48 protein-coding genes and 2 pseudogenes (1 of these 50 cut by a window edge) are annotated in these 45,753 nt (G+C 65.8%); 16 read left to right on the top strand and 34 right to left on the bottom strand.

The window, feature by feature from the left end:
• Window positions 1-105, top strand: a pseudogene (locus B9Y64_RS22620) (IS110 family transposase); the annotation flags it as partial.
• Window positions 106-544: 439 nt separating this feature from the next.
• Here B9Y64_RS22620 and B9Y64_RS19710 read toward each other — a convergent pair.
• The 4 genes from B9Y64_RS19710 to B9Y64_RS19695 form a co-directional block, all read right to left on the bottom strand.
• The gene (locus B9Y64_RS19710; protein WP_100442095.1) at window positions 545-2,254 is read right to left on the bottom strand and encodes a sensor domain-containing diguanylate cyclase; all 1,710 of its coding nucleotides are present in this window, start codon (window positions 2,252-2,254) and stop codon (window positions 545-547) included.
• 200 nt (window positions 2,255-2,454) lie between these two features.
• Complete coding sequence (locus B9Y64_RS19705; protein ID WP_157804546.1) at window positions 2,455-3,639, bottom strand: M23 family metallopeptidase; 1,185 nt, start codon at window positions 3,637-3,639, stop codon at window positions 2,455-2,457.
• A gap of 1 nt (window position 3,640) precedes the next feature.
• Complete coding sequence (locus tag B9Y64_RS19700) at window positions 3,641-4,222, bottom strand: AprI/Inh family metalloprotease inhibitor (protein ID WP_100442093.1); 582 nt, start codon at window positions 4,220-4,222, stop codon at window positions 3,641-3,643.
• Window positions 4,223-4,294: 72 nt separating this feature from the next.
• Complete coding sequence (locus tag B9Y64_RS19695) at window positions 4,295-4,939, bottom strand: TetR/AcrR family transcriptional regulator (protein ID WP_100442092.1); 645 nt, start codon at window positions 4,937-4,939, stop codon at window positions 4,295-4,297.
• A gap of 123 nt (window positions 4,940-5,062) precedes the next feature.
• Between B9Y64_RS19695 and B9Y64_RS19690 the strand changes: the two genes are divergently transcribed.
• Together B9Y64_RS19690 and B9Y64_RS19685 are read left to right on the top strand one after the other, a co-directional pair.
• Window positions 5,063-7,351, top strand: a complete 2,289-nt coding sequence (locus B9Y64_RS19690; RefSeq protein ID WP_202909088.1) for a TonB-dependent receptor — start codon at window positions 5,063-5,065, stop codon at window positions 7,349-7,351.
• A 17-nt stretch (window positions 7,352-7,368) separates the two neighbouring features.
• On the top strand, window positions 7,369-8,265 hold the full coding sequence (locus B9Y64_RS19685) for a tyrosine-protein phosphatase (protein ID WP_100442090.1): 897 nt from the start codon (window positions 7,369-7,371) through the stop codon (window positions 8,263-8,265).
• A 100-nt stretch (window positions 8,266-8,365) separates the two neighbouring features.
• Here the strand turns inward: B9Y64_RS19685 and B9Y64_RS19680 are convergent, their stop codons facing one another.
• The 4 genes from B9Y64_RS19680 to B9Y64_RS19665 form a co-directional block, all read right to left on the bottom strand.
• Window positions 8,366-8,623 carry a hypothetical protein gene (locus B9Y64_RS19680; RefSeq protein WP_100442089.1) on the bottom strand — a complete coding sequence of 86 codons (258 nt, stop codon included), beginning with the start codon at window positions 8,621-8,623 and terminating at the stop codon, window positions 8,366-8,368.
• Entirely contained in the window at window positions 8,620-9,972 is a 1,353-nt protein-coding gene (locus B9Y64_RS19675) for a hypothetical protein (RefSeq protein WP_100442088.1), read from the bottom strand. Before B9Y64_RS19675 ends, B9Y64_RS19680 begins: the two co-directional genes overlap by 4 nt.
• Window positions 9,973-9,992: 20 nt before the next feature.
• Window positions 9,993-11,132 (bottom strand): SPFH domain-containing protein, encoded by a 1,140-nt coding sequence (locus B9Y64_RS19670; protein WP_014647262.1) that lies wholly within the window; start codon window positions 11,130-11,132, stop codon window positions 9,993-9,995.
• 101 nt (window positions 11,133-11,233) lie between these two features.
• A complete protein-coding gene (locus B9Y64_RS19665; protein WP_100442087.1) occupies window positions 11,234-12,118 on the bottom strand; it encodes an NAD(P)-dependent oxidoreductase in 885 nt (294 codons plus the stop codon).
• A 416-nt stretch (window positions 12,119-12,534) separates the two neighbouring features.
• Between B9Y64_RS19665 and B9Y64_RS19660 the strand changes: the two genes are divergently transcribed.
• Entirely contained in the window at window positions 12,535-14,028 is a 1,494-nt protein-coding gene (locus B9Y64_RS19660) for a helix-turn-helix domain-containing protein (protein WP_100442086.1), read from the top strand.
• A 59-nt stretch (window positions 14,029-14,087) separates the two neighbouring features.
• Here the strand turns inward: B9Y64_RS19660 and B9Y64_RS19655 are convergent, their stop codons facing one another.
• The 15 genes from B9Y64_RS19655 to B9Y64_RS19585 form a co-directional block, all read right to left on the bottom strand.
• A complete protein-coding gene (locus tag B9Y64_RS19655; RefSeq protein ID WP_100442085.1) occupies window positions 14,088-14,324 on the bottom strand; it encodes a hypothetical protein in 237 nt (78 codons plus the stop codon).
• A gap of 206 nt (window positions 14,325-14,530) precedes the next feature.
• Window positions 14,531-15,610, bottom strand: a complete 1,080-nt coding sequence (locus tag B9Y64_RS19650) for a hypothetical protein (protein ID WP_100442084.1) — start codon at window positions 15,608-15,610, stop codon at window positions 14,531-14,533.
• Window positions 15,611-15,630: 20 nt separating this feature from the next.
• Entirely contained in the window at window positions 15,631-15,978 is a 348-nt protein-coding gene (locus B9Y64_RS19645) for a hypothetical protein (protein WP_100442083.1), read from the bottom strand.
• Between the two features lie 47 nt (window positions 15,979-16,025).
• Window positions 16,026-16,619, bottom strand: coding sequence for a RebB family R body protein (locus B9Y64_RS19640; protein WP_100442082.1), 594 nt, complete (start codon window positions 16,617-16,619; stop codon window positions 16,026-16,028).
• Window positions 16,616-16,852: a RebB family R body protein gene (locus B9Y64_RS19635; RefSeq protein ID WP_100442081.1), complete on the bottom strand. Its 237-nt coding sequence runs from the start codon at window positions 16,850-16,852 to the stop codon at window positions 16,616-16,618. Before B9Y64_RS19635 ends, B9Y64_RS19640 begins: the two co-directional genes overlap by 4 nt.
• A 70-nt stretch (window positions 16,853-16,922) precedes the next feature.
• Window positions 16,923-17,195: a RebB family R body protein gene (locus B9Y64_RS19630; protein WP_005416651.1), complete on the bottom strand. Its 273-nt coding sequence runs from the start codon at window positions 17,193-17,195 to the stop codon at window positions 16,923-16,925.
• A 60-nt stretch (window positions 17,196-17,255) separates the two neighbouring features.
• A complete protein-coding gene (locus B9Y64_RS19625; protein ID WP_006446865.1) occupies window positions 17,256-17,522 on the bottom strand; it encodes a RebB family R body protein in 267 nt (88 codons plus the stop codon).
• Window positions 17,523-17,548: 26 nt separating this feature from the next.
• Complete coding sequence (locus B9Y64_RS19620) at window positions 17,549-17,818, bottom strand: RebB family R body protein (RefSeq protein ID WP_005416649.1); 270 nt, start codon at window positions 17,816-17,818, stop codon at window positions 17,549-17,551.
• Window positions 17,819-17,861: 43 nt separating this feature from the next.
• Window positions 17,862-18,152 (bottom strand): RebB family R body protein, encoded by a 291-nt coding sequence (locus B9Y64_RS19615; protein WP_049445059.1) that lies wholly within the window; start codon window positions 18,150-18,152, stop codon window positions 17,862-17,864.
• 300 nt (window positions 18,153-18,452) lie between these two features.
• Window positions 18,453-19,748: a transporter gene (locus B9Y64_RS19610; protein WP_100442080.1), complete on the bottom strand. Its 1,296-nt coding sequence runs from the start codon at window positions 19,746-19,748 to the stop codon at window positions 18,453-18,455.
• Window positions 19,749-19,797: 49 nt separating this feature from the next.
• Window positions 19,798-20,547 (bottom strand): hypothetical protein, encoded by a 750-nt coding sequence (locus B9Y64_RS19605; RefSeq protein ID WP_100442079.1) that lies wholly within the window; start codon window positions 20,545-20,547, stop codon window positions 19,798-19,800.
• A gap of 13 nt (window positions 20,548-20,560) precedes the next feature.
• Window positions 20,561-21,265, bottom strand: coding sequence for a C39 family peptidase (locus tag B9Y64_RS19600; protein ID WP_100442102.1), 705 nt, complete (start codon window positions 21,263-21,265; stop codon window positions 20,561-20,563).
• A gap of 99 nt (window positions 21,266-21,364) precedes the next feature.
• Window positions 21,365-22,681 (bottom strand): adhesin, encoded by a 1,317-nt coding sequence (locus tag B9Y64_RS19595; RefSeq protein WP_100442078.1) that lies wholly within the window; start codon window positions 22,679-22,681, stop codon window positions 21,365-21,367.
• A gap of 43 nt (window positions 22,682-22,724) precedes the next feature.
• Window positions 22,725-23,342 (bottom strand): hypothetical protein, encoded by a 618-nt coding sequence (locus B9Y64_RS19590; protein ID WP_100442077.1) that lies wholly within the window; start codon window positions 23,340-23,342, stop codon window positions 22,725-22,727.
• Complete coding sequence (locus B9Y64_RS19585) at window positions 23,339-23,869, bottom strand: hypothetical protein (RefSeq protein WP_100442076.1); 531 nt, start codon at window positions 23,867-23,869, stop codon at window positions 23,339-23,341. Before B9Y64_RS19585 ends, B9Y64_RS19590 begins: the two co-directional genes overlap by 4 nt.
• A 395-nt stretch (window positions 23,870-24,264) precedes the next feature.
• Here B9Y64_RS19585 and B9Y64_RS19580 point away from each other — a divergent pair, with 395 nt between their 5' ends.
• From B9Y64_RS19580 to B9Y64_RS19565, 4 genes are all read left to right on the top strand, one after another.
• Window positions 24,265-25,620, top strand: a complete 1,356-nt coding sequence (locus tag B9Y64_RS19580; RefSeq protein WP_100442075.1) for a sigma-54 interaction domain-containing protein — start codon at window positions 24,265-24,267, stop codon at window positions 25,618-25,620.
• Window positions 25,621-25,690: 70 nt separating this feature from the next.
• Window positions 25,691-26,158, top strand: a complete 468-nt coding sequence (locus B9Y64_RS19575; RefSeq protein ID WP_100442074.1) for a helix-turn-helix domain-containing protein — start codon at window positions 25,691-25,693, stop codon at window positions 26,156-26,158.
• A gap of 10 nt (window positions 26,159-26,168) precedes the next feature.
• A complete protein-coding gene (locus B9Y64_RS19570) occupies window positions 26,169-26,594 on the top strand; it encodes a VOC family protein (protein WP_100442073.1) in 426 nt (141 codons plus the stop codon).
• On the top strand, window positions 26,591-26,821 hold the full coding sequence (locus tag B9Y64_RS19565) for a hypothetical protein (RefSeq protein WP_100442072.1): 231 nt from the start codon (window positions 26,591-26,593) through the stop codon (window positions 26,819-26,821). The genes B9Y64_RS19570 and B9Y64_RS19565 overlap by 4 nt, the downstream gene beginning before the upstream one ends.
• Window positions 26,822-26,828: 7 nt before the next feature.
• On the opposite strand, the gene B9Y64_RS19560 is transcribed toward B9Y64_RS19565, so the two are convergent.
• Window positions 26,829-27,524, bottom strand: coding sequence for an HAD family hydrolase (locus tag B9Y64_RS19560; protein WP_100442071.1), 696 nt, complete (start codon window positions 27,522-27,524; stop codon window positions 26,829-26,831).
• A 132-nt stretch (window positions 27,525-27,656) separates the two neighbouring features.
• On the opposite strand from B9Y64_RS19560, the gene B9Y64_RS19555 reads away from it, so the two are divergent.
• Complete coding sequence (locus B9Y64_RS19555; protein WP_100442070.1) at window positions 27,657-28,562, top strand: hypothetical protein; 906 nt, start codon at window positions 27,657-27,659, stop codon at window positions 28,560-28,562.
• 18 nt (window positions 28,563-28,580) lie between these two features.
• Here B9Y64_RS19555 and B9Y64_RS19550 read toward each other — a convergent pair whose 3' ends face one another.
• Together B9Y64_RS19550 and B9Y64_RS19545 are read right to left on the bottom strand one after the other, a co-directional pair.
• Window positions 28,581-29,321 (bottom strand): DNA/RNA non-specific endonuclease, encoded by a 741-nt coding sequence (locus tag B9Y64_RS19550; protein ID WP_014647237.1) that lies wholly within the window; start codon window positions 29,319-29,321, stop codon window positions 28,581-28,583.
• 333 nt (window positions 29,322-29,654) lie between these two features.
• Window positions 29,655-30,668, bottom strand: a complete 1,014-nt coding sequence (locus B9Y64_RS19545) for a DUF4034 domain-containing protein (protein ID WP_100442069.1) — start codon at window positions 30,666-30,668, stop codon at window positions 29,655-29,657.
• 159 nt (window positions 30,669-30,827) lie between these two features.
• Between B9Y64_RS19545 and B9Y64_RS19540 the strand changes: the two genes are divergently transcribed.
• Window positions 30,828-32,402, top strand: coding sequence for a S15 peptidase family protein (locus tag B9Y64_RS19540; RefSeq protein ID WP_100442068.1), 1,575 nt, complete (start codon window positions 30,828-30,830; stop codon window positions 32,400-32,402).
• Window positions 32,403-32,460: 58 nt separating this feature from the next.
• Here B9Y64_RS19540 and B9Y64_RS19535 read toward each other — a convergent pair whose 3' ends face one another.
• The 3 genes from B9Y64_RS19535 to B9Y64_RS19525 all read right to left on the bottom strand — a co-directional run bounded on the left by B9Y64_RS19535 (window position 32,461) and on the right by B9Y64_RS19525 (window position 35,637).
• Window positions 32,461-32,643: a hypothetical protein gene (locus B9Y64_RS19535; RefSeq protein WP_100442067.1), complete on the bottom strand. Its 183-nt coding sequence runs from the start codon at window positions 32,641-32,643 to the stop codon at window positions 32,461-32,463.
• A 143-nt stretch (window positions 32,644-32,786) separates the two neighbouring features.
• Window positions 32,787-34,634, bottom strand: a complete 1,848-nt coding sequence (locus B9Y64_RS19530; protein WP_100442066.1) for a hypothetical protein — start codon at window positions 34,632-34,634, stop codon at window positions 32,787-32,789.
• A 49-nt stretch (window positions 34,635-34,683) separates the two neighbouring features.
• On the bottom strand, window positions 34,684-35,637 hold the full coding sequence (locus tag B9Y64_RS19525; RefSeq protein ID WP_100442065.1) for an NUDIX domain-containing protein: 954 nt from the start codon (window positions 35,635-35,637) through the stop codon (window positions 34,684-34,686).
• 322 nt (window positions 35,638-35,959) lie between these two features.
• Here B9Y64_RS19525 and B9Y64_RS22495 point away from each other — a divergent pair, with 322 nt between their 5' ends.
• The 3 genes from B9Y64_RS22495 (at window position 35,960) to B9Y64_RS19510 (ending at window position 38,583) form a co-directional block, all read left to right on the top strand.
• Window positions 35,960-36,316 carry an excalibur calcium-binding domain-containing protein gene (locus tag B9Y64_RS22495; protein WP_100442064.1) on the top strand — a complete coding sequence of 119 codons (357 nt, stop codon included), beginning with the start codon at window positions 35,960-35,962 and terminating at the stop codon, window positions 36,314-36,316.
• Window positions 36,317-36,449: 133 nt separating this feature from the next.
• Window positions 36,450-37,265, top strand: a complete 816-nt coding sequence (locus B9Y64_RS19515) for a S1 family peptidase (protein WP_100442063.1) — start codon at window positions 36,450-36,452, stop codon at window positions 37,263-37,265.
• Between the two features lie 142 nt (window positions 37,266-37,407).
• A complete protein-coding gene (locus B9Y64_RS19510) occupies window positions 37,408-38,583 on the top strand; it encodes a serine hydrolase domain-containing protein (protein ID WP_238379943.1) in 1,176 nt (391 codons plus the stop codon).
• 254 nt (window positions 38,584-38,837) lie between these two features.
• Here B9Y64_RS19510 and B9Y64_RS22085 read toward each other — a convergent pair whose 3' ends face one another.
• Together B9Y64_RS22085 and B9Y64_RS22080 are read right to left on the bottom strand one after the other, a co-directional pair.
• Window positions 38,838-39,542 (bottom strand): hypothetical protein, encoded by a 705-nt coding sequence (locus tag B9Y64_RS22085; protein ID WP_157804545.1) that lies wholly within the window; start codon window positions 39,540-39,542, stop codon window positions 38,838-38,840.
• Window positions 39,543-39,554: 12 nt separating this feature from the next.
• The gene (locus B9Y64_RS22080) at window positions 39,555-40,277 is read right to left on the bottom strand and encodes a hypothetical protein (protein WP_157804544.1); all 723 of its coding nucleotides are present in this window, start codon (window positions 40,275-40,277) and stop codon (window positions 39,555-39,557) included.
• A gap of 148 nt (window positions 40,278-40,425) precedes the next feature.
• On the opposite strand from B9Y64_RS22080, the gene B9Y64_RS19505 reads away from it, so the two are divergent.
• The gene (locus B9Y64_RS19505; protein ID WP_202909087.1) at window positions 40,426-41,418 is read left to right on the top strand and encodes an AraC family transcriptional regulator ligand-binding domain-containing protein; all 993 of its coding nucleotides are present in this window, start codon (window positions 40,426-40,428) and stop codon (window positions 41,416-41,418) included.
• An 87-nt stretch (window positions 41,419-41,505) separates the two neighbouring features.
• Here B9Y64_RS19505 and B9Y64_RS19500 read toward each other — a convergent pair whose 3' ends face one another.
• Complete coding sequence (locus B9Y64_RS19500; protein WP_157804543.1) at window positions 41,506-42,318, bottom strand: endonuclease; 813 nt, start codon at window positions 42,316-42,318, stop codon at window positions 41,506-41,508.
• Between the two features lie 122 nt (window positions 42,319-42,440).
• Here B9Y64_RS19500 and B9Y64_RS19495 point away from each other — a divergent pair.
• Both B9Y64_RS19495 and B9Y64_RS19490 read left to right on the top strand, forming a co-directional pair.
• Window positions 42,441-42,857: pseudogene (locus tag B9Y64_RS19495) on the top strand (hypothetical protein); the annotation flags it as partial.
• A 265-nt stretch (window positions 42,858-43,122) separates the two neighbouring features.
• Entirely contained in the window at window positions 43,123-43,776 is a 654-nt protein-coding gene (locus B9Y64_RS19490; protein WP_157804542.1) for a hypothetical protein, read from the top strand.
• A gap of 48 nt (window positions 43,777-43,824) precedes the next feature.
• On the opposite strand, the gene B9Y64_RS19485 is transcribed toward B9Y64_RS19490, so the two are convergent.
• Window positions 43,825-44,859, bottom strand: a complete 1,035-nt coding sequence (locus B9Y64_RS19485) for a methionine synthase (RefSeq protein ID WP_100442059.1) — start codon at window positions 44,857-44,859, stop codon at window positions 43,825-43,827.
• A 39-nt stretch (window positions 44,860-44,898) separates the two neighbouring features.
• Window positions 44,899-45,753: the 3' portion of a DUF1852 domain-containing protein gene (locus tag B9Y64_RS19480; protein WP_100442058.1), read on the bottom strand. 123 nt of this gene lie beyond the right edge of the window; the window shows 855 of its 978 coding nt (coding positions 124-978); the start codon falls outside the window, past its right edge; its stop codon occupies window positions 44,899-44,901.

Here is a 45,753-nt window from a genome sequence, read left to right as displayed (position 1 = left end):
CTGGCCAGAAAGCTGGCCAGGATTGCCTGGGGCGTCTTCAAGAGCGGCCGGGAGTTCGATCCGACCATGCTGAAAGTGGGTCAAGCCTGCTTCCAGCAGGCTTGATCTCGAACATAGGATCTCGGCTCTACACGGGCAGTGGCGGCGGAGCAGGGCCACGCTCGCTGTCGTACCTGTAGAGCCGAGCCCATGCTCGGCTGCTCTCCGGTCGGTCCACCATGAACCCCGCGCGGCGCGCAGCAAGCCGAGCATGGGCTCGGCTCTACACGGGCAGTGGCGGCGGAGTAGGGCCATGCTCGCTGCCGCACCTGTAGAGCCGAGCCCATGCTCGGCTGCTCTCCGGTCGGTCCACCATGAACCCTGCGCTGCGCGCAGCAAGCCGAGCATGGGCTCGGCTCTACACGGGCAGTGGCGGCGGAGTAGGGCCATGCTCGCTGCCGCACCTGTAGAGCCGAGCCATGCTCGGCTGCTCTCCGTTCAGTCCACCATGAACCCGCGCTGCGCGCAGCAAGCCGAGCATGGGCTCGGCTCTACACGGGCAGCCTCAGGATGCCGGCCGCGGATGCGTGCGCACGCGTGCGCGTTCGCGGTACAGCCGGCTGTCGGCACGCTGGAGGGTGTCGGCCACCGACTCGCCCGGCGCATGGTGGGTCGCACCCAGCGAGAACGGCGTGGGTGACCGCCCGGCCTGCTGGACATACCACTGCTCCAGCGTGGCCAACCGGCCCGGCGCCGGCGCGGTCAGCACCACCATGAACTCGTCGCCGCCCATCCGCACCACATGTTCCGCGGTACCCAGCGGAGCGCGCAGGAATGCGGCGAACTCTGCCAGCACGGTGTCGCCACGCGCATGACCCTGGGTGTCGTTGATCTGCTTGAAATGATCGAGATCGAACATCAGGCAGGCCCATGCCTGGTCGCCCAGTTCGTCCAGGCGGGGCAGGAAGCGGCGGTTGTAGCTCTGGGTGAGGGGGTCCTTGAACGACATCTCGCGAAGTTGCTGTTCCTGCATGCGCAGCGCCGTTACGTCCTGCGCATGGCCCAGCACATAGGGAGGATTGGCCTCGCCGTCGAGCACGTTGTGATACGCCCAGAAGTGGCGGGTGCCATCGGCGGCGATGAGTTCGATCACGCCGGCATCGGTGTGGTTGACCGTGATGCGTGCGAGATATGCCTTGAAGGCGGCATGCTTCTCCGGTGGCATCAGGTCACACAGGCTGCGCCCGATCATCTGGCCCTCATCGAAACCCAGCGACTGCACGGCCGCCGGGTTCACCGATGTCAGCACGCCTTCCAGCGTATGCGTGCAGATCAGGCCCAGGCTGTAATGGAACAGCCGCCGGTAGCGTGTCTCGCTCGCCTCCAGCGCATCCAGTGCGGCGCGCTCTTCGGTGATGTCCTGGATCGCACCCACCAGGCGCGGATGGCCATCCACCTGCTGGCGGCCGCCGACGACGCGGGTCCAGATGCTGCGCCCGTCGGCCGTGGTCATCGGCAGCTGCACCTCCCAGGAGGCGCCCTCGTCGATGCAGCGCTGCACGGCCGTGCGGATGATGCTCCGGCTGTCCTCGCGATAGAACGACAGGGCCGTTTCCAGCGTGGGCTGGTAATTGGCACGCACGCCGTGGATCAGCTTGGTCTCGCGTGTCCAGCGCACCTCGTTGCTGACCAGGTCCAGCTCCCAGCCGCCGACGCGTGCGGCGCGATTGGTGCGCTCCAGGAAATCCTCGCTGCGCTTCAGCTCACGATGCAGTGCCTTGGCCTGGCCGACCTGTGCCAGCAGCGTGCTGCGCTGTTCCAGCACCTGGGTAGTGACCCGGGCCAGGTGCACCATCAGCTCGCGCTGCGATGGCGACAGCACGCCCGGCATGGCATCGAGCAGGCACAGCGTTCCGATGCGCGCGCCATGCGCCGAGCCCAGCGAGATGCCGGCGTAGTGGCGGATGCGCGGGCCGCCGGTCACCAGCGGATTGGTGGAAAAACGAGGGTCCTGGCGTGCATCGGGAATCTCGAAAAGTTCGTCCTGGCGGATCGCATGGGTGCAGAACGAGATCTCGCGGGCCGTCTCGCTGACGCCCTCCAGACCGATGTTGGCCTTGAACCACTGGCGCTCGTCGGCCACGACCGAGATCAGCGCCATGGTCATGCCGGTCGCTGCGCGGGCCGCGGCGACGATCGCATCGAACACCGGCTCGGGCGGTGTATCGAGCAGGCTGAGTCTGTCGATTTCAAGCAGTCGGTCGGCTTCGTCCATGGCGCGTGGCGTGGCTGGGGGCGAGGGCAGTAACGGCTGGCGTCGGCGTCACGCTACACCAGCAGGTGTTATCTATCGCCACGGAAGGGTGATGCGGGTGTGAGTCCTGGCCGGCCCTGTGATCGGACTCACACATTGCCGATCGCGGGCGTTGCCGGATCGGGGTCGCGCACCGCCCACGCAGCTGTGTGCGGCGGTTTTCAGAAACCGATCACAACATCGTTGAGTGGCAGTTCTTGCTGGCGAAGCTGTGCGGGCGGGGCCGTCCAAGACTCTCCCTGGCCGAACAGCTGCGCCTCGGTTTCGGGGCCGAAATACTGGAACTGATCGAAGACGTAGGGGATGCCCTCCGAGCCTTCGAAGCGGACGCCGTTGGACAGCTGGAAATGCAGATGCGGCGCTGCGGAGTTGCCCGACTGGCCGAGCGCTCCCAGCACCTGGCCGCGCTGCACGCGCTGGCCGGGCTTCACCTTGATGCTGCCCTTGCGCAGATGGGCGTAGCTGGCGAATACCCCCGGCGAAATCTCCAGCACCACATAATTGCCGAACAGGCCGTGGCTGGTCAGCGAGGCTGGCTCGGGCTGTGGGGTCAGGGGGCGATGCTCCGGCTCGCCGTCGCGGACATCGCGGACCACACCGTCGGCCACGGCCAGTACCGGTGCGGCATAGCCCACCCAATCCTGGTGGCGCGTGTCCTGCAGGTGCGCGGGAGCGGCATGCACCGCACGGCCCTGTGCATCCACGCCGACCAGATCGAGCGCGAACCGCTGCGGGATGGTCAGCGCACCGTTCACCGCCACCAGGCTTCCCCAATGGTGCGACTGCGCGGCGCCCGGGCCCTCATGGGCCAGCCAGCGGCCGCCGCGCAGCGGTGGCCCGAGCACCGGCAGCGGCTGGGTGCCGACGTTGACCGGGGTGCCATCAAGCGTGGTGATTCCGGCTTTTTCCGTGGCGAAATCGATGTGGTGGCGGAGCACAAGGGGGATCGGTGCATCAGCGGGCAGCGTCAGCCAGAGGAACAGGACCAGGCGCTTGCCGGCAGCGATGGACGGCGGCGCGCCCTCGGCAGCGGCGGGGCGAGCCCACGCGGACAGCGCCGCGCCATCCAGGTTCAACAGCGGTGCGTCTGAGGTGTCGGCGAGCACCTGCAGCCGCTGCGGAACCAGCGTGCCGGTGTCGCCATAGAAATTGCTGATGTGCAGTTCGTAGGCAAGATGGCGTGCGCCGTCACTGCCGGTGAACGGTGCAGGTGCGAACGGTATGCGCGCTTCGACAGGTGCCAACGGCGGCGTTGCAACGGTGGCGGCGCTGACCAGCGCGCCGGGCAGCAGTGCAGCCAGCAGCAGCCAGGGGCCGATGCCAAGCGGGTTGCGTGGAGAGGGCACTTCAACGCTCCTTGGGATTGAGATACAGGCGTGCCCCATCCGATTCACGGTAGCCGGTCCAACGCCCGCCTCCGGATGCGCGGAAGCGCCCGAATACGGTGTTGCTGGTATCGGTCAGCAGCAGCTGGTTGCCCGACAGCACCCAGCGGTTGGCGGAGAAGAAGCCATCCGGGCAACCGGCAGGCACATAGGCACTATAGCCGCCGAACCACGCCGTGTTCTTCAGCTCGATGGTGCAGTTGCTGCCATTCTCCTGGCCCAGTGTCCAGCTGCCGACCAGATCGCTGTCGCGCACATCGCGGCCGCCGTGCCGACGGTCATGGCCCCAGTCGTCGTTGTCGTGAAAACCGAAGCCCACGTCGATGCCTTTGCTTTCGCTGCGAGACTCGGACTGCGAGGTTCCGCTGGTGGTGGTCTGCGTGGTCATCGAGCCACTGTTCCGGGTCTGGGTGCTGCTCGATTGTGTGGCCTGGTCGGTGCGGGTGGCCTGTTGGCCGAAGCCGAGCGAGGCGTCCTGGGCCAGGGCAGGCAGGGCCAGGCAGCACAGCGCGGCCAGGCAGGTACGGGCAAGCGCGGCAGCCATCGCAGGATCCTCGGCAGGTGGGACCGCGCGAGTATCGAACCGGCAGGGCGGGAGACGGCGTGATGGCGCGCCTCAATCGGCCATCACCCGCCCAATGGCATCGGCCAGCAGGGTACGTACCCGGGCCGGCGGAAGATCCGGGTCGCGCACCGCGCGCATGGCCAGGCCCTCCACCAGCAGCCGCAGCAGCAGGGTGCGCGCGGCGATGCGCTCCTCGTCGACCGGCCTGCCCAGGCCCATGTCGCGCTGGCGCAGCCAGGCATGGATCGCGTTGCTGGTCTGTTGGTCGTGCGTGCGCAGCACCTGCGCCAGCACCGGGTCGCGGTGTGCTTCGGCGTTGATTTCCGCGTACAGCGCCACGCTGGCGATGGCATTGCCGTGGATCGGCAGCACTTCGCCGCGCGCCCATTGCTGGTAGCACTCCAACAGCCCGTCGACCAGATCGGATGCCGCCGGCATCGCGCTGATCGAAGCCTGGTCGTGGCGCAGCTGGCGCTCGATCAGGGCCAGGATCAAGGCGCGCTTGTTGGCGAAATAGCGGTACATCAGCCCCTGGCTGATCTCGGCCTCGGCGGCGATTTCGCCGATGGAACCGGCATGGAAGCCGCGGGTGATGAAGCACTTCTGGGCGGCATCGAGGATGCGCCGGCGCTGGGCCTCGGCATGGGCGGCAGCGGGATCTTCGGTGGTCGGGGCGAGGGCGGATTTCGGCGTCATTGCGTGCGGTCAGGGCGTCCAGAGGCGGGATAGTACGTCACAAAAGCTGTGAATGAACGGTCATTCATTTGTAATTCCCGCCTCCCAGACTGCGTCGGCCTTCTCCTTCCGCGAATGAGTCCGATGCGCCACGCCACGCTGCACCGCCCGTTGCTCGCCCTCGCCATCGCCGCCGCTCTGCCGGCGCTGGCCCATGCCGAAGACAGTTCTGGTGCCGACGCCAGCGCGTCCGCCGATGCAGCACGCACCGTGGTCGCCCTCGACCAGGTGATGGTGACCGCACAGAAGCGCGCCACCAACCTGCAGGAGACGCCGATCTCGGTGTCGGTGGTCGATGCCGAAGCGCTGAAGGACCGCAGCGCGATTTCGCTCGGCAGCCTGTCCGATGGCTCCATCCCCTCGCTGCGGGTCACGCCGTTCGCCACCCGTAGTTCTGCACTGAATATCGGCATCCGTGGCATCGGTGCCTCCGGCGACGCCAACCAGCCGGCGCGCGATGCCGGCGTCGGCATCTACGTCGACGGCGTGTTCATGGGCCGCGCGCAGGGCCTGGGCAGCATGCTCTACGACGTGGAGCGCATCGAAGTGCTGAAGGGCCCGCAGGGCACGCTGTTCGGCCGCAATACCGAGGGCGGCGCGGTGAGCATCGTGACCAGGGCGCCGACCGGCGAGTTTGGTGGCAGCGTCAGCGCAGGGGTGTCCAACTTCAGTGGCTACAACAGCGCGCTGCACCTGGACCTGCCCAAGGTGGGCGATGTCAGCTTCAAGATCGATGCCGTGCAGGCCCGGCGCGGTGGCACCACCGACAACCCGATGCGCGGTGAGCGTGACTTCAACAGCTACGACAAGCGCGGCGCACGCCTGAGCGCGCTGTGGCAGCCGAGCGATGACTTCTCCCTGTTGTACGCCTTCGACCGCTCCTACGACGCCACCACGCCGTACCACACCCAGGTGCTGGTGCCCGGCGCCTACCTCAGCCCGCTGCAGAAGGCCGGTGCCAGCCTGGACCGCCGCGACAGCGCGATCCTGGGCGGACCGCAGGAAGACAACATCGGCCGCACCAGTGGCCATCTGCTGAACCTGTCGTGGGTGTTGAACGAGAACCTGGAACTGAAGTCGATCAGTTCCTACCGCGAACTGACCCAGGGCCAGTTCGACATGGGCCTGGTCGATGCGATATCGGCCTATGGTGGTGCCGGCACGCCGTTCGGGCGCTACAGCCTGGCGCAGGTCTACCAACACCAGTACAGCCAGGAATTCCAGCTGATCGGAAACACCTCGCAGGTGCAGTTCCTCGGCGGTGCCTTCTACTATCACGAGACTGCCGGCGACAATGCGCAGACCCCGAACATGCTGGTCTGGGGGCCGGGTGGCAACAGCTACACGGTGAACCCGGCGACCAATCCACTGGATCTCTCGCGGGTGCGCATCGATCGCGCCAGCAAGGCGTGGACCGACAGCCTGGGCGTGTTCGGACAGGCCACATGGACGCCGGAGGCACTGCAGCGCCTGCACCTGACCGCCGGCGGGCGCTACACCCGTGATGACAAGAAGGGCAGCCTGTACATCGTCAATGGCGCGGCAACGAGCCTTGCATTCAAGGACCGCTGGAGCCGCTTCGACCCGATGGTCAACATCGCCTACGACCTTGGCGAGCACGCGATGGTGTATGCCAAGTACAGCACCGGCTTCAAGGCCGGGGGTGCCAATTCGCGTTCCACCAACTACAGCGCGTTTGGTCCGGAAGAGGTGACGGCCTATGAGCTGGGCTTCAAATCGCAGTTCTGGGACAACCGTGCCCGCCTGAACCTGGCGGTATTCGATTCGACCATCGCGCACAAGCAGATGGACTTCTCGCTGCCGTTCGACCCGAACAGCGGTGAAACCCGCACCACCATGGTCACTACCAATGCACTGGGCGATGGAAAGTCGCGCGGCGCGGAGCTGGAGTTCAACGTGATGCCGGTGGACAACCTCACCCTCGGCCTCAACTACGCCTACACGAAGATCGATGCGCAGACCGCGACCGACCCCTTCGGCGCGGGCGTGCAGGTGACTGTGCAGCCGCTGCTGGCGCCGAAGAACGCGGGCAGCCTGTCGGTGGACTACCTGGTGCCGTTTGCCAACTTCTCGGCACTGAAATTCCATGTGGATGGCAACTGGTCCGATGGTTACTACACCAGCGAGTACGACCAGATGCTCACCGACAGCTCGTTCGTGGTGAATGCACGCGTGGCACTGGTGGATGTGCCGGTGAACAGCACCGGCACCACCCTGTCGTTCTCGCTGTGGGCGCGCAACCTGCTGGATGAGCAGCACCTGTTCTACAAGATCAACAGCCCGGCGCTGGGCCAGAGCGGCATCTTCAACGACCCGCGCACCTTCGGCCTGGATGTGGCCGTCAACTTCTGATTCGACTGGAGAACCCCATGAAGACCCACCACGCCAACCTTGCCCTGGCCCTGATGCTGGGCCTGTCGTCGTCCGCAACCGCGGTTGCCGCCGACGCACCGCAGGCCGTTGCCACCAAGGCGGCCGCCGCCGCCAATGTGAAGCCCGTCGCTGCCGATGCGCAGCGGGTGATCCCGCTGCAGGGCGCCTGGAATGTGCGCAGCTTCGCCGGCCTGCAGGGCCGCCACGGCCCGATTCCGGCCGATGCGTTCGTACGTACCGCCGACCTCGGCCGCCTGACCGATGCCGACCGTGACGCCCTGGCCGCCGCGGGCGTGAAGCTGGACATCGACCTGCGCACCGCCGATGAGGAAGCGCAGTCGCCGGACCTGCTGGCCAGGGACGACCGCTTCGACTACCAGCGCATTTCGCTGATGGGCACCGAGAAGATGGACCTGCAGAAGCTGATGACCAGCTTCCCGGATTCGCTGGGCGAAGCCTATGTGCAGTGGTTGGGCCACAGCCAGCCGCAGTTCAAGCAGGTGTTCCAGCGCATTGCCGCGCAGCAGGACGGCACGGTGCTGTTCCATTGCACGGCCGGCAAGGACCGCACCGGCATCATCGCCGGCCTGCTGCTGGACCTGGCCGGCGTGCCGAAGGCCGAGATCGTGCACAACTACGCGATCTCCGCGCACTACCTGGAAGGCCAGCCGAAGGACAGCGCGATGAACGCGCAGATCATGGCGCTGGTCAGGCAGAACCCGGAGATCGGCCGCAAGATGGCGGGCATGGCCGGTACCGCGCCGGACAACATGGAGCAGTTCCTGGCGGCCTTGCACAGCCAGTACGGTGGCGCGGAGGGGTACCTGAAGTCGATCGGGGTCAGCGAACAGGAGATCCAGCAGTTGAAGGTGCGGCTGGGGCAGGCCGGCTGACAGGTAGTGCCGGCCGCTGGCCGGCTCCCCTTTGACGTCCAGAGACCGAGGGAATGCCGGCCAGCGGCCGGCATTACCCTCAGCCAGGCTTGGCCTGGCTCTACTGGTCGGGCTTCACCCTGACCACCCGTTTCCGGTACTCGTACACGTTGTCACCGCGGATGCGCTTGTCCTCGGTGCCGGTAACCCTGCCCACCTGCTGGTCCGAGCCGGTGACCGGCTTGGCCTCGATGTCGGTCTCGTGCTCGAAGGAGTGCGATTTGTCGGTGTTGCGGTAATAGCGGTACAGCGCCCAGTACAGCGCGGTTGCGCCGGCCGGACCTGCCGCCAACAGCCAGAGGCCACTGTCGTCGCTCATGTCGATGCCACCAGGAAGGCTATTGCGAGGGCTTCAATGACGGTGCCGGTAGCCAGTGCCGCCAGCAGCATCTTCCATTGCTGCACGGGCACGCTGCCCATGGTTTCGCCGGTACGGCCGTTCACCGCGATGTAGTGCAGCATGCCGCCGTTCTTTCCGGGCTGGTGGTATGAGTACAGCCACACCGGCAGGTACATCGACACCCAGCGCGTGCCATGCACCTCAAGCTGCTCCTGTTCCCAGCGTACGCCTCGGTTGTAACGCTTCACCGAACCTTCCACCTGCGCGCGGGCGATCGACAGCAGCTGGTCCTCCAGCCGTGGCCGCAGCTTCTCCACATCGAGGTTGCGCTTTTCAGAGGTGAAGCCGGCCAGGTACGAGGCGTTCCATTTCACCGCGTTCTTGGTATCGAACGGCAGGATGGTGTTGATGATGTTGTTGGTGTTGGCGCGGGTATCGAGATTCCCGCGTTCGGCCGAGGATTCCAGTGGCAGGTCATCGACGGTGAAGTCGACCTGGCGCTCGATCTGGTAGACATCGGCGTCGTACAGGGTGCGCTTGTTCTTCTCGCTGCCCACCGTGTACTGCCGGGTCTGGATCTCGCCCTTGCCGGCCACGGCGGCGCTGACATTGCTGTCGACAATCATGTAGGGCAGGAACACGCCCACCACGTTCTCCGGGGTGAACTGGTCCTTGAACGCCTTCAGCGCGAACATGCGGCGCTTGTCGACGAACTGGCGGATGCGCGCGACCGCGTCGTCCTTCCTGATATGGAAGGGCAGCACCGCATCGGGCACCGCGCCGTTGGCGATCTGCTCGTTGACGCCGAACACATGGCGGCACCAATGGCAGCGTGCCGTCATCGTACTCTCGGTGTTGACCGTGACTTCAGCGCCGCAACCGGTGCATTTGAACGTCATCAGCGCCGAGGTGTCGGCATCGATGTCACGCGCGCCCGAGGCGATGACCGTACCGTGCAGCTGGTCGATGGCCTCGCCCAGCCCGAATTCCTCCTCCACCCGTGCACCGTGCCATTCGTGACGGCAGTACAGGCAGACGAGGATATCGGTGCCGGCCTTGGGCCGGATGTCGGTGGCACCGCACTTCGGGCAGCGGTTGAGGCCGTCCTTCAGCTCGCTGGCCGAGGTATCGATGGCCACAGGATCGGGCGCCTCCACTTCATCGCGGATGGCCTGTGGCAGTTTCGAAGTGTCCAGCGGGAAGCTGCCGGGCAGGGGAGGGACATCCTGCGGCGAACCGGGCCCATCCAACGACGCCGCCGGCAGGGGCGGCGGCGTCGCGGGCGCGGATCCGGGCAGCGGCGGTGGGCCGTTTCGTGGATCGGACATGTTCGTTGTGCGTCCTGCTGTTACAGGCCCAGTGCCTTGGCTTTCAGGGCGTCATAGTCGCCCTGCGTGATCAGGCCCAGGTCCAGCATTTCCTTGGCCTTCTTCAGCTTGGCCACCGGATCGTCGGCAGCCGGGGCGACCGGCTGCTGCATGCCACCGACACCGAACATGCCCGAGGCCATGCCGACACCGACCAGGCCGGCCGCACCGCCGTTCTCGCCGGCCGACTGGATGCCCTGGGCCACGCTCGCCTGCAGGTTGGAATTGCCGCGCGAACCCGACAGGGCATCGGCACGCTGCACGGTCTTCAGCAGCTCGCGGGTATTCGCGTCGTACTCGATGGAGACGATCGCGGTCTTGACGATGGCCAGGCCGCGATCGGATTTCCACTGGTAACCCTGTTCGACCGCAGCCGACAAGCTCTGCGCGAAGCCCAGCGAGTCCTGCTGCAGCTTGGTGATGCGGTTGCCCTTGCCCGGGTCGTTGGTATACAGGCTGAAGGCCGGGGCCAGCGAACCGACCACTTCATTGAACAGCTGGCTGGCGGCGGCGTTGTCCAGGTCGGTGAAGTCGAACACCTGGCCCGGCTGCAGGTAGCTGGCCGGCACGAAGTTCTTCACGAACAGGATCGGGTCGACGATCTTCAGCGTGTACGAGCCGCGCGTGACCGCACCCACCTGGGTGTTGAGGAAACCATCGTCCCAGTAGATTTCCGACTGGGTACCGAAGCGGTTGTCCGGCAGCTCCTTCAGCGATACGAAATAGGCCGCCTGCTGCGAGCCCGGCTGGCCACCGAACTTGAAGCGTTCCCAGCTCTGCTTGATGAAGGTGCTGACCAGGCCGTCACCGGCGAAGATCGACTGCGAGTTCAGATCGTCCGAACGCCACTCGTAGCCACCCGGTTCGGCGACGAACGCGGTGATCGCGCCGTCCTGGAACAGCAGCAGGCCGTAGCCTTCCGGCACGATGATCTTCGAGCCATTGGTGATGATGTTGGACGAGCCGCTGGTGTTGGAACCGCGGCCGGCGTTGGTGCCGCGCGGCACCGCTGCGAACAGGGCCGCCGTCGAGGGCAGGCCTGTCGGCACGGTGTAGAAGTCCTTCCACTGGTCGGCCAGCACACCACCGACCGCACCCTTCACCGCCTGTACCAGACCCATGTCCAACTCCCTGTGATTCGTGGGCAGGCACCATGCCTGCCGAGCTGGACTGAATATAGCAGCGGGCAGGGACCGCTGTAGTGCCGGAAGATGAATCCGGATCAGGCCCCGCCCGTGGCCGCTGGGCCGCCCCGGATCGCCTGCAGCACGGCCGCCATGTCCAGCCCGCCCAGCCCCATCTGCTGCGCCTGTGCGAACAGGGCATCGCTGGCGTCGATCAGGGGCGCCTGCATGCCCGCTTCGCGCGCGGCTGCGGCCACCAGGCCGCTGTTCTTCAGGACATCGGTGATCGAGGCCTGCACCGCGAAGTCCTGCTGGATCATCTTGTCCAGCTTGATCCGCGATACCTCGCTGGCCATCGGCCCGGCGTTGAGCACTTCGGCGAAGCGCTCCAGGGTGATGCCGTGGACCTCGGCGAAGTGCACGGCCTCGCCCAGTGCGGTGACCAGCGTGATCAGGTACAGGTTCACCGCCAGTTTCATGCGCAGCGCCGCTGGCACCTGGCCGCACGCGACGCACCGCCGGCCAAGGGGCGCAAGCAGCTGCGAGGCTTCTGCAACGTCAGCAGCGTCGCCGGCCAGCATGATGATCAGCTGCGCCGATTCCGCCTGCACCCGCGAGCCGGACACCGGTGCCTCCACATAACGCCCGCCTGCCGCGCGGATCTGTTCGCCCAGTGCCTGTGAGTAGGCCGCCGAGCTGGTGCCCATGTTGATCACCAGACGGTCTTGAACGCGCGCAGGGAAGGCCGGCGTGTTCCGGTCCAGCACGCTGTCGATGGCCTCATCGTTGGCCAGCATGAGCAGGATCGTTCTGCAGGCATCGAACACGTCCTGCCGCTGCGCGATGGGCTGCACGCCGGCGAGGGAGGCCGCTTCGTGGTTGCGACCGGAGCGGGACCAGCCCAGCACGGAGTGCCCGGCCCGCGCGAGGTGCCCCGCCATCGGCGTGCCCATCACGCCCAGGCCGATGAATCCCAATGGCATGGCAGGTTCCCGATCGTGGCAAGGCGTCCATCATGCCGCAGATCGGCAACGGGCATGTTCCGGGCAGCGCACGCGGGTCAGGATTTCCGTGCTGCATCGCAGGGGGAAGATAATCTCCGATATTCACGTGATTATCATCACGATTTTCCTGAAACTCGCTCTCGATAATCCCGGTGTCGAATGCGCCTGCCTGCGCTCGAGGAACCGGGATCCGTCCGACGTCCGCATCGTCGACCTACCGGCGGCAACCCCCTGGGGGCATGGGGGCGGACAGTGTGCACGTTCACCTGCGTGTGCTGTGGCTGGCGCGAGGCGCGGCGGGGGCGTCGCAGCATCACGCAGTGAAGCCGCACGGTACCCATTGCGCGATCACCCGCTGCAACGGCAGCGGGTTGCCATTCGAAAGGGGAGTTTCAATGCACAGGCAAGTCAGTGAGATGTTGCAGCGCGCCTATCGACCCCACCGGTCCTTGCCCGACCTGTTGGGCGCGTTCGTGAAGGAGTTCTCGCAACACCACGCGTTGCGTGGCGGCAGTGTCCATCTGCGCGGTTCCAGTGCTGGCCATCCGGACCCGGCGCCGCTGGCGGTAATGGACGACAGCACGGGCGCCAGCCAGCGCCTGCCGATCCGCTACGGTGGCGAGCTGCTGGGTGAACTGCACCTGGAAGGCGAAGAGGGCCGCCTGGATGGCAGTGCGCTGGCGTTGGGGGAACAGTTTGCGCAACGTTGCGCGCACCTGATCAAACGCTACGAAGCCAAGGCCTGGGCCGAACAGGTGCTGAGCCGGCCGCTGTTGCTGGTCGGCGCCGGTGAGGCGTTGAAGCAGATGGACGAATTCGTCGAACGCGCGGCGGCAAGCCCGCTGCCGGTACTGCTGCGCGGCGAGTTCGGTACCGAGAAAATGGAACTGGCCGCCGCCCTGCACAGTGGCGGCCCATACCGGCAGGGCCCGTTTGTCGAGGTGAACTGCGTCCATCCGCAGGGCGAAGCCTGCGACTGGTTCGCGCGCGCGCAGGGCGGAACGCTGTACTTCCATGAAGTCGACGAACTGCCGGCGCCGCTGCAGGGCCAGCTGTCACACCGCATGCGTGGGCTGCCTGCGGCCCATGCCGAAGCGCAGGCGGCCGGCCCGGCACGGGTGATCGCTTCGACCAGCGCGGACCTGGAACAACGGGTGAGGGAGAAGCAGTTCTCGCGCGCCCTGCTGGCCGGGCTGGAGTTCCTTACCGTGGATATTCCACCGCTGCGCGAACGGGTGGAGGACATCGGTGCGCTGGCGGCGCGTTCGCTGGAGCTGCATGGATTCAATCCCCACGTGCTGGGCGACGACGTGATGGAAGCACTGTGCGCGCATGATTGGCCTGGCAACCTGCTGGAGATGGAGCGGGTGGTGGTGCGGCTGGCGGTGATGACCGGTGGCCGCTGCATCCGTCGCGACGACCTGGCACGCCACGCGCCGGACCTGGCAGCCGGCCACGTCGCCAGTGTTGCCGGGCGCGCGCAGCGGGTACCGCCGCGGGTCGAGGAGGCCGCCGCTGCCGAGCCCGCGCAGCAGGACGTGCCGCGGGCTGCGCATGAAGGCCTGCACGACGGCCTGAAACGTGCGCTGGCCTATCTGAAGGACCATGCCGCCGAGCCGCTGACACTGGGCGACCTGGCTCGCCAGGCCCATGTCAGCCAGTCACACCTGGGGTTCCTGTTCCGCAGCGAGCTGGGCACGACGTTCAAGCTGCTGCTGCAGCAACTGCGCATCGAGCATGCCAAGCAGCTGCTGCGCGATGGGCAACGCCTGCGCATTACCGATGTCGCATTGCAGGTCGGCTTCGGTGACCTCAGCCACTTCGAGAAGAGCTTCCGGCGCGCGGTGGGGGTCAGCCCGCGCAGCTACCGGCGGACGCCGGACCAGTAAACGATACGCCCCGGTGCAGGCGCGGGCCTGCCCGGGGCGCAGGGTTGAAACAGCAGGCGTTACCGCGCGTTCGCTTCGGCAGCGCGCTGCACGGCCTGCTCGGCAGCTTCGTCCGCGCGGCGGGCTGCCTCGTTGGCGGCCTCGACCGCGCGTTGCGAAGCCTCCATCGCGGCGCGGATGCCCTCTTCACTGGCGGCCATTGCGGCGTCCGCGAGTTCCTGGGCGATCTCCATCGGGGTCTTGCCCGCCGGATAGGCGGGGGTGGGCTTGCCGGGAAGCGGGGTCGGGAAGGTCATCGTCGGTGCTCCTGCTGGGGATGAGGGGGGAACACCGTCGCCGCGTTCCCCCAGGATATGGCGCAATGCCGACTGCGCATCGGCAAGGATCTTCTGGGCCTGTTGCCGGGCCGCCATGCGCCCGGCGGCAACGGCCGCGCCGGCTGCCGAGGCGAGGGCCCCGGTCGCTGCCTGCACGCCATCGCCACCCGGCGCCGGAGGCGGGTTCACACCGCATCCGCCTGGTAGCCCACCTGCGCTTCATCGCCCAGGTAGCGACGGCTGCGGCGGTAGTCCTGCAGGGTGATCACATTGTCCTCCACCTGGATCAGCGCCTGCGCCCTGGAGCCATCGATCGCGAACTGCACGCTGGCACCGTCCTGGCCGAGCTGGCCACGGGAGACCGGGTGTTCGTTGAGGAAATCCTGCGCGTCGCGCAGCTGCCGCTGCACGGCCTCGCGCAAGCTGTGGTCATCCAGCAGCAGGTCCGGTTCGTTGTCGAAGCCCAACGCCATCTGCTGCGCGGCCAGGGAGATGCGCGCATAACCGATCTGCCGGTTCGCGGCCAGGCTGGCGGCGATCGCCTCGCGCACCTGCTCCGGCGACGGCAGCTGTGGCAGCTGTGGCCCGTCCAGGAAGCCGAACAGCATCGGCAGCAGCTGCTGTAGCGCGCGGGTGGCACGATTCAACCGTTGCTCGCTGCTTCCGCCACCTGCGCGCACGCGCTGGTAGAAGCGGAAGTAATCGGCAAACTCGATGGGCCGGCGCGCGTGCAGCAGGGCGAAGCGCGCGGCGTCGGCCAGATCGTCACCCGCCGCGGTGGACATTCCCACCTCACCGGCGAGCTGGTGGAGCGCCAGCGATTCACGGAAGTCCAGTTGCTGCAGCAGCGGAGCATCGGCTGCGCCGATCGAGGCCAGGAAGGGGCGGCAGGCGCCGAGTTCGCTGTTGGTGAGCAGCCGGTGCCGTGCCAGCACCCCCTGCGCCTCGCTGTGCGACAGGCGTGTCTCATCGCCAAATTCGAGGTGGCGCAGCACATCGAGATCGTTGGTGCCGAGGCTGAGCAGCTTGACTGGGCCGATCTGCAGGCCGGTGCGCGGCAACCATGCCATGCGCGAACCGTGCAGGCCCTGCTGCACTCCATCCAGCATCGTGCCCTCGTCGGAGAAGGTGTAACGGTGCTCATGGGACTCAATGGCCCACCTCAACCAGTGCTCGCCACCGTCGATGAACTGAAGGACCCGCCGGCACGATTGACTCAGCAGGTTGGCCTGGGGAATGGAACGACCGGCAATGAAAACGCTCATGCGTGGCTCTCCTGGCGGCCTCACTGGGCCGGAAAATCCTTGAGGACGTTCGCAGCGGCATTGCCGACGCGGCTGAAGTCGTCGGTGGCCCCCTGCATCATGGTCTGCGCCTGCGTGAGCACCCTCGCATACTTTTCGTCTCCCGTCGCCAGGTACTGGGCCATGGCCACGCCGGCCGCGGTGGTCGCGATGGTTGAGACATTGCGCAGGGCGTCGGCAGCATCCTGCACGGCGATCGCTGCGGACTGGGCCACCGACTGGTAGGCCTTGCCGGCCCCACTGGTCTTCACCACGGTCGCGGACATGGTGGCCGTCTGCACCTGGTTGATCACATCGATGACCTGGGCGTTGACGTTGCTCGGGTCCATACGGGCTCCTTGATGGGCGGGTGGGGCTGCTGGCGGCCTGCGCGGTGTCAGGCCCCGGCGTCAGCGTCGCCTGTGGCCGGGGAGGAGGGGGAGGAAGGGGAGTCTGGCGCGGGATCCTGGGCGGGACCTGTGGCCGGATCCGGACCGGACGAGAGGTCGGGCGCAGAACCGGGCGCGGGCGCTGCCGCCGTGCCTGCAAGCTGTTCGAGTGCATGCAGGCTGGTGGTAGCGGCCGCAGCGTCGGCAGTGGCACCGTGGGTCTGTGCCTGCAGGACGCTGATGGCGGTCTTTCCTTCTGCGGTGGCCGCGGCGATCACTGCCGCAGGCGAAGGGGGCGCCGGCACCGGCCCGGGCAGGGGGATGACCTGCGGCGGTGGCGGCGGAGGGGGCTCCGGAGCGGGCGGCGGCACCGGCCAGGGGGCATTGATCATCTTCGCGCAGGTCGCGGTGACCGCTGCGTTGCTGACCATGCCCGCTCCCTGCTGGCGCGCGACGGCGTTGTGCATGGCGGTGCCCAGTGTCTCCAGCATCACCATGTCCAGCATGCTGAAGGACTGCGCCGGCCCCTGGGCCACCAGCAGGGTCGAGGCAGCGCTGACGCTGTCGACGATCTGGCTGTTGACGGTGTTCTCACTGCTCATGACGGAACGGCTCCCTTCTGGATGATCAGGGCCAGGACCTGGGCCAGGCTTGCGCCGGCGGTCACCTGGCCGCGTTGCTGGTTGGCCACCGCGTTCTGCATTGCCAGGCCGAGGCTGTCGGCCATCGCCAGGTAAGTGGCGGACATCGCGAACGAGGGGGCCAGGGCGATCGCCATTCCGGAGCCGGTGCTGGTTGCAGCCAGCAGGTAGCCGGTGGCAGGCGATGCGGCCATCGATCAGGGGCCCGGCGTGACGCCGCCCTGAGCGGGGGCGCGGTGGTTGGCGTCACGCCGGGCCGACACGTCAGCGCAGACCCAGGATTTCGCGGGTGGCCACGCCGTTGGAGGCGGTGTCGATCGCATACAGCGTGGACACCCCCTGGGTGGTCGACGCCTGCATGGTCACGTAGGACTGCTGCTGGTTGTTGGTGGCGTTGTGCGCGGCGTTGGACAACGCCTGGCTGGTGGCCACGAACAGGTTGCCCATTGCGATGGCCGGCGCATCACCAAGCACCTTGGTGTTGACCTGCGAGACCGAATCGGTGATCTGGCTGTTGACGGCGGTGGGAAATGCCATGGTGGAAGCTCCTAGGGTGGACAGCACTACAGGAACGGAGATTGCCGGCACTCAATGGATTCAGCCGAGAATCTTCCGGGTGGCGGCGCCGGTGGCGCCGGTATCGACGGCGTAGAGCAGCGCGACGCCCATCGTGGTCGCGGCCTGCGCCGTGACATACATCTGCTGCTGGGCGAGCGTCGCGTTGTGGGCGGCATTGGCCAGCGCCTGCGCGGTGGCCTGGTACAGCGTGCCCATTGCCGTGGCAGGCGCCACGCCCAGCACCTGCAGGTTGGCCTGGCTGACCGAGTCGGTGATCTGGTCGTTGACGGCCGTGGGAAATGCCATGGCTCAGCTCCTTGCCAGCCGGCGCATCACGCGCCGAGGATCTGCTTGGTGGCCACGCCGGTGGTGGCGGTGTCGATCGAGTACAGCGTGGCCACACCCATGGTGGTGGCCGCCTGCGCCGTCACATAGGACTGCTGCTGCGCATTGGTGGCGTTGTGGGCGGCGTTGGCCAGTGCCTGTGCGGTGGCCTGGTACAGATTGCCCATGGCCACGGCGGGGGCGTCGCCCAGCACCTTGGTGTTGGCCTGGGTGACCGAATCGGTGATCTGGTCGTTTACAGCGGTCGGGAATGCCATGTCGATCTCCTTGGGGTTGGCGGGTCAGCTACGGAACGACGGATCAGGAACCCAGGCCGCGAACGCGGGTGCTGAGGATTTCCCTGCTTGCCACGGCGGTGGTCGCGGTATCGACCGAGTACAGCGTAGCCACGCCCATGGTGGTGGCCGACTGCGCGGTCACGTAGGACTGCTGCTGCGCGTTGGTGGCGTTGTGGGCGGCATTGGCCAGCGCCTGCGCGGTGGCCTGGTACAGGTTGCCCACCGCCACGGCGGGCGCGTCGCCCAGCACCTTGGTGTTGGCCTGGGTGACCGAATCGGTGATCTGGTCGTTTACCGCGGTTGGAAATGCCATGTCCTGCTCCTGCGAAAAGGTGGAAGTGCGTGGTATCCAGTGTCACGGTGCGTTGCCTGCAGCGGCCTGGGCTTCACCGTGGGGCCAGAGTAGGAAATGGCGCCGCCGCCGGATTGGCGGAATCGACGGAGAATGCGGGCGGATCACCGTGAAGGTGCGGCGTGAATACGGCGGAACTGATGATCAACGCCGTCGTCGCCAGAGGAGATGCGTTGCCCGGCAGGGCGCTCAGGGCCTGCGTGCGGGTGCCACGACGCGGCGGCGACGTGCCGCGAGCACGTCGTCGCCGCATCGGGCAGGTCAGAGCATGTAAGGGATCTTGAACGCCAGCGTGAAGTCCGGTGCATCCGGGGTCAGCCCGATGCCCAGCAGCGTCACCAGCGTCGTGTGCTGGTTGAGCGCATAGGTCACGCCCAGATTCAGTGACGCCGCATTGGCGTCGCTGCCGATCACCTTCATCCACTTGCCGCCCTGGAAGCGGGTGGACGCGCGGGCGCTGATGCGGTCGCTGAAGGACAGGCTGAGGCTGGTGCGTTCGTTGAACGCAAAGGCCACGCCGGCGCCGAAGTAGACCGAGCCGCCCAGCTTCACGTCACCCGGGTTGACCGTATCGGGATTGCTGTCGATGTCACTGAAGCCACGCGGGAACGAGTGCACATAGCCAATGTTGGCGAACAGGATGGCCGGATCGGCGGTCTTGACCATCGACAGGCCCACATTGGCCTGCCACACGCCATTGCCGGTGGGCTGTTCCTTGGGCACGGCGAAGCGGATGTAGTCATCGTCGTCGCGCTCGATCACCTTCCAGTCCAGGCCGTAAGGTGCGCGCCCGGTGGGGGCGGTAACCCCGGCGGTGAGCACCGTCTCCGGGCGCCAGCCGCGTTCGCCGAACAAGCGGTAGTTCGCGCTCAGGCCGATGTCGCCCAGGCCGTTGCCATTGGTTTGTTCCTGCGCGATCGCGGCCGCCGCGCCGCCGGCGCCACCCTTCTGGTAGACCGTGCGACGCGCAAGGTAAGGCACATCCAGGTTGAGGGTCAGGTTCGGGCTGACACCCCAGCGGGCAGCCAGGTTGTAGGTGAGTGAATCGGATTCGACGTTCTCGATGGCGATGTTGCCCAGGAAGATCGCATCCAGCGCCAGGAAGCCATTGAGGGTGAGCTGCTTGCGGTCGTAACGGGCGTAGGTAAGGCTGCTCTCCATGGTGAAGCGGCGCGAGAACAGGGCCGATTGCTGCTGTTTCACGTCATCCACGCTGCGCCGCGCCTCCTGCTTTGCCTGCTGCGCCTCGGCGACGCTGCTGGCATAACCCTCGCCGCCCGGTGCTGCCGGAAGTGCCGGGCCATGGTCGACGGCCGCAGCTGGGGCCGCAGCCATCGGGCCCACCCGTCCGCTCAGGCGTGCCTGCATCGCCTGCACCTGCATGTCCAGTTCGCGCAGCCGCCGCACCTCCTGTGCGTAACTGGATTTCAGCTGCTCCAGCTGGTTCGCCAGCGCCTGCACGTCGGCGCCATCGTCCGCCGCCGCTGGCGGTGCGGCGAAGGCGGCGCCCGCCAGCGCCGCCAGCGCCAACGGGGTGATCCTCATCAAGGTGTGCATGTTCGTGTCCTGCGTTGTGGAACGCTTCCCCCAACGCCGTGCCGTGGTGCTACCGGCCCGGCCCCATGCCGCGGTTCATCGCAATCGCCTGGGCCACGTTCTGGCTCAACGGCAGGTTGCCGCCCGTGGTGTCGCGCACCAGCTCCAGCCGCAGCTGGTTGCTGGCGATCTGGCCGTCACCGGCCAGGGCGATACCCTGGCCGACGCTGCCGTTGCGTATCCATTGCTGGACCACGCCCTGGCCATCCACCTGCAGCTGCAGGCGTGCCTGGTTGCCGTCCAGCACTGCCGAGGCCGACATGCCTGCCCCCTGCGTACTGAGCGAATGCGTACCGTCACCCGGCAGCGGCGGTACCGCGCCATCGCGTACCACCAGCGTGGTCGCATTGCGGGCGGTGTTGCCATCGCCGGCAACCTGCACGCTCTGCACCAGACCACTGGCATTGGCCAGGCCGCTGCTGTCGATCTGGCGCCCCGGTGTCTGCGGCAGCGGCGCGTCGGCGGCAGTCACGTGCACGCTGGGCTGAAAGCTCAGTTTCGGGCTGCCGCCGCCACGGAAATCCATGCCCAGGCTCAGCGCTCCCTGCAGCACGGTCCCGTTGCCGGCCTGCCACTGCGAGACCATCGTCACCCCGAACCAGGCCACGGTATTGCCGCCCACGGTGTAGCGGCCCCGCATCAGGTTCAGTTCGGGATCCGGAATTTCCGTCAGGCCGCGGCCGGGGGCGGCGTTCGCCACCTGCAGGGGCAGGGCGGGGCTCACCAGCAACAGGACCATCAGCAGGGAAGGGCGGAACATGGCGGAACCTCCTTCAGAACAGGTCGGCGTGGCTGAAGCCGAAGTCGACCAGCTCGGCATCGGTGATCGGCCCCTGCCGCGCGTAGAGCGCGCGGGCACTGGGCCGTTCGCTGGGTTGCAGCAGGACCGTGTTGCGATCGAAATCACTGCCGATCACCACGAATACCGCGCGTGATGGCCACGCTGCCAGGAACTCGGGCATCGCCAGGCTGCGGTTGCCCAGGATCGGATCGGCCACTTCAACGACACCCTGGCGGACCTGCTTGAGCACCACGAAGTGGCGGAAGCCACGCACGTCCATCAGCACCAGGCCGGGAACGCGAAGCGTGCGCAGGCGTGTTTCATCGATGCGATAGCCGCGCCCGCGCATGCCCAGCGACTCCACGTAGCGCTTGATGTCGAGCAGCGAGAAACCGCGCTCGGCCACCAATGCCGGATCGGAGACCCCCATCATTCCTTCGATCACCGTCGCCTCGTCGGTATCCAGGTGGTAGGCATGGCGCAGGATCGTCGCAAGTGCTGCGGCCCCGCAGCTGTAGTCGGTGTGCTGCCGCACCACGTTGCGGTAGCGCCGTTCCTGCATGCTTTCCACCTTCTGCTGCAGCAGTGCGCCATTGGGCAGCACGCCGGCGAAGCCGACGTCACCCGCCCGCGCCGGCGTGGCGCCCAGCAACAGCAGGCAGGGCAGCAGGCATATCGTGAGGTGGCGGCGGATCATCATGTGCTCCAGCAGCAGGAGGGAGCCCCTGTCCCAAGGGGGAGGAGGAACAGGGGCTCCCGGGAACCCGGCCGTTGGCGGACGACCGGGGTGGTGCGCTTACTCGCCGCTGCCACCGCCGCGGCCGGTGCTGGGCTGGGCCACGGCCAGTGCCAGGCTGTTGGCCTGCAGGTTGCCGGTGCCGGCCGCCACGTTCACGCCAATGTTGCCGGAGGCGCCGGAGAAGGCACTGCCGGACAACGCCGAGGTATTGGTGGCATCGACGTTCACCCAGCGCGTGGTGCTGACCGTGCCGCTCAGGCTGGCGTACAGATCGGCCACGCCCAGTTCGACGAACTGGCTGGTGCCGCTTTCACGCGTATCGAAGCCCAGGCCACCCACCCCCGGCCGGTTGGGGTTCATCGTGGCGTTCTGGATCTCGTTGTCCAGGTCGATGTGGCCGGTGCTGTTGCCACCCGGGTGCGGCAGTTCGCCGTTCCACGTATCCAGGTAGTAATTGGCCATCTGGTAGGCGTTGCCGGTGCCGCGATAGGTGCCCGCACCATAGCCCCAGGTCAGGCCGCTGACGCCGCCATGCAGGCCGACCTGCACGGTGTCGGTGTAGGACTGCACGAAGCCGGCATTGCTGACCGTGTTGCCGGTGGAGACCTGGTTGGAGCTGATGCTCGACTGCGCCATCGCGGTGGTCGCGACCGAGGCGGCGAGTGCGTTCTTCTGCTCGTTGTTGTTGCCCGAAGCGATGTTGACGCCGATGTTGCCGGACGCGCCGCCGAAGGCATTGCCACCCAGGCCTGCGGCATTGGTGACGCCGGAGTTCATGGTGGCGTTGCCGAAGCCGGCCTGGTTGACGAATACCTCGGCGTCGGCCATGCCGAAGCTGAAGGAGGCGTCGGCGGCGGACAGCGACGCGGCATTGTCCTGCGCATTGTTGTCACCGGATACCACGTTGAAGCCGAGGTTGCCCGATGCACCGGCGCCCACGCTGTCGCCGATGGAGGCGCGGTTGGTGACCAGGCTGTTGCTGGTGGCGTTGTTGCTGATCGACTGGCGGTTGTCGATCACGGCAATGGCAGCGGAGTCGAGGTCGATGTCGCCGGTGATGGTCGGGTCACCGGAGAAACGGATGTCGGTTCCCAGCCGCAGGTCCTTCTCCAGGTTCACGTCGACGCCGTGGTTGTTCTTTTCCTTGCGCTCGTCGGCCTGGATGGTGCTGTGCTTCTGCACATTGACGTTGACGGTACGGTTGCGCACGTCGTTGTCAGTGTGGTTGTGGGTATCGTTGCGGGTTTCGCTGACGGTATGGGTGTGGTTGATGTTCGCGTTGGCGTTCTGGTTGTCCCAGCCATTGGCCGCAGCGGCGGTCGAGGCAGTGGCAATCGCCATGGCGAGCATGGTCCGTTTGACGGTCGCTTTCATGGTGCCCTCTCTCTCATCAGGTGGTGCATCGGTTGGGTGGTTGTCACGGGCGATCCTGCACGACAAGGCCCAGCACATTGGCCGTATCGTTGCCGCTGCCCGCGATCTGATTGAGTTGCAGGACCCCGTCGAATCCCCGCAGCGCGGTGCTGGTGACACCGGCGCTGCGGGTGCCCGTCGCGTCGCCGCGACCGGTGTCGTCCCGCCCCCCTGCCAACGCGGAACCTTCGGCGGCCAGCGCCGTATCGTCGGTTTCGCGTATGCCCTGTCGGGCCAGCGTCGCGCTGACGACGTTGAGCGTCGTGTTGGCAATGCCGCTGGCCTGGTTGATGGATGCGATGCCACTGGCACCGGCCAGCGCCGCGCCGTCGATGATGGCGGTGGCGTGCAGCGGTGCGCCCAGCACGCGGTTGCCGCCCTGTAGTTGTTGCTGGCCGATCGATACGCCGGCATGTTCGCCCGTGGCGATGCCGCGCAGGTTGGCCTGCAGGTTGAGGTCGCCGGCCGCCTGGTTCACCGCGATGGCGCCGTTGGCGCCGGCCAGTGCATGGCCGTCGATGCGGGCAACGTCGAGGTAGGCGAGCATGCCGCTGTAGTCATCGGCCTGCACGATCAGCGGCGAGGCAGACAGGATCAACAGCAGCCATCGCGCCCGCCTCATTTGCCACCTGCCGGGGCAGTGCCCTGCAACGGGAACTGGGCGAGGGCGCCGCGCACGGTATCGCCGATGCCGCGTGTACTGCTGCCGACCGCACCGAGCGGACCACTCATGGCGCCGCCGAGACTGTTGCCGACCACGCCGTCACCACTGCGCCCGAGTGTGCCGCCCAGGGCCTGCTGGGTGACCCGTTCGACGGTGGTGCCCGTGGGTGTGGCGGCCGCGGCTGTATGACCCGCGCCCATGCCCGCGTAGTCCTCATCGCTCAGCTCGTCCATCCCGTCTGCCGGAGTACCCGTACCGAGCGCTGCTGCGATTTCGCGCTGGGGTTTCGGGTCGGCGATCAGCGCCATGCCGGGCGGCGCCATGCGGTAGGCCGGGCGCGTGGAGACATCCCGCAACAGGACGATTTCGCCCGGTTGTGCCTTTACGCCCTGGCGGGCACCGGACGCGGAGGCGCTCGCGCCAACCGACAGCAGGGCCACGGCCAGCGTTGCCGACAGGCTGCGAATGAAGGGGGTGCCGTCCATGCCGATCTCCGGTGATGGCTGCGGCGGAACCACGCATCAACCGTGCCAACCCTGAAAGGCCTGGCCGCCATGAGGGCAGGCGGTTGCGGGAGTGCGCTGCTGCTGCCGCGTTGTTACAGCGGCGTGGGAACAATGTCGGGATTCCGCAGCGCCAGGCGCCGCAGGGCAAGGCGGGTGCCCGACTGTCGCAGGGCTGTTACAGGGGCCGCCGCGGACTGTAACGATGCCGCTTCAGCCGGCGCGGTCTTGACGCGGCGCTCATTGCGCCGCCGTTTAGCGCAGCGCTAGGATCGCCCATCAAAGGCCGCCGCGGTGGCCGTAGAGGTCCCGGCGGGGGGCGGCACGCCGGTGATTGCCTGAGAGTCCGCCGACGGTGTCCGGATGCTGGGGGAAGCATGGCGGCGGTCCCGGAGGCTTCTACATCACGTTGCGTACTCTGGTTCGGCGAGCCGTTGCCGAACGAACGCAGCGCGCTGGCGGCTGCAGGCTGGTACGTGCGCCGCATCCATCCCGACCCGGCGATGGCGATCGGGCTGCGCGGGCGTGACCGCCTGCTCGCCGTGCTGGATCTTCGCCATCTGGATGCCCCCGCGCTGCAGTTGCTGGCGCCATGGATCGAACAGCACGCGCATCTGCCGTGGCTTGCGGTGCTGCCGCCCGGCGCGGGGCCCGCGCCTGTGGCGTGGCTGCCCTTGCTGCAGCACTGCCTCTCGCGGTTCACGCTGCCTTTCGGCCTGCAGGATCTGGTGGCTGCCATGCGCCAGCAGTTCGACGCGGATGATCCGCCTCCCCATGAGGGGTGCAGCGGGAAGGGGCCGAACACCTTGATCGGCGAGAGTCCCGCGCTGCACGCGGTGCGCACGGTGCTGCACAAATTCGCGCCGGTCGAACTGCCGGTGCTGGTCACCGGCGAAACCGGCACCGGCAAGGAGCTGGCGGCACACGCGCTGCATGCGCTGTCCAGCCGCGCTGGCAAGCCGTTCATCGCCATCAACTGCGGTGCCATCCCCGCGAACCTGGTGCAGTCGGAGCTGTTCGGCCACGAGCGCGGCTCGTTCACCGGCGCCGACAAGCGCCAGATCGGCGTGTTTGAAACCGCACACGGCGGCACTGTGTTCCTCGATGAAGTCGGCGACCTGCCGGCCGAGGCGCAGACCAGCCTGCTGCGCGTGCTGCAGGAAGGCACCTTCGAACGGGTAGGCAGCAGCCAGCCGCTGCGCGCCGATGTGCGTGTACTGGCGGCTACCCACGTGGAACTGGAACACGCGGTGGCGCAGGGACGGTTCCGCAGTGATCTCTACTATCGCCTCAACGTCCTGCGCCTGCTGATGCCGCCACTGCGCGAGCGCGGCGCCGATGTGCAGCTGCTGGCCGAACATTTCCTGCGCTGCTTCCGCCTGCGCCACAGCGTGCGCGCACGTGGCTTCGCACCTGCTGCGTTGCAGGCGATGCGACGCTTCGGCTGGCCCGGCAACGTCCGTGAACTGCTCAACCGGGTGCAGCGGGCAGCGATCATGGCCGAAGGCGAGCTGATCAGCGAGCGTGACCTCGAACTGGGTGGGCCCGTGCATGCGCCGCCCGGAGCGATGCTGCATGATGCGCGCGGCCAGGCCGAACGCGATGTACTGCTGCAGACCCTGCGCCAGACCGGCTACAACGTCTCCGAATGCGCGCGGCAGATGCAGATCTCGCGGGTGACCGTGTATCGGTTGTGCCGCAAGCATCGGCTGGAGCTGCCGGCGCAGCGCTGAACCGGGTTGACGCGGGGCGGCGTGCCGCCCACGCTTCGCTCATCGCCCCTTGAGCTGCCGTGCGCGAGAGATGAGCCAGAGCCCCGAACTGCTGCGACGCCTGCTGCGTGCCAAGGACCGGATGGACCACGCCAGTCACGAAGACTGGCCGGTGACCCGCCTGGCCGAGGTCAGCGCGGTGTCGCCGGCGCATTTCGCGCGCTCGTTCAAGCAGGCCTTCGGGCTGCCGCCACACCGCTACCTGCTCAGCCGCCGCATTGAACGGGCCGTGGCGATGTTGCGTGATACCGACCTGCCGGTCACCGAGATCGCCGCGCAGACCGGCTGGAGCAGCCTGGGCACCTTTGGGCGCATCTTTCGTGACATCACCGGCGACAGCCCTGGCAATGTGCGCGAGCGCGAGCGTGAGCGCGCCGGCCAGGCGACGCCGGCCAGCGTGCCGGAATGCCACGCACGCGCCGCGCAGCGACCGGACCTGAACATCGCAGTTTTGGAGAAGCGCCGTCGCCAGGCGGTTGCTAACGTGGACCCCACCTGAGGGAGGTCCCATGACGAACACTGTGAACACGGTCGGCCTGTATGTGCGCGACCAGGATGAAGCGCTCGCGTTCTACGTCGGCAAGCTCGGCTTCGAAGTGCACACCGACGTGCGCAACGGCAGCTACCGCTGGCTGACGGTGCGCAGCCCCGGCCAGGACGGTTTCCAGCTGGGCCTGTTCGTGCCCGGTCCGCCCACCCACGACACGGCCACCGCACAGGCGCTGCAGCAGCTGGTGGCCAAGGGCGCGATGCCGCCCCTGGTGCTGGCCGTGGATGACTGCCAGGCCCGGTACGCGCAATGGCTGGCGCAGGGCGTGGAGTTCACCCAGGAGCCGATCGAACGCTACGGCGCCATCGATGCCGGATTCCGTGACCCTTCGGGCAACGGCTGGAAGATGATCGAAGCCCGCTCCGAAGCCAGGCGCCGTCAATGAGCCGGGGCGGCTGGGCGCGGCCCGTGCATCGCTGGACCTCGATCGTCTTCACCCTGGCCGTGATCGCCAACTTCGCCGCGCGCGGGCTGGGGCAGGGCGAGCCTGCAGCGTGGATCACCTATTCGCCGTTGCCGCCATTGTTCCTGCAGCTGTTCACCGGCCTGTACCTGTTCGTGCTGCACTACGCCGGGAAACGCCGCAACGCCGCACTGGGCGCTGCGGGCTGAGGCAGCGTCAGGCGACCGCGCTGGCGGCGTAGCTGGCGAGCAGGTCCGGCAGATCTTCCATGCGCTGGAAGATCACCTTCGCACCCGCCGCACGCAGGGCTTCCGGCGTGCTGTGGTGCGGGCCACCCTCGCTGAAACCAAACACGGTCGCACCCGCTGCGACGCCGGCGGTCGCGCCGGTTACCGTGTCTTCGATCACCGCGCAGCGCGTCGGGTCCACACCCAGCGCAGCGGCAGCGGCCAGATATACATCCGGGTGGGGTTTGGTGCGCGCCATGTCCTGGCCACTGAAGACGTGGCCGCCGAAGGCATCGAGGATGCCGACCTTGCCCAGCTGCAGCTTCACCTTGAACAGGTCGGCACCGGAGGCGCAGGCAATGCGGCCGCCGGTGGCCGCGGCGATCGCACGCACCGCCTCGGGTGCCCCCCGGATCGCCTCAAGGTCCTGCTCCAGCGCACGGTTGCGCTGCTGCCGGAATTCCTCCAGCCATTCCTCGGTGAACGGCTTGCCGGTGCGCTCTGCGATCAGTCCGGCCAGATGGGCCACGGATTGTCCCAGGAAGACCTCGCCAGCCTGCGCCGGGGTCAGCGCCCAGCCGCGCTCGGTCAGCATTTCCGAGAGCACGCGGGCCACCAGCGGCTCGGAATCGACCAGGACGCCGTCGCAGTCGAACAGCACGGCAGCAAAGGGGAAACGGGACATCTACAACTCCGGGAACAGCCAAAGGGGCGACGTGCCCGCCATTTTCCCACAGCAGGGCGGGCAGGGCACGCTGGCCACAGCAACGCTAGACTGCCGGGGCCACCCCGCCCAGCGCCTGCACGGGAATATGCCTTGAACCGATTGCGATCATTCTTCGGTGCTTACCCCATCCAGTTCGCGATGGCCGCCAAGCTCTACGTGCTCTGCCTGTACCTGCCCGTAGCCATCCGCCTGATCGCATTCGGGTATCGTCTGGGGCCGCCCGAGGCCTCACGTGAAATCGGCAACGCGGTGGCTGAGCTCGGTTTTCGCCTGAGCCTGTTTGCCGGGGCAGCGGTACTGGTGTCGATGCTGCTGTTCGGGCGCCGCGGTGCGCTGCGGATCCGCCACCCGGTGATCGCTTCGATCGCCTTTTTCGGGCTGCTCGTCGTGCTGGATCGCGCCATGCGCATTCCGATGGCACAGTTGCCGTTCCCAGTCTACAGCGTCGCAGCCATCAGTCTGGCTGCGCTTGCGCATGCCCTGGTCCTTACGCTGCTGGCCTTGGTGCCGGCGTTGCTGATGCAGCGGCGCATCCGTGCCGAGGGCGTGCACCATCACCTCATCAGTGCCAGCATCGCCGGTGCGTCGACGCTGGCGGCCGGCAGCTGCCTGCTCCCGATCCTGGCGTTGCACTTGCCTGCGGCCATCTCGCCTGGCGAGTTCGTCATGCCGGTTTTCGATGGGCCCGCGCAGCTGCAGATTGCCAGCCTGATCCTGCTGGTGGCCTGCGCACTGGCCACGTTTGCGGGCGTATGGGCCAGCGCGCCGTCGCCGCGACCCGCATCGATGGTGCGCACGATGGTGGTGTCGCTGGTCCTGCTTGCTACGTCCCTGCTGATCAGCCTGTCCAGCGTGGCGTACCTGCTGCGAATGCTGTCCGCTGGGGCACCGACGATAGGGCGCGGGCTGGCCTTTGCCGTGCTCATCGGCGCCGTACTGCAGTTCCTGTCTGCCAGGGTGCTGGCGTCGCGATGCCTGCGTGTACAGGCATCGTGACGTTCTTCTGCCAGTCGCTCAGCCCAGGTCACACCCGGCCGGCTGCGGCCAGGTGGTGGCCGGCAGCATGTTCTTCAGCGAGGCCGGTGCGTTGATCGCCACGTAGCTGGCGCCCAGCAGCTCCTCCAGGTCGGCAATCGTCACCAGGTAGTTGTCCAGGCTTCCCAGGTTCGCTTCATTCGGGATGATCCAGCTGATCGCCTTGGCGGTTCCGGTGTTCGGGTCGCGGGTGATGATCGTCTTCCAGAAGAACTCCGGCGTCGGGATGCCGTGGCTGGCCAGGAAGTAATCATTGGCGGCATCGCCGTAGACCACGCCGCCGTAGACATCCACCGGCGCGATGTCGCGGTAGCACTCGGCCACGTTCTCGGCCTTCACCCAGATGCCCTGGTTGAAGCTGGACACCTGCGGAACGATGTTGGTCATGTAGTTGGCGCGGCGGATGTAGGTCGCGTCGTAATCCATGTGGTTGGAGGTGACCAGGTGGCCACGGTCATAACCGGACTTGATGCTGGCATAGGACGCAGTGCTGGTCTGGCCCAGGCAGCCGGCCGGCAGGTCCGGGTCCTTGTAGAAGCTGGACGGCCGTGCGGCCGAACCGGTATCGGCGGTGAGCGTGTACTCGTAGCGGGTGGCGCTGTGGATGCTGCAGTCGTAGGTCAGCACGAAGCCGCCCTTGTTGAGGGTGACCACCTGGGCCTGGGCAGCACCGGCAAAAGCGCTGAGGACGAAGGCAAAGACGAAGCTTGCAAGGCGCATTGCGATTCTCCAGCAAAGGGTTCAGGACGCAGCACCCCGCCACGACCAGGCCGGGCCTGTGTCATGTGGAGGCGTTGCGGATACGGGTGATGCGACGTGCGGTGGAACCGGACCGCGATGACGGGCCACGCAGGCCGTGCGGTGTCGCAAGCGTCACAAGCTGTCGCCGTTGGGTCAATAACGACAGGGCGAAGCTGTGACCAGGCGCAAGCACTGGCGAAGTGTCAGCTCATTCGGCCGGTGGCTGACATGCAGACGTGCTAAGCGCGCGATAGGCGTCAAGCGAATACCCGAGCGCCCATCCTGCGCGGCCTGGAACCGCGGCGGCGGGCGCTACGAAGAAGCCTCTTGCCCAACGTCCGGCGCCAGGCAGGCGGCCCTGCTTTGCGCGCTCGAGTCCGCAATGACCGCCTCGCTGAAACCGCTGCGGCTCAGGTACAGGCGATTCCACCGGTCCAGGGCCTCGCCGTCGCGCGCCCAGCAGGCAAAGCGGGTGATCGACTCAAGGTTGTCGACGGTCGGGTAACGCTGCGCGATTTCGTCCAGGCCCTGGCGCATCAACGGCCAATCCGGCGTCGCCTCTCGGAAGTGATCGGCCGAGTACACAGTGGCCGACCAGTACAGGCGTGCGTAGCGCATGGCCCGCTTGTTCTTCGGGGCACTGGCCATCGAGTGCCGCGCGAAGGCTTCCATTTTCTGCGCGCTGCCGCCCCAGGCCGGCGTGAAGTGCTGCATCGCAATGAGGTGCAGAGGCTCGTACTCGGGGAAGGCCTTCGCTGCGCGATCAACGATCGCCAGCATGTCGTCGTCCTCCGCGCTTTCGCGCAGCGCGATCAGGACGTTCATCTCGTGCCAGAACGGGTCGCCTCCGGCAATGCCCTCATGCGATTGCAGGTAGGCCTGCGACACCGCGTTGTACTCGTGGAACTGGGCCCAGTCTTCGGCGTTGACGGTATTGGCGTAACCACCGCCACGGTAGCTCCAGGCCAGGTTGAGCGGAATCCGCGCAGCCATCAGATGGGCGGCCGGCGACTTCGGGGCGTGCTGGACCCAACGCGCCGCCCAGGCCGACCAGTGGTTCCAGGCATCCACCTCCTGCCGTGCCGTGCCGATTGCACGCGACATGCAGATGTAGAAGCGTCCCAGCCGGGATTCGCCGGCGGCGTTGAGCTCGCCCTTGCGCAGGCGCGCGGCCATCGCGTCGAGTGCCGCAAAGTCGTCGTTGGACATCAACTGCGCAATGTCGCTGCAGTCGTTCGTTGATTCGGGGTCATCCGCCGCCATTGCTGAAGGGGCGAACAGACTGGTCACGCTCAGGAGCGTGCCGACGAAGAGCATCCTGCGCATCCGGGGGCATCCTTGCTTTGACGGGAGCCTGCGGCGGGCCGCAGTGCCGGGAAGCATAGCAAGGTGCGCTTTACGCCATGCTGCGACGCAAGGTGCCAGCCACCATTCGCACTGGTACGGTCCGACCCGTTGCACCACCACCGACGGGGAGAGACGACGATGCGCAAGGTTCTGCTGCTGTTGATCCTGCTGACCGGGCTGGCGCCCACCGCCTGGGCGGCCACGGTCAAGACCACCCATCGCACCATCCCAAGCTGGGATGGCACGCCCCTCGGGGCCTTCGTCATCGAACCCCAGGATGCCGGCAGTGGCCGCTATCCGCTGCTGGTGATGCCCAGCAGCTGGGCGGTGCCCAGCGTGGAATACGTGGGCGTGGCACAGTCGCTGGCGCAGCGAGGCTACGTGGTCATCAGCTACAGCTCGCGGGGCTTCTGGGAATCGGGCGGCAACATCGACATCGCCGGGCCTGCCACGGTCGAGGATGTCAGTGCCCTGATCGACTGGGCGCTGGACAACACCCGCGCCGATCCGGCAAGGATCGGCGTCTCGGGCATCTCCTACGGCGCCGGCACCAGCCTGCTGGCTGCGGCGCGCGACCCGCGCATCAAGGCCGTTGCCGCACTCAGCGGCTGGGCGGATCTGCAGGCTTCGTTGTACAGCCATGACACGCCCAGCGCCCAGGGTATCGCCCTGCTGGTGGCCGCGGGCCTGGCCACCGGCCGCCCCGGGGCGGAACTGGCCACCATCAACCGCAACGTGCTGGTCGGCAATTACCAGGGGGCGGTGGACTCGCTGCTGCCGGTGGCGGCACAGCGCAGCCCGGCCAGCAGCCTCGACGAGATCAATGCCAACCAGCCCGCAGTGTTCCTCGCCAACGCCTTCAACGACAGCCTGTTCCCTCCGGGCCAGCTGGTCGACTTCTTCAACCGCCTGAAAGGGCCCAAGCAGTTGCAGCTGCGCCATGGCGACCACGCCCTCAACGAAGCCTTCGGTGCGCTCGGCATTCCCAATGAGGTCTATGCCGCCGTGGGCGACTGGTTCGACCACTACCTGAAGGGCGTGGCCAATGGCATCGATCGCCAGCCGGCAGTGCAGCTGAAGTCGCAGAAGGGCAGCTGGAGCCGCTATCCGGACTGGCAGGCCACCAATGCCGGTGCGGTCAGCTACGGCCTGACCGCGCCGACCGGGCTGCTGCTGCCCACCGGCGGGCTGGCGGAGAACGGCGGTGGCACCGGCTGGAACTACCGGATCGGCAGCGGCCTGCTGACTGCCGCCAACTCCGGCGTGGCGATGGCGTCCGGCGCACTGCAGATGTTCAACCTGCCGCCCGGCGCCTATGTGCCGTTCGTCGGCCGCAATGCCGCAGGCGTCTGGCAGGGCCCGATCTACTGGAGCGCACGTCGCCTGGATGGTGCGCCGGAAGTGCGGGTAACGGTGACGCCCAGTCGTGCCAACACCACGCTGTATGCCTACCTGTATGCCGAGGATGTGCTGGGCAACGGCCAGCTGATCAGCCACAAGCCATACACCCTGCGCGGTGCCACGCCCGGCCAGGCGAAAACGGTTGATCTTCGCCTGGAGGCCAGCAGCTGGAACATTCCGGCCGGCAGCCGGCTGACCCTGGTGGTCGATACCGTGGACCTGCGCTATGCCGGCATCAGCCAGCTGGGCGGCGCGGTGACCTTCAGCTCACCGGCCAACGCACCTTCGGTGCTGAGGGTGCCGCTGCATTGATTCAGGGCCACACGGCCTTCGCTCGACGCCACGCCGAGCGAAGGCCTTTCCGATCGGATCAGTTGCGGCGCACCCGTGCCGCGGCGGAGTTTGCGCGATTGATGCGATCCAGTCGTTCCTGCTTTTCGTACGCATCCTTGGCGTCCATGGCACCGGCGGCGGCGTGCAACCACCCGCTGGTGGTGCACCCGGAAAGCAGAAGGGTGCAGGCGAGAGCCGTGGCGGCGAAATGGACGTTCATCGGGATTCCTTGAATTAGCGGATGCTCACGCGCATGCAGCGCCCGTCGCGCATCACGCGGGAGCATCATCAGGCTACTTCACAGCGACTTAACGTTGCGCGACCGGCCGGCCGGTTTTATTTGTATATTCAAATAGTTGGCACTCATTGCCCCGCCTGCGGCAACAGCCCCCCGATCATCTCGTGCTGCCTGGACAGATTCGCCCGTTGCACGAAACCCTGGATGATCGAGGCCGCCACCTTGCGCTGGTTGTCCATGTCCAGCAACGGTGCGATGGCCTGCCCGGAACCATCGGGGCTGTCACGGAACGGGCAACCGACCGGGCCAGCCGTGGTCAACGTCAGGATCGCCTTGGCCACGCGCGCCGGCTGCGAGCGCGGCACCTCGAAGATCACCAGCGTTCGCTCGTAACTGATTCCGGTCGCACGTACCGTCGAGTGCAGGGAGTCTTCGATGGTCATGTGCGCGCCGTGGTCGCGGGTAAGCGCCTCGATGCAGTTGGCCGCCGTCGCATTGCGCAACGTCGCATGGTCGGTGCGGATGATCATCGCGCAGTCGACGCCGGAGATCGGCACCTGGGTCACGTCCAGGTACGGGTTCTGTGCCAGCGTCCCGACCAGCGCAAGATCGTCGCTGTAACCACAGGATGCGACCGGTGCATTCAGGCACTGCAACAGCGTTGCGACCCGCTGTGCACCCCATTGACGCCCGTGCAGCAGGCGCTGCGTGTGGGCCACGGACAGTGCGCCATCATTGAATCCCGATGACGATGCCTGCATGCGCGCCTTGACCACCCGCATGCAGGCATCGACCTGCTGCATGCAGTCCGTGTCATCGGTGAACACCGGCGCCGCCGAGATGCCATCGATCACCCGGCGGAACGTCGACAGGTCGTTCTGCTGGTCCCGGTACCAGTCGTGGATGCGCTGCACGTTGCGGCGGCGTTTCTCCAGCTTGTCCGCACCTGGCCAGCCGGGATAGGCGGCGATCTCGCACAGCATGGTCAGGCCTTCCCACAGGTGGTACTCCATGCTGGGCAGCGGCAGCCGCCAGCGCTCTTCCGCACCGGCATCCTCGGCGATCACCAGATGGTTGCGGATGATGTCCGACCACACCGTCACCGCCTCCACGGTATCGCGGCGCGGCGTAGTCACATCGATCAGCTCCATCAGGATCGGCCGCGGTGTCACCGGGTCGTCGCCGGCAGGCGCCTTCGGATCCTTCACCCATCGCGCGTGCCAGGTGTAGCCCAGGCGGTACAGCACGAACGGCTTGATGCCGTCGTTGAGGATGATGCCCGGTGGCGGCGGAGGGGCAGGCGGCGGCTGCACGGGCAGCGGTGGCGGAGGGAGAGGAATGGGCGGGACGGGTACGGCCCCGGAGCTGCCGATGCCCTTCAAGGGTTCGCTGGTGAACAGATGCAGGCCCGCGCGGTTACGCTCGTACACCTTTCGGAACGCCTGCGGATTGTCACACGTCACCAGGCACTGCTGGCCAGGCGGCACATGGATATCCACCGGTGCGAGGTCCACCACCTGGCCAGCCAGAGGGCTCTGGGCGGGCGCGCACAGGCTGATCTCCAGCGCGATGTTGAGCCCGGCGCCGCGCATCACCTCGATCACGACGTCCTCCACGCCGCCGTGCAGGGCATCCTGTGCCGGAATCGGAATCCAGGGGTTGATCACCACCTGTGTATCCCAGTCGGACCTGCCGAAATCGAACAGCGTCGGCGGCGGATCGGCCGGTCGTTCCAGCAGTGCGTCCAGCGCGTTGCCGCCCTTGACGTAGAAGAACATCAACGGCTCATCGGGCTTCAGGCTGTAGTCGCGGCGCACCTTGCTGGACAGGCTGCGCAGCTGGTCCTTGATGTCCGACAGTGCCTTCACCACGACCGAGCGGACGTCGGGATACACCTGCGCGTTGTTGATCTGCGCGGTGAGCTGCTTGCTGATGTAGCGCCGTGCGTCGCGCTCGGGCGTGCTCTCTTTCATGGCGGGGCCTCGCGGGATTGCAGGGTCAGGCAGAGCGCAAAGGGCCGGCTCAGCTGGAAGACAGGACGCCGGCCATCGATGCATACCAGTCGATCGATTGGCTGTAGGGCCTGGACATCTGCTGCAGCATGGTGGCGAATTCCTGGGCGTTGGGCGGCGTGATCACCGCAGGTGCGCCCAGGTAGTTGCCAAGCTCGGCGACGGCCACGACCTGTGCATGGTCGATCTCCCAGTCGGTCACCCAGCTGGCGGCCGGGCGCGCCGCATCTTGCCTTGCCCGCACGTGGGTGCAGACCGCATCGGCGATGGCCTGCAGATCCTGGGCGGTCCGGAAGCGGACCAATGCGTAGGATCGATTCTGATCGATCAGGTCCCGCGGGAAACTGCCGGCATCGAGCGGGAAGCCGGTTTCCTCCATGAACTCCCGGCGGGCAGCATCTTCGTTGGTCTCGTTGGCATGCTTGCGACCGCCAGGGAGTGTCCATTGCCCAGCCTGGTTGACGACAACCATGGGAACCTCGGCCGCCCACGCCCGCGTGTCGCGCGCCAGGTTCTGTGCGGTCAACAGCGCGGCTCCCCATGAATCCGGCGAAAACACAGGCAAGGTGTTTGCCAGGTTCTTGATGGGTTCTGGCAGGGTCGAACGACGGAACAATCTCCGGGTGAAGTGGATGACAGTGGATCCAACCTGGTCCGGAATGGGCGGCGACGCCTGCATTGCCTGGATGGCATCGCTGAGTTTCACCAGGATGCCCTGGCCAGCGGGCGTATCCGCATAGCCGGCGGATGCAGCGGCCAGCTGGGCACTGCGCAGCAGGACGAGTGCCGGCTGCCAGTCCTTGGCCGGCGGCTCTTCCGGTGATTTCGCGATGGCCAGGGCGGCTTCCAGTGCTTCTGCAGCCAGCACCATCACCGAGTTGGAGGCCCACCAGTTGTTGATCACCCGCTTGCGGGTGATCAGGTAATGGGTTCCGTTCCAGAGCGCGGCATAGACCTGGGGCATGATTCAGTCCTCCATCCAGCGCGGGGTGGGCGCGGTGGACCCACTCTAGGAGCGGGCGGCGAGGGAGAATCGGCGGCAGTGATGATGTATGCGGTGGAACCAACGGAACAGCTGAGCGGGATGCGTTGATTTCCCCGCATTGGCGTGGAGCCCTTGGCCGCATGATCTCTTCCCCGGTCACTTCACTGCCGGGCTGCCTGACCACCAGCGGCAAAGGACGACCAGCGCTGAAGGCAACAGCGGCTGCAGCGTCGAGCCTGATCGACGGTTGAAACCCCATGCTAGCCTTCCCCCTGGCGGGACTGCCTGACAGGGGGAGGGCATGGACATCCGACGCGCTTTTTCAATCGCATGGCCCGCATTCGGCCTGCTCGCAGTGCTGTTGTCCGCAGAAGTCCTCGGCCATCCCGGCGGGCTCGACAAGAACGGTTGCCACACCAACCGCAAGACCGGTGACTACCACTGCCATCGAGGCGCTCCAGCCGCGCCTCGATACGTCGACACCCCGCGCAGCAGTTTCGCCCCTGGTCCTGCGCGCAGGTCCGGGGTGTTTGCCAACTGCACGGAGGCCCGCGCCGCCGGGGCAGCGCCGGTACGGCGGGGTGATCCGGGGTATGGGCCACATCTGGATCGTGACAATGATGGCGTGGGCTGCGAGCCCTATCGGGGCCGCAGGTAGGGCAAGGCTGGCCCGGCTTCAGTCGCCGTTTTCCCGCGTTCGTCGGTCATCACCAGGGCTGGTCGCACGACCTCCCTGCGTGGGAGGCGATGCCCTAGGCTGTTGTGACTTGACTGCAGGGACCAAGGCTTCCATGAACCGCTGGCTTTTCCTCGCGCTTGCCGCGCTCCCGTTCGCCGCCGATGCCGTGGTCATTCGCGATGATGTTGACGATGCCAGGTACCAGATCGACGCCACGGAATTCCCGGCACTGGCAGACATGCCGGGCGAGGGGCACGGCGTCCTGATCGCACCACGCTGGGTGCTGACCGCAGCTCATGCCGCGCCGATGGAGGGCATGGGGGCGAAGATCATCGTCAATGGCAACGCGTACGGCGTTGAGCGTGTCTTCCTGCACCCCGGCTACAGGAGGATGCCCGAGGCCCTGGGCAAGGAAGCCATGGCAACCGGGAGTCCGTCGAAAATCCACGCGTTTCTGGCAGCGTCGGATGACATCGCGTTGATCAAGCTTGCCGCACCCGTGAACGATGTCAGGCCGGTGGTGCTCTACCGTGGCACGGCCGAGGTCACGCAGGTCGCGGCCCTGATAGGGAAGGGTGCCACCGGCAATGGCGCGGTTGGGCTGGTACCCGGCGGGTCACATCGTACGGTCTTGCGGCGGGCGTACAACGCGATCACCGGCGGCAACGAGCGCTATCTCTGGTACCGGTTCGATCCACCACCGCAGGGGTTGCCGCTGGAGGGCGTGCTCGGCAACGGCGACAGCGGCGGTCCACTTGTGATCGACGATCACGGTACCTGGCAGCTGGTGGGCCTGGGTTCCTGGATCACCGCCGTTCCCGAACATGCGCTGGAGGCGGGCTTCTATGGGCAGGTGGTCTACAACGTGCGCGTGTCCCGCTATATCGGCTGGATCGAAAGCGTGGCCGGGCGTGACGCGTTTCGGTAACAGCCCATCTGATGGGTGATCGCGCACGGCACTGAATCCCGCGGGAGGTGTCCGATGGCACCTCCAGCGACCCATGGCAATCGGCTATCGTGAGCCCCCGTTCCCACGCCTCCTCAAGCGCCGACGCATGGACGCCAATTCGATGACTGTTCGCTACAGGTGCTGGCTGCATGCCTTGGCCCTGTCCGCCGCGCTGCTGGCTGTGGGTTGCTCCGGTGCCAAGGCGTCTCCGGCGAAGGATCTTGGCCCGGACATCGATGAGGTGGCCCAGACCCTGATCGAGCAGCCGTTGCTGCACTCGACCTCGATTGGCGTGGTCTACCGGGGCCAGACCTTCGTCCGTCATCGCGGCGACATGGAGACCGGCAAGCCCGGGCCACCAACCGACGCGACCCTCTACGAAATTGGTTCGTTGAGCAAGACGCTGGCCGGCACCCTGGTCGCCAACGCGGTACTGGAAGGCAGGCTGCGGCTGGACGACGATATTCGCCTGTACCTGCAGGGCGACTATCCAAACCTGCAGTACAAGGCCGAGCCCATCCGCATCCACCACCTGCTGTCGCATACCAGTGGCCTGCCGAACATGCTGCCGGAGCGCGCCAACACGGTGCTGGCAGACTTCACCGCTCACCGCACGCCCGCCGACCTCAATGCCATCTACACAGGCTACGGCAAGGCCGATTTCCTGAAGGATCTGCGTGCTGTGCAGCTACCCCGCATGCCGGGGAAGGAGTACGCGTACTCCAGCGCCGGCACGCAGCTGACCGCGCACATTCTGGAGCAGGTCTACCAGCGTGACTACGAGGCGTTGCTACGCGGGTACTTCAGCGACTCGGCCGGGATGGCGGGCATCAGGATCAGCCTGGGCGATGCCGAGGCGTCATCAATGGCGGTCGGCTACCACAGTGACAACCCGGTGCCGACCTCGCCGATGCCTCTGTTGCCCTGGGGCGCCTCCGGCAATGTGAGAGCGACGGTTCCGGACATGGTGAGGTACCTTCAGTTCCAGCTGGCCGATGGTCCGGTGGTGAAGGAATCTCACCGCGCCCTGGCCAGGTTCGACGATGCGCTCAGTATCGGCTACTTCTGGAACATCGTTTCCGGCGATCGCCTGAAGGGCACCTACTACGCTCACCACGGCGGCGTGCCCCGTTCGCAGTGCTACATCTACATCATGCCCAAGTACGATCTCGGCATTTTCGTCATCACCAACCAGAGTGGCGACCAGACCGCCCGCGCCATGGAGGCGGCGGTTGATACGCTGGTCGAAAGAATCGCGGCGCGTGAAACGCGTGCGGATGCGGGTACGTCCCGATAGGCGCGGATGCCCTCAGTCCATTGCGCCGCAGGGTGCAGGGGGGCGCCCGCAGGTGGGCACCGGCGCTCCGCTGGAGAGCAATGAGCTTCACTGGCTCGTCGAATCGGTCGCGCTTCCAGTAACTTCACGTCTTACCCGTCTCCCGCAGACCTGTGATGCCCTTGCGGTACCCGTAGGCTGCGCCACTGGATATCCAGTGGCGCTTGATTGGATCAGATGAGACTAGGTAGAAGTCGATCCTCCTGGGCTTGATCCTACGCTGGCAGTTTCAACCTTTGCAGGATTGTCATATTCAGGATGGCATGGTCGGAGGTGCCCGCCTGTGAGCAGACGAAGCTGAAAACGTCTCCATCATCCGTGGTTATTGTAAACAGGCCGAATCTCGGATTTTCATTGTTGTCATTCAGATGCGAGCTTACGACTGTAGAGGTTGCATGCCCTTTGTCATCATTCAATGTCAGATGCGACATCTGAATCAATTTGGATGTGTCTTTGGTGGTTTGATCGGAAATGCCGCATGAAAATCTGAGGCTCTCGGCTTCTGAAATCAGGGCCATATAAATGATCGATCCATCAGAGGATGAGCTGCTATAAGGGCCGATCCGCTCAGTAAATGTCACGGCTCCCTGCTGCCCTGGGAAAATGAAATTATCGGAACATTCGCCCAGGTGCTTATCGATCTCGCCTACGCCAAGAAGATAGTTTGTCTTGTTGGTAATGGTTACTTCGACGTGATAACTTGTTTCGCTCGTCTGTTTCAGATTGCGGATGCCTTGCGTAAGTGAGACGCCAGCGCCTACAAGTGCTGCTGCGGCGCTTACTCCTGCGATAATCGGCCCCGAAACAGATTGCGCATGAGGAGAGGCATTGTCGTCTGCCAGCTGATTTAAGTAATACACCCCCTCATCTACCGAGTAGTTAATGATCGCCTGTTCGCTATCGTAAAATTTGATCAACATGGTGCCTCCCGCTTACTTAGAGAATGGGATCAAAGACAAGGAAAAGTCCGTTGTGAGGTTCTTCTGCACATAGGTTGCGAATGAATATGAGGGGTATGCGTCGCCGCCATCAAACGCAAATCCCGCAATGGTTGTGTCATAGCCGCCATGCACAATGGCGCCGGGGGAAATTCCCTGGACTGTAATTTCCTGCAGTCCAAATTTCCCATTGTCGTCCGCGTTATAGTTGGAATTGCTGTAGAATCTTAGTTTTGTTTTTAGGCTTTTTTTTGTTTCCGGGTCTGTAATGTAAAGATTCAGGTCAAATCCAACATTTCCCAGATGTTTATCGTGATTAATGGTGAACCTGAAAACACCACTGGATTCCGGCAGTACGGAGTTGAATGACTCAGTGAGATAGCAATCATCAAACCCTGCGTTCCCTTCATTAAAGCAGGAGAGCACATACGGAGAGTAGTTTTTTACATTCATCATGAATACTTGCTGGCCGGCGTCATTCCTTGAAATGAGGGACATGACACTTCCGGCAGCTGAGGCCGCCTTGCCAAAAGCCTTTATTCCCTTGAATAGCGCCTCCAGGTCCTTCGCTTCTGCTGAGCCTGGATCTTCTTTGGGGGGAGTATTGTTCTTTAGGGATTTTATCAATCCTTGGCCTAGCAGTACCGACGTATCAACTGCACCATCAGACGTATAAATGGTTCCGTACCCAGGCACTTCTTTACTATGGGTTCCCATGTTGACCTCTATATTGTTTCTCGATGGAATGAGGGATGAAGCCGATCGGAATTGAGGCAATGATCGGGGTGGGTTGCTGGTTATTATTCCTTGCACATGGCACTCTTCGACTGGTGTCGATAACGGCAGTGCCAGCCAATGAAAACCCATGAGCCCATTACACGATATGCGCAAAACGGACATAATCCCCCGAGAATCGGTCACGCACTCGATCGAGCGGTTTCACCATGGTCCACTTGGACGCGTACTGGAGCGCCACCTGAAGAGATGCCATCTGCAGGCCGGTTCCAGCTACAGCATGGTTGCCCTGAAGAAACTTTGGTCTCTAGCAGCCAGCAATGATCCGGCGATAGGTTTGCACCTGTTCTCGCACTTCAGCCGTCAGGACTGGAGCGTACTGCTGCACGCGGCCTTGTATAGCGCGGACCTTGCCGGGGCTGTTCGCTTCTGGGCGAGTTATGCACAACTGGCATCCGATATGGATGAGGTCGTGCTGGTCGAAGAAGGCGATTTCCTGGGGGTTGAAATTCGTATTGATGCGCCTGCCTGCTTGGCGCGCCATATGGTTGAGCACTACTGTGTGATGTCGCTCAGTGTGTTGCGTGAGGCGACAGGCACTTCACTTCTGCCGCAAAGGGCATGTTTTGCCCATCGACGGCCAACCTATCATTCCGAATATAACGAATGGTTCGGTGATGATGTTCGGTTTGACTGTGGTTGCAACTGCATGTGCTTTGATCGCGCGAGCCTGAGCTTGCCGCTGAAGACGCGCCACCAAGGAATGTGGGACGTGTCTTGTCAGGAACTGGATCGCAGATTGACGCGCCAGCATCAGCTGAGCGGCTGGTCTGGCAGGGTGGCCAAAGGTGTTCGCCGAGGTCTCGACGCTGGTCAATTGATCACTCTGGATCAGCTGGCTCAGGAGCTGCATCAGAGTCCACGCACCCTGCGTCGGCGCCTGGAACAAGAAGGCATGACCTTTCGCTGCATTCTGGATCGGGCTCGCGCCGAACTTGAGCAGTATCTGCAGATGCAAGGTATTGGCCGGGCTCAGATTGCCGCAGAGCTTGGTTACAACGACCTCTCGGCTTACGTCAATGCGCGCAAGCGCTGGTGCAAAGACTGTACCGGAGGTCAGTGATGCAATTCGATCCTGGTTCTTCGGCGGAATTGTCAGCGCACCTCGATAGCGTAACGGCAAGGACCGACCCGACCTGCCAGCGATCCGCTACAACGAAATCACCTTCACCGACTCACCGATCAGCGGCCTTGCAAGCACGCTGTAGCCATCACGATCAAACCCGACCGCCGGGGTATCAAGGCGGCGCGCCGCCGCGATCGTCGGCGCCGATCCCAGGTATGTCCAGTTGCGCACCACATGGATCTGCTTCAGATCCTCCGAGCGCTCCTCGATGCCGATCGCCCCGGCGTAGGGCCAGGCCCGCTGGTGGTAACCGGCCAGGCCGGTGCGCAGGCGCTCGTCATGCGCTGACGTCGATTCCATTCCGTTGCAGACGCCCGAACAACGCTTGAGCAGATGACGGAAGCAGGGCACGCCCGCACGGACGGATTCGATGCCCAGCCGGCCCAGGCAGAGCCGGTGCTCCTCCGCCAGGCGCTCAAGCGCGGCGACGGCCGCATGGCGGCTGGGGAACAGGCCATAGGCCCGCAAAGGATCGGCTGCGTGGACATCCTCGATACGAACGGCATCATCGGCCAGCACAATCGTGCACAGGCGCTTGTTGCGCCGCAGCCGTTGGTTGAACAGCGGCATGGCCTGCTTGATCAGCCGCGCTTCCAGCAACTGTGCGCCGATGTCGCCTGCGGTGCGGATGCAGGAAAAATGCGTGGTCCGGTCGACAAGGCGCCGCTCGTCCGGCGCCCGCAGGTGATCCAGTACCCGCCGCCGGATGTCCACGCTCTTGCCGATGTACAGCGCGGCGCCCGCCGCATCATGGAAGGTATACACACCCGGCAGCCGGGGCAGCGCCCCGGCATTGGCCAGCAGGTCGCTACGGGGAAGGTTGAGCGCGGAAGACATGATGAACAGGGTAACGCCCCGCAAAGGCCGGCACCGGATGCCTTCTTGAACGATTCATGCTCGCCGGCCGCCGCGCCATCGCAATCTCATTCCGTGCGACGGCCGATCGTATTCTTCCGGCCATGCATTCTCCCTTCGATCTTCCAGAGTTCATGACAGTCACCCGGCCCTCGGGCTGGGTGCAGAGCGGCGAGCGCTGGGACCTGTGGTGGAACGGGCGCTCCGTGGCCAACATCGTGCCGCATGCCGAGCTTGGCTTCCGGGTGTACCTGGACGCACGCAAGATGTCCCAGACCAAGGTGGTGGCGGCTGCGAACGTGCGTCAGGCCCGGCGCTATGCCGAGCGCTGGTGTGCCGCACGGCTCTGCCCGCAGCTGCGGCTGCGCGATGCCGTGGCACGCCTGGTGGACGCAGCGCCGGAAGCCGGCGCTGCGCCGCCCGTACTTACACGGGAGCAGCGGCAGCAGGCCCGTCGCCTGGCCGAGGCCGGGGCGGGGGAGATGGGGCGGATCAAGCAGGCGCTGGCCCTGCGCAACCCGCGTGCAACGCCGCCATGAGCGGCGATTCCTCCGGGGCTCGCGCAACGACTGCCGCGACGTGTGCGCAGGCATTGGTTATGCGCGCACTCCGCCTTCCCACGGGGGCGTAGGCAGCTACTGGGTCCGGCTGCAGCCTGTTTCGTCGGCCCCGGCAGCCCTTCGTCACCCTCCGCGTGCGGCCGGCCTGGAAGGCGTACGAAAGTGAGCGGGCAAGGAGGGCAATGCCGCCTCTCCGCGTGGGTCCTGCACATTCCAGGGGGAAGCCGTGCATCTGGCAAATATCGTGATTCACGTAGCTGCGGGCTCCGCCGCGCTGGCAGCAGGGTTCCTCGTGCTGTTCCGGCAGAAGGGGACGGTGGCGCACAAGCGGCTCGGGACCACCTTTTTCTGCCTCGCCCTGGTGGTGTGTGCAACGGCCGCCATCGGCACGATCTTCTTCCGGTTCCTGCCCGCGTTCGCGGTCCTGAGCCTGCTGGTCCCGTATCAGCTGATGGGGGGCCTGCGCGCGGCCCGCATGCAGGGAAGGGGGCCGGCGCTGATCGATGGCGTGGTGCTGTTGGCCGCCTTTGTGATCGCGCTGCCTCTTTCGATGGAGGTCCTGCTTCGCGCAGGCAGGCTCACGGCGGTGGACTACTCCGCCGTCGCCGCGCTGTGGCTGGTCCTGCTTTACGACGCCGCCAAGTGGGCGTTCCCCAGGCGCTGGCACGGCTCGATCTGGCGGTTCGAGCACACCTACAAGATGACCGCCTCGGTGTTCGCCATGCTCTCTGCATTGGTCGGCAACGTCGTCCGCGTGGGGCAGCCCTGGTCACAGCTGCTGCCTTCGGCAATGGGCCTGGTCGTGATCGCGTACTTCTTCCTGCGGCTGGCACGGGCGAAACACCAGGCGCCAGCCCTGCCAGGCAGAATGGACGCATGAATCCGAAGGGTGGGCTGAGGGCTCGTTTGCGCGGGCCCTCGTCCTGGGTTATGCCGAAAGCTCCTCGCGCACGATCTTCGCGCCGGCACTGAGTGCCCGCAGCTTGCCCCGCGCGACGTCGCGTGCCAGTGGCGCCATGCCACAGTTGGTGCTCGGGTAGAGCTTGTCGGCGTCGACGAACTGCAGCGCCCTGCGCAGGGTGTTGGCCACGTCCTCCGGTGTTTCCACCGTGTTGGAGGCCACATCGATGGCGCCCACCATCACCTTCTTGCCGCGCACCAGCTCGATCAGGTCGATCGGCACGTGCGAGTTCTGGCATTCCAGCGAGATGATGTCGATGCTGGAGGCCTGCAGCTTCGGGAACGATTCTTCGTACTGGCGCCATTCCGACCCCAGCGTCTGCTTCCAGTCGGTATTGGCCTTGATGCCGTAGCCGTAGCAGATATGCACGGCGGTCTCGCACTTCAAGCCCTCGACGGCCCGTTCCAGGGCGGCCACGCCCCAGTCGTTCACTTCGTCGAAGAACACATTGAAGGCCGGCTCGTCGAACTGGATGATGTCCACGCCGGCCGCCTCCAGCTCGCGTGCTTCCTCGTTGAGGATCTTCGCGAACTCCCAGGCCAGCTTTTCACGGCTCTTGTAGTGCGCGTCGTACAGCGTGTCGATCATCGTCATCGGGCCGGGCAGCGCCCATTTGATCGGCTGCGTGGTCTGGCGGCGCAGGAACTTCGCATCCTCGACGAACACCGGCCTGGGGCGGCTCACGGCGCCCACCACGGTCGGCACGCTGGCATCGTAGCGGTTGCGGATGCGCACGGTTTCGCGCTTCTCGAAGTCAACACCGCTGAGATGCTCGATGAAGGTGGTGACGAAATGCTGGCGGGTCTGCTCGCCGTCACTGACGATGTCGATGCCGGCATGCTGCTGTTCCTGCAGGGACAGGCGCAGGGCGTCCTGCTTGCCTTCAATCAGGCCCTCGTCCTGCAGCTTCCAGGGGGACCAGAGCTTTTCGGGCTCGGCCAGCCAGGAGGGCTTGGGCAGGCTGCCTGCGGTGGAGGTGGGGAGCAGCGTCTTCGTCGGCATTGTTTCTGGTGTCCTGGGGGCGAATGGAAAATCGATGGATCAGCGGGCGGCCCACTGCTCAAGCACGGCGCGGTACGGCTTGATGAAGTGTTCTTCGGTGAACCGGCCTTGCCTGACCGCCAGCTGGCTGCGCTCTTCGCGGTCGTAGACGATGCGGGTGGAGGAATAGTCCTGGTGCTTCAGGCTGGGCTGGTAGACCTTGCCGGCCACGGAATTGGCGTTGTAGATCTCCGGGCGATAGATCTTCTGGAAAGCTTCCATCGTGCTGATGGTGCCGATCAGTTCCAGGTTCGAGTAATCGCCCAGCAGGTCGCCCTGGAAGTAGAACGCCAGCGGCGCGACGCTGCCCGGCGGCATGAAGTAGCGCACCTGCAGGCCCATCTTGTCGAAGTACTGGTCGGTGGGGGAGAACTCATCCTGGCGGTACTCCACGCCCAGGATGGGGTGATGGTTCTCGGTGCGGTGGTAGGTCTTGCTGCTGGAAACACTGATGCAGATGACCGGGCCCTTGCTGAAATTGGCGCGGTAGGCGTCCGAGTCCAGGAAGTGCTTGAACAGCTTGCCGTGCAGGTCACCGAAGCCGTCCGGAATGCCGAAGGTGGCCTTGCCCTCGTTGCTGGCCGGCAGCACCACGCTGAAATCGTAGTCACGCACGTACGACGAGAAATTGTTGCCGACGATGCCTTCGCTGCGCGCGCCGGTGCGGGTGTCGACGATGGTCGGCCGCAGCACCTCGATCAACGGGAACGGATCACTGCCATCGCCGCCATCGATGTGCATCTCCACCGAGATGATGTCCAGCTCGACCGCATAGCGGTCCGCGTTCGGGTTGTCCCAATGGGCCAGGTCGTTGAAGCGGTTGTTGATCATGCTGATCGTGTTGCGCAGGTTTTC

This window comes from Stenotrophomonas maltophilia (genome assembly GCF_002799245.1).
Lineage (GTDB): Bacteria > Pseudomonadota > Gammaproteobacteria > Xanthomonadales > Xanthomonadaceae > Stenotrophomonas > Stenotrophomonas maltophilia_S.
The sequence above is the reverse complement of the archived record's forward strand: the minus strand, read 5'-3'. Positions and strand labels throughout refer to the sequence as shown.

Coding starts and splice junctions, on each gene's coding strand:
- B9Y64_RS19640 (WP_100442082.1), bottom strand. CDS start 16,619: ATGAGCAGTGAGAACACCGTCAACAGCCAGATCGTCGACAGCGTCAGC.
- B9Y64_RS19550 (WP_014647237.1), bottom strand. CDS start 29,321: ATGCGCCTTGCAAGCTTCGTCTTTGCCTTCGTCCTCAGCGCTTTTGCC.
- B9Y64_RS22085 (WP_157804545.1), bottom strand. CDS start 39,542: ATGTTGATCAAATTTTACGATAGCGAACAGGCGATCATTAACTACTCG.
- B9Y64_RS19625 (WP_006446865.1), bottom strand. CDS start 17,522: ATGGCATTTCCCACGGCCGTCAACGACCAGATCACCGACTCGGTCAGC.
- B9Y64_RS19660 (WP_100442086.1), top strand. CDS start 12,535: ATGCACAGGCAAGTCAGTGAGATGTTGCAGCGCGCCTATCGACCCCAC.
- B9Y64_RS19590 (WP_100442077.1), bottom strand. CDS start 23,342: ATGAGGCGGGCGCGATGGCTGCTGTTGATCCTGTCTGCCTCGCCGCTG.
- B9Y64_RS19650 (WP_100442084.1), bottom strand. CDS start 15,610: ATGAGCGTTTTCATTGCCGGTCGTTCCATTCCCCAGGCCAACCTGCTG.
- B9Y64_RS19570 (WP_100442073.1), top strand. CDS start 26,169: ATGACGAACACTGTGAACACGGTCGGCCTGTATGTGCGCGACCAGGAT.
- B9Y64_RS19505 (WP_202909087.1), top strand. CDS start 40,426: ATGAGCCCATTACACGATATGCGCAAAACGGACATAATCCCCCGAGAA.
- B9Y64_RS19585 (WP_100442076.1), bottom strand. CDS start 23,869: ATGGACGGCACCCCCTTCATTCGCAGCCTGTCGGCAACGCTGGCCGTG.
- B9Y64_RS19525 (WP_100442065.1), bottom strand. CDS start 35,637: ATGCCCCAGGTCTATGCCGCGCTCTGGAACGGAACCCATTACCTGATC.
- B9Y64_RS19670 (WP_014647262.1), bottom strand. CDS start 11,132: ATGGGTCTGGTACAGGCGGTGAAGGGTGCGGTCGGTGGTGTGCTGGCC.
- B9Y64_RS19645 (WP_100442083.1), bottom strand. CDS start 15,978: ATGGACCCGAGCAACGTCAACGCCCAGGTCATCGATGTGATCAACCAG.
- B9Y64_RS19500 (WP_157804543.1), bottom strand. CDS start 42,318: ATGTCTTCCGCGCTCAACCTTCCCCGTAGCGACCTGCTGGCCAATGCC.
- B9Y64_RS19565 (WP_100442072.1), top strand. CDS start 26,591: ATGAGCCGGGGCGGCTGGGCGCGGCCCGTGCATCGCTGGACCTCGATC.
- B9Y64_RS22080 (WP_157804544.1), bottom strand. CDS start 40,277: ATGGGAACCCATAGTAAAGAAGTGCCTGGGTACGGAACCATTTATACG.
- B9Y64_RS19605 (WP_100442079.1), bottom strand. CDS start 20,547: ATGTTCCGCCCTTCCCTGCTGATGGTCCTGTTGCTGGTGAGCCCCGCC.
- B9Y64_RS19575 (WP_100442074.1), top strand. CDS start 25,691: ATGAGCCAGAGCCCCGAACTGCTGCGACGCCTGCTGCGTGCCAAGGAC.
- B9Y64_RS19685 (WP_100442090.1), top strand. CDS start 7,369: ATGAAGACCCACCACGCCAACCTTGCCCTGGCCCTGATGCTGGGCCTG.
- B9Y64_RS19630 (WP_005416651.1), bottom strand. CDS start 17,195: ATGGCATTTCCCACCGCCGTCAACAGCCAGATCACCGATTCGGTCTCG.
- B9Y64_RS19700 (WP_100442093.1), bottom strand. CDS start 4,222: ATGGCTGCCGCGCTTGCCCGTACCTGCCTGGCCGCGCTGTGCTGCCTG.
- B9Y64_RS19610 (WP_100442080.1), bottom strand. CDS start 19,748: ATGCACACCTTGATGAGGATCACCCCGTTGGCGCTGGCGGCGCTGGCG.
- B9Y64_RS19600 (WP_100442102.1), bottom strand. CDS start 21,265: ATGATCCGCCGCCACCTCACGATATGCCTGCTGCCCTGCCTGCTGTTG.
- B9Y64_RS19580 (WP_100442075.1), top strand. CDS start 24,265: ATGGCGGCGGTCCCGGAGGCTTCTACATCACGTTGCGTACTCTGGTTC.
- B9Y64_RS19655 (WP_100442085.1), bottom strand. CDS start 14,324: ATGACCTTCCCGACCCCGCTTCCCGGCAAGCCCACCCCCGCCTATCCG.
- B9Y64_RS19485 (WP_100442059.1), bottom strand. CDS start 44,859: ATGCCGACGAAGACGCTGCTCCCCACCTCCACCGCAGGCAGCCTGCCC.
- B9Y64_RS19675 (WP_100442088.1), bottom strand. CDS start 9,972: ATGTCCGATCCACGAAACGGCCCACCGCCGCTGCCCGGATCCGCGCCC.
- B9Y64_RS19695 (WP_100442092.1), bottom strand. CDS start 4,939: ATGACGCCGAAATCCGCCCTCGCCCCGACCACCGAAGATCCCGCTGCC.
- B9Y64_RS19535 (WP_100442067.1), bottom strand. CDS start 32,643: ATGAACGTCCATTTCGCCGCCACGGCTCTCGCCTGCACCCTTCTGCTT.
- B9Y64_RS19620 (WP_005416649.1), bottom strand. CDS start 17,818: ATGGCATTCCCGACCGCTGTAAACGACCAGATCACCGATTCGGTCACC.
- B9Y64_RS19690 (WP_202909088.1), top strand. CDS start 5,063: ATGCGCCACGCCACGCTGCACCGCCCGTTGCTCGCCCTCGCCATCGCC.
- B9Y64_RS19545 (WP_100442069.1), bottom strand. CDS start 30,668: ATGCGCAGGATGCTCTTCGTCGGCACGCTCCTGAGCGTGACCAGTCTG.
- B9Y64_RS19515 (WP_100442063.1), top strand. CDS start 36,450: ATGAACCGCTGGCTTTTCCTCGCGCTTGCCGCGCTCCCGTTCGCCGCC.
- B9Y64_RS19510 (WP_238379943.1), top strand. CDS start 37,408: ATGACTGTTCGCTACAGGTGCTGGCTGCATGCCTTGGCCCTGTCCGCC.
- B9Y64_RS19540 (WP_100442068.1), top strand. CDS start 30,828: ATGCGCAAGGTTCTGCTGCTGTTGATCCTGCTGACCGGGCTGGCGCCC.
- B9Y64_RS19615 (WP_049445059.1), bottom strand. CDS start 18,152: ATGGCATTTCCAACCGCGGTAAACGACCAGATCACCGATTCGGTCACC.
- B9Y64_RS19635 (WP_100442081.1), bottom strand. CDS start 16,852: ATGGCCGCATCGCCTGCCACCGGCTACCTGCTGGCTGCAACCAGCACC.
- B9Y64_RS19710 (WP_100442095.1), bottom strand. CDS start 2,254: ATGGACGAAGCCGACCGACTGCTTGAAATCGACAGACTCAGCCTGCTC.
- B9Y64_RS19560 (WP_100442071.1), bottom strand. CDS start 27,524: ATGTCCCGTTTCCCCTTTGCTGCCGTGCTGTTCGACTGCGACGGCGTC.
- B9Y64_RS19680 (WP_100442089.1), bottom strand. CDS start 8,623: ATGAGCGACGACAGTGGCCTCTGGCTGTTGGCGGCAGGTCCGGCCGGC.
- B9Y64_RS19530 (WP_100442066.1), bottom strand. CDS start 34,634: ATGAAAGAGAGCACGCCCGAGCGCGACGCACGGCGCTACATCAGCAAG.
- B9Y64_RS19665 (WP_100442087.1), bottom strand. CDS start 12,118: ATGCCATTGGGATTCATCGGCCTGGGCGTGATGGGCACGCCGATGGCG.
- B9Y64_RS19595 (WP_100442078.1), bottom strand. CDS start 22,681: ATGAAAGCGACCGTCAAACGGACCATGCTCGCCATGGCGATTGCCACT.
- B9Y64_RS22495 (WP_100442064.1), top strand. CDS start 35,960: ATGGACATCCGACGCGCTTTTTCAATCGCATGGCCCGCATTCGGCCTG.